General features: G+C 37.0%; 59 protein-coding genes, 2 pseudogenes and 1 riboswitch (2 of these 62 only partly in view). Of the genes and pseudogenes, 47 read left to right on the top strand and 14 right to left on the bottom strand.

The window, feature by feature from the left end:
- From EDX97_RS06555 to EDX97_RS06505, 11 genes are all read left to right on the top strand, one after another.
- Positions 1-433, top strand: partial view of a ribulose-phosphate 3-epimerase gene (locus EDX97_RS06555; RefSeq protein WP_245978016.1) — the 3' portion only. 248 nt of this gene lie to the left of the window's left edge; 433 of the gene's 681 nt are visible here — the last part of the coding sequence; its start codon lies beyond the left edge, outside the window; it ends in the stop codon at positions 431-433.
- A complete protein-coding gene (locus tag EDX97_RS06550) occupies positions 430-834 on the top strand; it encodes a PTS sugar transporter subunit IIA (protein ID WP_128520362.1) in 405 nt (134 codons plus the stop codon). The genes EDX97_RS06555 and EDX97_RS06550 overlap by 4 nt, the downstream gene beginning before the upstream one ends.
- Positions 835-836: 2 nt before the next feature.
- On the top strand, positions 837-1,313 hold the full coding sequence (locus tag EDX97_RS06545; RefSeq protein ID WP_128520361.1) for a PTS sugar transporter subunit IIB: 477 nt from the start codon (positions 837-839) through the stop codon (positions 1,311-1,313).
- 17 nt (positions 1,314-1,330) lie between these two features.
- On the top strand, positions 1,331-2,386 hold the full coding sequence (locus EDX97_RS06540) for a galactitol-1-phosphate 5-dehydrogenase (RefSeq protein WP_128520360.1): 1,056 nt from the start codon (positions 1,331-1,333) through the stop codon (positions 2,384-2,386).
- 10 nt (positions 2,387-2,396) lie between these two features.
- Positions 2,397-2,681: a hypothetical protein gene (locus EDX97_RS06535; RefSeq protein WP_128520359.1), complete on the top strand. Its 285-nt coding sequence runs from the start codon at positions 2,397-2,399 to the stop codon at positions 2,679-2,681.
- 3 nt (positions 2,682-2,684) lie between these two features.
- Positions 2,685-3,239: a phosphoheptose isomerase family protein gene (locus EDX97_RS06530; RefSeq protein WP_245978014.1), complete on the top strand. Its 555-nt coding sequence runs from the start codon at positions 2,685-2,687 to the stop codon at positions 3,237-3,239.
- A gap of 15 nt (positions 3,240-3,254) precedes the next feature.
- On the top strand, positions 3,255-4,310 hold the full coding sequence (locus tag EDX97_RS06525; RefSeq protein WP_183164299.1) for a galactitol-1-phosphate 5-dehydrogenase: 1,056 nt from the start codon (positions 3,255-3,257) through the stop codon (positions 4,308-4,310).
- Between the two features lie 74 nt (positions 4,311-4,384).
- Positions 4,385-4,813 carry a PTS sugar transporter subunit IIA domain-containing protein gene (locus tag EDX97_RS06520; RefSeq protein WP_128520357.1) on the top strand — a complete coding sequence of 143 codons (429 nt, stop codon included), beginning with the start codon at positions 4,385-4,387 and terminating at the stop codon, positions 4,811-4,813.
- Positions 4,814-4,861: 48 nt separating this feature from the next.
- On the top strand, positions 4,862-5,908 hold the full coding sequence (locus tag EDX97_RS06515) for a zinc-dependent alcohol dehydrogenase (RefSeq protein ID WP_128520356.1): 1,047 nt from the start codon (positions 4,862-4,864) through the stop codon (positions 5,906-5,908).
- An 8-nt stretch (positions 5,909-5,916) separates the two neighbouring features.
- Entirely contained in the window at positions 5,917-6,783 is an 867-nt protein-coding gene (locus EDX97_RS06510; protein WP_128520355.1) for a class II fructose-bisphosphate aldolase, read from the top strand.
- A 141-nt stretch (positions 6,784-6,924) separates the two neighbouring features.
- The gene (locus EDX97_RS06505) at positions 6,925-7,500 is read left to right on the top strand and encodes a histidine phosphatase family protein (RefSeq protein WP_128520354.1); all 576 of its coding nucleotides are present in this window, start codon (positions 6,925-6,927) and stop codon (positions 7,498-7,500) included.
- 3 nt (positions 7,501-7,503) lie between these two features.
- On the opposite strand, the gene EDX97_RS06500 is transcribed toward EDX97_RS06505, so the two are convergent.
- The gene (locus EDX97_RS06500) at positions 7,504-8,265 is read right to left on the bottom strand and encodes a DeoR/GlpR family DNA-binding transcription regulator (protein WP_183164298.1); all 762 of its coding nucleotides are present in this window, start codon (positions 8,263-8,265) and stop codon (positions 7,504-7,506) included.
- Between the two features lie 121 nt (positions 8,266-8,386).
- Here EDX97_RS06500 and EDX97_RS06495 point away from each other — a divergent pair, with 121 nt between their 5' ends.
- Together EDX97_RS06495 and EDX97_RS06490 are read left to right on the top strand one after the other, a co-directional pair.
- Entirely contained in the window at positions 8,387-9,076 is a 690-nt protein-coding gene (locus EDX97_RS06495; RefSeq protein WP_128520352.1) for a beta/alpha barrel domain-containing protein, read from the top strand.
- Positions 9,061-9,840: a sorbitol-6-phosphate dehydrogenase subunit gene (locus EDX97_RS06490; RefSeq protein ID WP_128520351.1), complete on the top strand. Its 780-nt coding sequence runs from the start codon at positions 9,061-9,063 to the stop codon at positions 9,838-9,840. Before EDX97_RS06495 ends, EDX97_RS06490 begins: the two co-directional genes overlap by 16 nt.
- Positions 9,841-9,880: 40 nt before the next feature.
- On the opposite strand, the gene EDX97_RS06485 is transcribed toward EDX97_RS06490, so the two are convergent.
- The 3 genes from EDX97_RS06485 to EDX97_RS06475 are packed head-to-tail and all read right to left on the bottom strand — an operon-like array spanning position 9,881 to position 12,914.
- Positions 9,881-10,306: a hypothetical protein gene (locus EDX97_RS06485; protein ID WP_128520350.1), complete on the bottom strand. Its 426-nt coding sequence runs from the start codon at positions 10,304-10,306 to the stop codon at positions 9,881-9,883.
- A gap of 10 nt (positions 10,307-10,316) precedes the next feature.
- On the bottom strand, positions 10,317-10,979 hold the full coding sequence (locus EDX97_RS06480) for a hypothetical protein (RefSeq protein WP_128520349.1): 663 nt from the start codon (positions 10,977-10,979) through the stop codon (positions 10,317-10,319).
- A gap of 15 nt (positions 10,980-10,994) precedes the next feature.
- Positions 10,995-12,914, bottom strand: a complete 1,920-nt coding sequence (locus tag EDX97_RS06475) for a BglG family transcription antiterminator (RefSeq protein ID WP_128520348.1) — start codon at positions 12,912-12,914, stop codon at positions 10,995-10,997.
- Between the two features lie 314 nt (positions 12,915-13,228).
- Here EDX97_RS06475 and EDX97_RS06470 point away from each other — a divergent pair, with 314 nt between their 5' ends.
- The 15 genes and pseudogenes from EDX97_RS06470 to EDX97_RS06400 all read left to right on the top strand — a co-directional run bounded on the left by EDX97_RS06470 (position 13,229) and on the right by EDX97_RS06400 (position 26,608).
- Positions 13,229-13,666: a PTS sugar transporter subunit IIA gene (locus EDX97_RS06470; RefSeq protein WP_128520347.1), complete on the top strand. Its 438-nt coding sequence runs from the start codon at positions 13,229-13,231 to the stop codon at positions 13,664-13,666.
- A 26-nt stretch (positions 13,667-13,692) separates the two neighbouring features.
- Positions 13,693-14,172: a PTS sugar transporter subunit IIB gene (locus EDX97_RS06465; RefSeq protein ID WP_128520346.1), complete on the top strand. Its 480-nt coding sequence runs from the start codon at positions 13,693-13,695 to the stop codon at positions 14,170-14,172.
- Between the two features lie 50 nt (positions 14,173-14,222).
- On the top strand, positions 14,223-15,020 hold the full coding sequence (locus EDX97_RS06460) for a PTS mannose/fructose/sorbose/N-acetylgalactosamine transporter subunit IIC (protein WP_128520345.1): 798 nt from the start codon (positions 14,223-14,225) through the stop codon (positions 15,018-15,020).
- Position 15,021: 1 nt separating this feature from the next.
- Positions 15,022-15,876 (top strand): PTS system mannose/fructose/sorbose family transporter subunit IID, encoded by an 855-nt coding sequence (locus tag EDX97_RS06455; RefSeq protein WP_128520344.1) that lies wholly within the window; start codon positions 15,022-15,024, stop codon positions 15,874-15,876.
- A 56-nt stretch (positions 15,877-15,932) separates the two neighbouring features.
- Positions 15,933-16,751 (top strand): transketolase, encoded by an 819-nt coding sequence (locus EDX97_RS06450; protein WP_128520343.1) that lies wholly within the window; start codon positions 15,933-15,935, stop codon positions 16,749-16,751.
- Positions 16,751-17,547, top strand: a pseudogene (locus tag EDX97_RS06445) (transketolase family protein); the annotation flags it as partial. The gene EDX97_RS06450 and the pseudogene EDX97_RS06445, both read left to right, overlap by 1 nt.
- Before the next feature lie 120 nt (positions 17,548-17,667).
- Positions 17,668-17,778 (top strand): hypothetical protein, encoded by a 111-nt coding sequence (locus tag EDX97_RS12260; RefSeq protein WP_420884696.1) that lies wholly within the window; start codon positions 17,668-17,670, stop codon positions 17,776-17,778.
- Positions 17,775-18,215 carry a ribose 5-phosphate isomerase B gene (rpiB, locus tag EDX97_RS06435; RefSeq protein ID WP_128520342.1) on the top strand — a complete coding sequence of 147 codons (441 nt, stop codon included), beginning with the start codon at positions 17,775-17,777 and terminating at the stop codon, positions 18,213-18,215. The genes EDX97_RS12260 and rpiB overlap by 4 nt, the downstream gene beginning before the upstream one ends.
- 176 nt (positions 18,216-18,391) lie before the next feature.
- Entirely contained in the window at positions 18,392-19,744 is a 1,353-nt protein-coding gene (locus EDX97_RS06430) for a sn-glycerol-1-phosphate dehydrogenase (protein WP_183164297.1), read from the top strand.
- Between the two features lie 146 nt (positions 19,745-19,890).
- Positions 19,891-20,937 (top strand): zinc-dependent alcohol dehydrogenase, encoded by a 1,047-nt coding sequence (locus EDX97_RS06425; protein WP_128520340.1) that lies wholly within the window; start codon positions 19,891-19,893, stop codon positions 20,935-20,937.
- Between the two features lie 8 nt (positions 20,938-20,945).
- Complete coding sequence (locus EDX97_RS06420) at positions 20,946-21,803, top strand: class II fructose-bisphosphate aldolase (protein ID WP_128520339.1); 858 nt, start codon at positions 20,946-20,948, stop codon at positions 21,801-21,803.
- Positions 21,796-22,542 (top strand): cupin domain-containing protein, encoded by a 747-nt coding sequence (locus EDX97_RS06415; RefSeq protein WP_183164296.1) that lies wholly within the window; start codon positions 21,796-21,798, stop codon positions 22,540-22,542. Before EDX97_RS06420 ends, EDX97_RS06415 begins: the two co-directional genes overlap by 8 nt.
- A 14-nt stretch (positions 22,543-22,556) precedes the next feature.
- The gene (locus tag EDX97_RS12155; protein ID WP_338076164.1) at positions 22,557-24,353 is read left to right on the top strand and encodes an iron-containing alcohol dehydrogenase; all 1,797 of its coding nucleotides are present in this window, start codon (positions 22,557-22,559) and stop codon (positions 24,351-24,353) included.
- Positions 24,354-24,514: 161 nt separating this feature from the next.
- A complete protein-coding gene (locus EDX97_RS06405) occupies positions 24,515-25,567 on the top strand; it encodes a zinc-dependent alcohol dehydrogenase (RefSeq protein WP_221175901.1) in 1,053 nt (350 codons plus the stop codon).
- Positions 25,568-25,633: 66 nt separating this feature from the next.
- Entirely contained in the window at positions 25,634-26,608 is a 975-nt protein-coding gene (locus EDX97_RS06400; RefSeq protein ID WP_128520337.1) for a sugar-binding transcriptional regulator, read from the top strand.
- A 188-nt stretch (positions 26,609-26,796) separates the two neighbouring features.
- On the opposite strand, the gene EDX97_RS06395 is transcribed toward EDX97_RS06400, so the two are convergent.
- Together EDX97_RS06395 and EDX97_RS06390 are read right to left on the bottom strand one after the other, a co-directional pair.
- Positions 26,797-27,612, bottom strand: a complete 816-nt coding sequence (locus tag EDX97_RS06395; protein ID WP_128520336.1) for a Cof-type HAD-IIB family hydrolase — start codon at positions 27,610-27,612, stop codon at positions 26,797-26,799.
- A 34-nt stretch (positions 27,613-27,646) separates the two neighbouring features.
- On the bottom strand, positions 27,647-29,746 hold the full coding sequence (locus EDX97_RS06390; protein ID WP_183164295.1) for a BglG family transcription antiterminator: 2,100 nt from the start codon (positions 29,744-29,746) through the stop codon (positions 27,647-27,649).
- 396 nt (positions 29,747-30,142) lie between these two features.
- Here EDX97_RS06390 and EDX97_RS06385 point away from each other — a divergent pair, with 396 nt between their 5' ends.
- The 10 genes and pseudogenes from EDX97_RS06385 (at position 30,143) to EDX97_RS06335 (ending at position 38,620) form a co-directional block, all read left to right on the top strand.
- Positions 30,143-30,766, top strand: a complete 624-nt coding sequence (locus tag EDX97_RS06385; RefSeq protein ID WP_128520334.1) for a class II aldolase/adducin family protein — start codon at positions 30,143-30,145, stop codon at positions 30,764-30,766.
- 17 nt (positions 30,767-30,783) lie between these two features.
- Positions 30,784-31,851, top strand: coding sequence for a zinc-binding dehydrogenase (locus EDX97_RS06380; RefSeq protein WP_128520333.1), 1,068 nt, complete (start codon positions 30,784-30,786; stop codon positions 31,849-31,851).
- A 17-nt stretch (positions 31,852-31,868) separates the two neighbouring features.
- Positions 31,869-32,177: a PTS sugar transporter subunit IIB gene (locus EDX97_RS06375; protein WP_128520332.1), complete on the top strand. Its 309-nt coding sequence runs from the start codon at positions 31,869-31,871 to the stop codon at positions 32,175-32,177.
- Positions 32,178-32,204: 27 nt separating this feature from the next.
- Positions 32,205-33,461: a PTS transporter subunit IIC gene (locus EDX97_RS06370; protein WP_128520331.1), complete on the top strand. Its 1,257-nt coding sequence runs from the start codon at positions 32,205-32,207 to the stop codon at positions 33,459-33,461.
- Positions 33,462-33,488: 27 nt separating this feature from the next.
- Positions 33,489-33,947 carry a PTS sugar transporter subunit IIA gene (locus tag EDX97_RS06365; protein WP_128520330.1) on the top strand — a complete coding sequence of 153 codons (459 nt, stop codon included), beginning with the start codon at positions 33,489-33,491 and terminating at the stop codon, positions 33,945-33,947.
- Positions 33,948-34,008: 61 nt separating this feature from the next.
- Positions 34,009-34,590, top strand: a complete 582-nt coding sequence (locus EDX97_RS06360; protein ID WP_128520329.1) for a hypothetical protein — start codon at positions 34,009-34,011, stop codon at positions 34,588-34,590.
- Between the two features lie 12 nt (positions 34,591-34,602).
- Entirely contained in the window at positions 34,603-35,889 is a 1,287-nt protein-coding gene (locus EDX97_RS06355; protein WP_128520328.1) for a sn-glycerol-1-phosphate dehydrogenase, read from the top strand.
- Positions 35,890-35,892: 3 nt separating this feature from the next.
- The gene (locus EDX97_RS06350; protein ID WP_128520327.1) at positions 35,893-36,699 is read left to right on the top strand and encodes an HAD-IIA family hydrolase; all 807 of its coding nucleotides are present in this window, start codon (positions 35,893-35,895) and stop codon (positions 36,697-36,699) included.
- Positions 36,700-36,711: 12 nt separating this feature from the next.
- Positions 36,712-37,523 (top strand): annotated as a pseudogene (locus EDX97_RS12255) (zinc-dependent alcohol dehydrogenase); the annotation flags it as partial.
- A 449-nt stretch (positions 37,524-37,972) separates the two neighbouring features.
- Positions 37,973-38,620 carry an HAD family hydrolase gene (locus EDX97_RS06335; protein ID WP_148039806.1) on the top strand — a complete coding sequence of 216 codons (648 nt, stop codon included), beginning with the start codon at positions 37,973-37,975 and terminating at the stop codon, positions 38,618-38,620.
- A 45-nt stretch (positions 38,621-38,665) separates the two neighbouring features.
- Here the strand turns inward: EDX97_RS06335 and EDX97_RS06330 are convergent, their stop codons facing one another.
- The gene (locus EDX97_RS06330) at positions 38,666-39,256 is read right to left on the bottom strand and encodes an ECF transporter S component (RefSeq protein WP_128520323.1); all 591 of its coding nucleotides are present in this window, start codon (positions 39,254-39,256) and stop codon (positions 38,666-38,668) included.
- A 78-nt stretch (positions 39,257-39,334) separates the two neighbouring features.
- A riboswitch (FMN riboswitch) is annotated at positions 39,335-39,453 on the bottom strand.
- Positions 39,454-39,492: 39 nt separating this feature from the next.
- Positions 39,493-40,014 carry an anaerobic ribonucleoside-triphosphate reductase activating protein gene (gene nrdG, locus EDX97_RS06325; protein WP_128520638.1) on the bottom strand — a complete coding sequence of 174 codons (522 nt, stop codon included), beginning with the start codon at positions 40,012-40,014 and terminating at the stop codon, positions 39,493-39,495.
- 125 nt (positions 40,015-40,139) lie between these two features.
- Here nrdG and EDX97_RS06320 point away from each other — a divergent pair, with 125 nt between their 5' ends.
- Positions 40,140-41,564, top strand: coding sequence for an alanine/glycine:cation symporter family protein (locus EDX97_RS06320; RefSeq protein WP_128520322.1), 1,425 nt, complete (start codon positions 40,140-40,142; stop codon positions 41,562-41,564).
- On the top strand, positions 41,557-42,510 hold the full coding sequence (gene mmuM / locus EDX97_RS06315) for a homocysteine S-methyltransferase (RefSeq protein ID WP_128520321.1): 954 nt from the start codon (positions 41,557-41,559) through the stop codon (positions 42,508-42,510). The genes EDX97_RS06320 and mmuM overlap by 8 nt, the downstream gene beginning before the upstream one ends.
- Before the next feature lie 35 nt (positions 42,511-42,545).
- On the opposite strand, the gene EDX97_RS06310 is transcribed toward mmuM, so the two are convergent.
- The 4 genes from EDX97_RS06310 to EDX97_RS06295 form a co-directional block, all read right to left on the bottom strand.
- Positions 42,546-43,448, bottom strand: a complete 903-nt coding sequence (locus tag EDX97_RS06310) for a LysR family transcriptional regulator (protein ID WP_128520320.1) — start codon at positions 43,446-43,448, stop codon at positions 42,546-42,548.
- A 72-nt stretch (positions 43,449-43,520) separates the two neighbouring features.
- Positions 43,521-45,671 (bottom strand): anaerobic ribonucleoside-triphosphate reductase, encoded by a 2,151-nt coding sequence (gene nrdD, locus EDX97_RS06305; protein WP_128520319.1) that lies wholly within the window; start codon positions 45,669-45,671, stop codon positions 43,521-43,523.
- 142 nt (positions 45,672-45,813) lie between these two features.
- The gene (locus EDX97_RS06300; RefSeq protein ID WP_128520318.1) at positions 45,814-46,413 is read right to left on the bottom strand and encodes a LexA family protein; all 600 of its coding nucleotides are present in this window, start codon (positions 46,411-46,413) and stop codon (positions 45,814-45,816) included.
- Positions 46,414-46,893: 480 nt separating this feature from the next.
- Positions 46,894-47,583, bottom strand: coding sequence for an outer membrane protein assembly factor BamD (locus EDX97_RS06295; protein WP_128520317.1), 690 nt, complete (start codon positions 47,581-47,583; stop codon positions 46,894-46,896).
- A gap of 141 nt (positions 47,584-47,724) precedes the next feature.
- On the opposite strand from EDX97_RS06295, the gene ispD reads away from it, so the two are divergent.
- From ispD to EDX97_RS06280, 3 genes are read left to right on the top strand one after another with little or no spacing between them, the layout of a single operon-like run.
- Positions 47,725-48,372 carry a 2-C-methyl-D-erythritol 4-phosphate cytidylyltransferase gene (gene ispD / locus EDX97_RS06290; protein WP_128520316.1) on the top strand — a complete coding sequence of 216 codons (648 nt, stop codon included), beginning with the start codon at positions 47,725-47,727 and terminating at the stop codon, positions 48,370-48,372.
- A gap of 13 nt (positions 48,373-48,385) precedes the next feature.
- On the top strand, positions 48,386-48,814 hold the full coding sequence (locus EDX97_RS06285) for a glycosyltransferase family protein (RefSeq protein WP_128520315.1): 429 nt from the start codon (positions 48,386-48,388) through the stop codon (positions 48,812-48,814).
- A gap of 47 nt (positions 48,815-48,861) precedes the next feature.
- Complete coding sequence (locus tag EDX97_RS06280; RefSeq protein ID WP_128520314.1) at positions 48,862-51,171, top strand: HAD-IC family P-type ATPase; 2,310 nt, start codon at positions 48,862-48,864, stop codon at positions 51,169-51,171.
- A 35-nt stretch (positions 51,172-51,206) separates the two neighbouring features.
- On the opposite strand, the gene EDX97_RS06275 is transcribed toward EDX97_RS06280, so the two are convergent.
- Positions 51,207-51,548, bottom strand: a complete 342-nt coding sequence (locus EDX97_RS06275; protein WP_128520313.1) for a hypothetical protein — start codon at positions 51,546-51,548, stop codon at positions 51,207-51,209.
- A gap of 118 nt (positions 51,549-51,666) precedes the next feature.
- The gene (locus EDX97_RS06270; RefSeq protein ID WP_128520312.1) at positions 51,667-53,034 is read right to left on the bottom strand and encodes a radical SAM protein; all 1,368 of its coding nucleotides are present in this window, start codon (positions 53,032-53,034) and stop codon (positions 51,667-51,669) included.
- 167 nt (positions 53,035-53,201) lie between these two features.
- On the opposite strand from EDX97_RS06270, the gene EDX97_RS06265 reads away from it, so the two are divergent.
- The 4 genes in view from EDX97_RS06265 to EDX97_RS06250 are tightly spaced (each overlapping or abutting the next) and all read left to right on the top strand, a layout consistent with a single transcriptional unit that may run on beyond the window.
- On the top strand, positions 53,202-53,969 hold the full coding sequence (locus tag EDX97_RS06265) for a DeoR/GlpR family DNA-binding transcription regulator (protein WP_128520311.1): 768 nt from the start codon (positions 53,202-53,204) through the stop codon (positions 53,967-53,969).
- A complete protein-coding gene (locus EDX97_RS06260) occupies positions 53,966-54,742 on the top strand; it encodes an HAD-IIB family hydrolase (RefSeq protein ID WP_128520310.1) in 777 nt (258 codons plus the stop codon). The genes EDX97_RS06265 and EDX97_RS06260 overlap by 4 nt, the downstream gene beginning before the upstream one ends.
- Positions 54,711-57,200: a hypothetical protein gene (locus EDX97_RS06255; RefSeq protein WP_128520309.1), complete on the top strand. Its 2,490-nt coding sequence runs from the start codon at positions 54,711-54,713 to the stop codon at positions 57,198-57,200. The genes EDX97_RS06260 and EDX97_RS06255 overlap by 32 nt, the downstream gene beginning before the upstream one ends.
- On the top strand, positions 57,197-57,671 hold the 5' portion of the coding sequence (locus EDX97_RS06250) for a tetratricopeptide repeat protein (RefSeq protein WP_128520308.1). Its footprint extends 245 nt past the window's final position; 475 of the gene's 720 nt are visible here — the first part of the coding sequence; its start codon is at positions 57,197-57,199; its stop codon lies off the right edge, out of view. The genes EDX97_RS06255 and EDX97_RS06250 overlap by 4 nt, the downstream gene beginning before the upstream one ends.

The raw sequence follows: 57,671 nt of genomic DNA, 5'->3' as shown, positions 1-57,671 counted from the left end.
GGAGGGAGACAAAATTTCTTTTCATCCAGAAACGACATATCAACCATACAAATTGCTGCAATCCATACATGAACATGGTTGTAGTGCTGGTTTGGTATTAAATCCTGGAACACCATTAGGATATTTGGAAGAATGTATTGATTTGATAGATTATGTAACGTTAATGACAGTAAATCCGGGTTTTGCCGGGCAGAAAATGGTTCCGTCAGCACTCGAAAAAATTGAACGGACTCGAAAATTATTAGATGAAAATGGAAAAGAAAATGCAGATATTGTGGTAGATGGTAATACGACCATGGTAAATGCCAAAGCAATGAGACAAGCAGGAGCTAATGTATTTGTTGTTGGGACTTCAAGTATCATTACTGGATTGGATACTTTTGAGGAAAATTATCGTAAATATAAAACAGAATTGGAAGTGGTTGATTTGTGATAGGATTAGTATTTGCTGGACATGGTAAATTTCCAGAAGGATTGCGTAATAGTACAGAAATGATATCTGGAGAAATGATCCAAACAGAAGTAGTATCACTAATGCCAGAAGATGATCCTTCATCCTATGGTAAGCGATTAGAAAAAGCTGTCAATAGAATGGATACAGGAGATGGAGTTCTGGTGTTAGCAGATTTAAGAGGAGGAACACCATTTAATCAAAGTTTAATGTTATGTCAAAAGAAGCATATTTATATTGTTGTTGGTATGAATTTACCATTGGCATTAACGGCAAATTTGAATCGAAATGAAGATACTACTCTTGATGAATTAGCTCAATGTTTGATAGATGCTGCACCAGACAGCATAGACTTAGTGAAATACACTTACGAGGGGGAATAAATATGGAAAAAAATTTATTGTTTGTACGTATTGATGATCGTTTGATTCATGGACAAGTCATGACATCGTGGATGAAAATCATGCCCGCTAAGCAGATTATCGTTGTTGATAATAAAGTGGCAAAAGATGATTTTATGCTTTTTGTATTACAAAATGCTGCACCGAAAGGTGTAAAAGTAATAGCATTAACGGAAGATGATGCAATTACTAAGGTGAAAGAAGGACTTAAAGTTCCAACGTTTATTTTAGCGAAAACACCATTGAGCTTGAAACCTTTAGTTGATGCAGGTTTAGATATTAATGAAATCAATGTTGGTGGAATGGGAATGAAGCAAGGACGTGAAAAGCTATATAAAAATATTTCAGCTTCTGAAGAAGAAAGAGAATGCTTTAAGTATTTTGATGAAAAAGGAATTCGTGTATATATTCAAATCGTTGCGACTGCAGCCGCGATTGATGTGAATGGATTGTTAAAGTAAATGGAAAGTGTGAATAAATGAAAGCATTGAGTTTATATGCAGTCAATGATTTTCGATTAGTAGATTTACCGGTTCCAGAACCGAAAGGAGAAGAAATTCTCTTAAAAGTTGGAGCTTGTGGAATTTGTGGTTCGGATATTCCTCGTGTATATAAATTAGGTACTCGTGTCAATCCTGTTGTTTTAGGCCATGAATTTGCAGGTGAAGTAGTTGCTGTTGGTGATAAAAAAGATAAAGATCTGGTTGGAAGAAAAGCAGCTGTTTTTCCATTGATCCCATGTAAAAAATGTGATTCTTGCGAGATTGGAAATTATAATCAATGTCAGAATTATGGATATTTAGGATCTAGAAATAATGGTGGTTTTGCACAGTATTGTTTAATTCCATCTAGATGGCATTTGGTATTAGCGAATGATGATGCAAATCTTGAACATTTGGCAATCACTGAACCGGCTTGTGTTGCACAGCATGCAATTCGTAAAGGTCGTGTTACTGCAGGCCAAACGGTTGTTGTTTTAGGTGCAGGGCCAATTGGCATTTTGATTGCACGCTGGGCTAAACTTTTTGGAGCTAGCCAGGTTGTTTTGACCGAAATTAATGAAGAAAAAGAAGCTTTCGCAAAAGAAAGAGGATTGACAGTGATCAATTCGCTGAAGGAAGATGCTAAGCAGATTATTGATCATTTGACAAATGGTCGTGGGGCCGATGTCGTGATTGAAGGAACAGGATCTTCTGGAGGAATCAACGATGCTTTACAAATTGTAAGATATGGAGGAAACGTGGTTTGGATGGGAAATCCATCAAACGATACCACGATCAAACTACAAAATCATTCTACATTATTACGAAAGGAATTGAATATGTATGGTATCTGGAATTCAGCTTATTCAAATACACCAATCAATGAGTGGAAATATACGGTAGAAATGATTCAAAATGGAAAGTTAAAAGTAGATGATTTAATTACACATACCGCAGGCATACAGGATATGTTGAAGCTTTTTGATCAAATTCATGACCATGAAATTACTATATGTAAAGCAATGTATAGCGCAAAACTAGATAAAGAGTAGGAGAATTAAAATGGTCAAGTATAAATATGATTTTACACAGTTTATAAATGAGCACCAAAGCGAAATTTTTGGTAAAGAAAAGAATTTTCTTGGCCATTCATATGTAAGTAAATATAGAAAACAAATTAATGCGTTAAATATAAAGATGAATGAAGTTATCAATGCATATGGAACAAAAGATAAAAAATTTTTACTTGGTCTATTTTCCATGGCAATTAGCCAAATTAATAAAATGATAAAACCCAATGTAAAACTATATGAAGATGATTTCTATGCATTGTTTGATAAGGAGTAGATATTGGATTCAAATAAAGATATAGTGCTTGATGAATTAAATAAGGTATTTGACACTATTGATAATTCTCAAGTTGATCAGATGGTGGAAATGATTTGCGGGGCGAAAAAAGTGTTTTTTGTTGGTGTCGGACGTGTACTACTGATGCTGCAAGCATGGGAAAAACGATTGAATCATTTAGGAATTGATGCCTATTATGTTGGTGAAATTAATGAACCAGCTATCACTTTCGATGATATATTAATTGTTGGATCTGGGTCCGGAGAAAGTATTTTTCCACTATCAATAATTAAATTAGCGAAGAAATATGGAGCTCAAACGATTCATATTGGCTCTAATAGTGAAAGTTCAATGAAACCATATGAAGATTTGTTTGTGCGCATTCCATGTCAAACTAAACTATATTTAAAGGATGAAATACATTCGGATCAAATAATGAGTAGCTTATTTGAACAGAGTTTGCTGCTTTTGGGTGACATGGTTGCTATGAAAATCGTTCAAAAAAAAGATATAAAAGATTTACATTTGTTGTGGAAAAAACATGCAAACTTAGAGTAGGATAATAAAAATAAAATGATGAAAGCTAGTGTTTTACATGGTATTGATGATTTAAGATATGAAGATGTTGAAATACCCACTATCGGGAATGATGATGTATTAGTTAAAGTAAAGGCATGTGGAATTTGTGGATCAGACGTTCCTCGGGTGCTAAAAACGGGAACATACCATTTTCCAACGATTCCAGGCCATGAATTTGGCGGTCAGATCGTAAAAATTGGGAAAAATGTAGATTCAAAATGGTTAAATAGAAATGTTGCGGTGATTCCATTAATCCCTTGCCATGAATGCAATCAATGTGAAATTGGAAACTTTCAATTGTGCGCAAATTATGATTATTTAGGATCTCGAAATGATGGTGGTTTTGCGGAATATTGTCGAGTTCCTAAAGATAATTTAGTTTTAGTGCCAGATGGGGTAGATTTTGAATGTGCTGCTATGTTAGAACCGATTACGGTAGCTCAACATGTAGCATCTAATATCGGCATAGATTATGGTGATGATGTTGCTATATATGGATTAGGCGCAATTGGAATCTTTATTGCACAATGGGCCAAAGCGATGGGGGCTAATCATGTATTTGCGATTGATCTAGATTCAAAAAAGGTAGCAATTGCTAAAAAAATTGGATTGACGGATGCGATTTGTTCAAAGGAAGTTGATCCTAAAAAGATTATCTTTGAGAAAACCAACAAGCAGGGAGTCGATTCTGTTTTTGAAGCGAGTGGATCTGAATTTGTATTTAATGAAGCTATATCATTATTGAAGCATAATGGTAAACTAGGGCTAGTAGGTCGCCCTATAAAACCTCTTCAAATCCAAGTAGATACTTTTGAAAAGATTTTAAGACGTCAAATTACGATTAAAGGAACATGGGCTTTCGAAATGAAAAATACCCCTCATAATGCGTGGGATATTTCATTAGAAGCACTACGAGATGGAAAGATTGTTGCTAAACCAATTATTTCATCTAGATTACCTCTGTCTAAAGTTTATGATGGCATTCGTATCATGGCAGATCATACAGAGTTCTTCTATAAAATCCTAGTGGAACCTGAATTAGACGAATAAAAATAATTAATAAAACTAAGCAAATTGCAAAGTGGAATATTAAGTAAGATAATATTCATAAATGGAGGATACTTATGATAGGAATGATTATTACTGGACATGGAAATTTTGCTTCTGGATTAACTTCAAGCGCAGAATGGTTCATTGGTAATTTAGATAATTGCGTAACTGTTGATTTTCATATTCAGGATGCCCCGGAGGTTTTTTATGACCATCTATTGGCAACGGTTGAATTTCTAAGCTATTGTGATTCTATCATAGTGTTATCTGATTTAGTTGGTGGTGTGCCTTTTCAATTAAGTGCTCAAATTGCTAATGAAAAGAAAAACATGCAAGTTGTTGGTGGAACCAATATGGGCATGCTTATTGAGATTGCTGTAGCTCGACAAGAAGAAGGTATGACCGTTGAAAAACTAGCCGATATTGCTGTGCAAATTGGTCAACAACAAGTCGCAAAGTTTAATTTTGATGAAGTAAAAGATGACGAAGAGAATAAAATTTGAGGAAGCTTGATAGCTTTCTTTTTCTATAAAAGGAGATATTTAATAAAAATGAAAGCGTGTATTTTAGAAGCGCCACATACATATAACATTAAAGATATTCCTGTTCCGGAGCCAAAAGATGGTGAAGTATTGTTACGCGTATTGACTGCATCTATTTGTGTCAATGATGTCAGGGATTATAATGGAGATAATAATTTTTCATATCCACATATCGGTGGACACGAATATTCAGCAGTTGTTGAAAAGTTAGGACCTAATGTAAATGAGAATCTAATTCATGTTGGCGACCATGTGATTAATGACACTACGGATGAATGTGGCATTTGTGACGATTGTAAGTTTGGTAATGAAAATATTTGTGACGAATTCACCAAAGGGCCCGCTTATTTTAATTCAAATGGATATTCTGGTTTCTTCGGATTTTCAGAATATGTTGTAGTAAAAGCAAGCCATATATACATATATCCAAAAGAAACTCCATCGGATATTGCAGCATTAACAGAACCATTAGCCTGTGTCATCAATAGTATCCAGCGTACACCTATTAAAATGGGCGATGATGTCGTTGTTCTTGGTAGTGGTGCCATGGGATTGTTACATGTATTATGTGCCAAACAACAAGGAGCACGGGTAATTGTGAGTGAAGTCAATCCAGAACGTGCAGCTTTTGCTCGTCAATTGGGTGCCGATGTAACGATCAATCCAATGGAAGCGGATGCCGTAGAACAAATCAAAAAACTAACCCATGGACGTGGAGCTAATGTTGTCTTTAATACCACAGCTATTCCTGCTGTAGCAGCCCAAGCCATTGAGATGACTGCAAAAACAGGTTCCTGCAATATGTTTAGTTCTATTCATCCAAATGATCCTATCTTAGTGAATGCTGGACGCATTCATTCAAACGAAATTTATGTAACAGGTACTCAGAATGGAACAAGAGAAACTTATCGTCGTGCCTTGAATTGTATTTGTAAATCAATCATTGATGTGCGACCTTTAATTTCACGTGTATATAAACCGGAAGATATTGTTGAAGCTCTAGAATATGCTGCAAGTCCAGAGTCATACAAAGTATTGATTGAATTTTCAAAATAGGAGGAACCATGTTAGCGGATTTAAATGAAGTATTTCAAATCGCAAATGAAAAGAAGATTGCGATTGGTGCATTCAATGTAGTTAATTTTGAGCATATTCAAGCTATTTTAGAAGCAGCTGAAAAACTGAATATGCCAACCATTTTAGCATTTGCCCAGACCCACGAAGAAAATGATATTGCCTATCTCGAAGAGATGGGCCCTGTCATGGTTTTGATGGCCAAACGCGCAAAAGTACCTGTTGTCGTCCACTTGGATCATGGTGTAGATCTGGACTATATTGAAAAAGCTTTGAAATTAGGATTTACTTCCATGATGTTTGATGGTTCTTCTTTGCCATATGAAGAAAATGTTAAGATGACTCAAAAAGCAGTGGCGCTTGCCAAGAAATATGGAGTAACCATTGAAGCAGAAATTGGCAAAATGGCAGGAATCACCTTAAATAATGAAGGAATTACCGAAAATCGTAAATCGGATCGTAGCATGTATACCGATCCAGCCGAAGCTAAGGATTTTGTTGAAAAAACCGGAGTGGATTGTTTGGCTGCTTCTTTTGGAACCGTACACGGCGAATATTTTGCCGAACCAAATCTAGATTTTGCATTGGTCAAAGAACTCAGTGAACAAACCGGTGTGCCAATTGTGATGCATGGCGGCAGTGGGGTATCCCATGAAGACTATAAGAAAGTCATTGCCAATGGAGTTCGCAAGATTAACTACTATACCTATATGGATAAAGCCGGTGGCGATGCCGTATCGAAACAAGGCCCATATAAGATGTTTAGTGATGCTGCCAAAGTTGGACGTATTGCCATGGAAAAAGATGTAGAATCTGCGATGCGATGCTTTGTGAATATGGATGAAAATATCAAATGATAAATAAAAATTGAGCTTAAATTACAATTTTGTGATCACTAAAGATGTAGCACAAGCATAATAAATATATTTCAATATACTCTTCTGTCTAAGGGAAGTTCTTTTGATGGCTTCCCTTTTTTATATGATAGAATAATGTATATGAAAATATGGATCACACGACATGGGCAAACCAATTTGAATAAAAAACATTTGATGCAAGGAAGAACCAATGAGCCTTTAAATGATACAGGGCGGATGCAAGCAAGAGAAGCAAGAAAACGAATTGAACCCATTCACTTTGATGCAGTTTATGCGTCTCCTTTAGATCGAGCCATTGAAACGGCATGCATTATTGGTGATGTTCCAAAAGAACAAGTGATCATTGATGAGCGGATCATGGAGATGGAATTTGGTCGATATGAATTAAAAAAATATACAGGCATGGGATTGAAAATGACATTGTTTTGGTTGTTGCCAGAAGTGTTACCAAGTCCGAAAACAGTGGAAACAATTGATTCTTTGGTTTCTCGTAGTTCTGCTTTTCTATCGGAAATGGAACAAAAAGACTATGACAATGTATTGATCGTGTGTCATGGAGGCATCATTCGTGCCCTTCGTGGTTATATGGAAGATCGAAATAATGGCATTCGATGGCGACCAAAACCTAAAAATTGTGAAATCATTGAATATGAATCGATTCATGGAAAGCATCGTAAAATTGCCGATTATAAATAGCTGTCATTGAACAGCTTTTTTTATGAGAACTTGATTCTCAAGCAGAGCATCTTCCATTTCGCTGGATAGATGATTTGTGATCAATTGATCGATATCATATAAATCGAATACTTTATAGAAAGACGTATTTAAGAATTTCGAATCATCCATTAAAAGAATGGTTTGTTGGGCATGGGCATGCATACATTGTTTTAAATCAATATCAATATTGGATTGACTTGTGATGCAGTGCGTATCCATGGCATTGGCCGATACAAAAAACCAATCCGCAAAGCGAGATTGAATAAAGTGGCTAGCTTCTGCGCCGATAAGACAAGCATGATGCGGATCATATTGACCACCAACCAATTCCACATGGACATGTGGATGCTCATGGAATGATTGGGCAATGTATAATCCATTTGTTACAACATTTAAATGCATATCTTTGGGAATAGCTTTCACAAAGCAATATGCCGTACTACTAGAGTCAATAAATAAGGATTCACCATCGGATAATAATTTGACAGCTTCTTTGCCAATGGCTTCTTTTTCTTCCATATGTTCATGATTGCGTAACGCAATAGGAGATATATCACTTTCCGGATGGATAAAGGTAACACCACCATGAGTCCGACGTACTTGGCCATCGGCTTCCATACAGGATAGATCACGTCGAACGGTAGGTAAACTTACATAAAGCCGTTTTGCGAGCTCGTGGATTGAAATATATTCTCGAGTTTGCAGAATGGAAAGGATTTTTTGTCGTCGTTCATTTGGTACCATAAAATAACCTCCATGATCGATATCAATCATAGTATACCGAGAAAATTGATTGATAATCAACATTTTGGACACCAATTGAAACAAATATCATTCTTTTTTATAGTGTAATTGGAGGAAATGTATGGGTATAAAAGTATCAGCCTCTTTGATGTGTATGGATTTACTTCATATCGCATCTCAGGTACAAATATTAGAAAATTATATTGATGAATTCCATATGGATATCATTGATTGGCATTATTGTAAGAACATGGCATTGGCACCGTGTTTCATGAAAGCGATACGAACGATCAGTTCTGTTCCAATGGAAGCACATTTATATGTAGACAACATTGATATGGATCTTATTGATTTATGCTGTGAAAGTGGTGCAAATATCATTACAATGCCACCAGAAATCATTGATCGGAAATTGTTTCATATCCATAGAGAATTGAAAAAGCGACATGTTGGTTTTGGGATTTCCTTGAATCCATCAATGAATGTGGATGTTATTATTCCCTATGGACATTTGATTGATCGATTATTGATCCTAAGTGTGGATCCTGGCTTTGCGGGACAGCCCTTTATCGAAACAACATATGATCGTATCCAAAAAGCAGTCCAATTGCGTGAAGAAAATCATTGGCATTATCAAATTGAAGTAGATGGTTGTTGCAATGAAAAATATTATCAAAAACTCTATCAATCGGGAGCCGATGTATTTATTGTTGGTGGCAGTGGTTTGTTTTCAAAAAGTAAGGATATCGAAAAGGCAGCACGTACTTGTTTGGATTTGATAAAAAAGGAGACGCTATGCAGAAATGGTTAGATTTAGAAAATAAAGTAGTGATCGTAACGGGTGGTTCTTCTGGTATCGGAAAAAGAATGTGTCAATCATTTATGGAACAAGGCGCACAAGTGGTCATTGTTGATTTGCATACTCCAGAAGAAATGGAAAGTTGCACGTTTATTTGTTGTGATGTAACAAGTAAAGATGAAGTAGAACAGATGGTCTGTCAAGTAATGGAAATATTTGGTCATATTGATGTGCTTGTGAACAATGCCGGTGTGTCGATACCACGTTTATTGGTGGATGCGGATTCCAGATATGAATTAGATGATACTGTATTTGATAAAACAATGGATGTGAATGTGAAAGGAGCTTTTCATTGTGCACAAGCCTGTGCAAAATCTATGCTGCGTCAACATCACGGTGTCATTCTTAATATTAGCAGTGAATGCAGCAAAGAAGGAAGTTTAGCGCAAAGTGTTTATAGTGCTTCCAAAGCGGCTATTGAAAGCTTGACGCGATCTTGGGCGAAGGAACTCAGTCCTCAGGGAATCCGTGTGGTTGCCATTGCTCCCGGTCCCATGGAAGCGACTGCCTTATTTAGTGCATCCTATATCGATGCGATGTGTCATTGCCGTCATATCCAACCCGAAGCGATTGGAACGACGTATCATGCTGCTACTTTAATGGGTAGAGAAGGCCATTTGGAAGAAATTGCCAATACGGTTCTTTTCTTGGCTAGTGATCGAGCTAGTTTTATTACCGGAACGACAATCAATGTTTCGGGTGGAAAATCGCGATAAGAAAAGACCCTCTTTGAAATAAACAAAGAGGGTCGTGTTGTTATTTTTCTTCTAGTTTTTCAATTAACATTTGGACATTTCTAAGTTGGTCTTTTACGTTGATACCAATCGCAGTCAATGAAAAATTGATTCTTACCAATTCGCCTTGTAACTTAAATGTTACCACGTACTTGAATGCTTTTTTTAGGATATCCAATTGTTCGATATCTTGAAAAGGAATGGAAAAACGACCCGTTGGTACTGTCACATTTAAGGAAGAAAGCGTAACAATATTGAAATGGGTATTTGTTAACCCAATATAGGCATACGTATTCATCCATTGAATGCGTTTTGGCTTCGGATCGATTGCATAAGCAAGCATTTTCGGCGTACATAATACGATTGTTGCCCAAACCTTTGTGATATAGTTTTGATCGATTTCATCTAATAATTCGTTTTTTGCATCTTCTGATAATGTGAGTGCCATGGTTTATCTCCTATAATAATGCTTGGATCTGGGCTTCATAGGTAGTTCCCTTGCAATTCTTTAAAGCACTCTCCAAATATTTTTTACTTTCTTTTTTATTATGTAAATAAGAATATTGTAAACCAATCAAATACTCAAAGACACCGATACGTACTCGCTTTGCTGGATTGGTATAAGCATCTGTTTCTTTTTTTAAAGGCTCCAAGCGAGCTTTGATATCACGAATATGTTCGCTTTTTCTTTCTCCTAAGATACTATACATTAGCTGCATCGTTTCGACCTCAACTTGATTGGTGTCATGTAGCTGACAGATATCGAGCATTTTTTTAGCTTGTTCGTATTTCTCTTGTTCTAAATAAAAATAGAATGCGCGTTTTGCTACCAATGATCTTTGTTCATCATTCATTTTGATTTTTTCAAATAAATCATTGATTTGTTGACTGATTTTTTTTGTATCATTTTGCATAAAATAAGCATTCAGACGCATAAATTCGCGATTAAAAGGGCGATAACTAAAAGTACACCAGAATCCATCCAATACTTGTTCAAATTCTTTGTATTTTCCTTGGTCGAGATATTCTGTTAATTTCTTATAGACAATGCGTTTTTGTATCATTGGCAATAGTAGACCGATGCCCACCGCAATACAAACAATGACCAAGATCCAATTCATATACGATCTTCCTTTCTATGATTTACTAATGATTTGTGATTTTAATTTATTTTCACAAAGTGCCTTAAATTCATCAAAATTATTTACATAAGAAATTTGTTTAATAAAGTCGGGATTAAATAAAGCGGGAGATAAGAAATCCCAAGCACGGAATGCTTCAAGATTGCTTTTTTCAATGCACAATAAGAAAACAACTTGTACATGATTTCCTTCGTTATCCCATACAATAGGCTTTTTCAATAAGATCTCACCGATGAAAGAATCTTCCAAATTGGCATTCATAGGGTGAAGGATGGCAATCTTATTACCAAAATACGTGCTTCCAAATTCTTCACGTAATTCAATTTCTTCGGAAAGATTTTTTACTTTATATAATGAAACCGCTTTATTGACCAACCAATCTTGTGTTTGTTTTTTGTTGCTAAAGTCTTTGATGGCAAATAAGCGAGGATCAAATAAACAAAGGGTATCATCAATGTTTTTAAATCCTTCAATCCGGACTTTGATTTTTTCAAGTTCTTTGTCATTTGGAAAAAAATTGATCTTAGTTGCAAGGCCTACTTCTGTTGCACGGTTGTCTTCGGTAGAGAAGAACAATTCGTAGTTATCTAGATTTAGGGTCTCTAATTCATGGGTATTCACAAATTTGATCATTGAAATATATTTTTGGAATTTATCGTATAGGAATTGTTCCAATAAAAAATATTGGGATCGTTGTAAATTTGTGATAATACATATTTTTTTGCCACCATTGCTGTTTTGCTGTTCATTTAAGCTCTTATTAAAATAAATGGCTAAAAAAGCGGTTTCACTTTCTTTGATCTTACATTGAAATTGTTCACTTAATAAATAAGAAAAATATGTGGCGATTTCAAAGGCATAGGAAAAACTTTGTTTGATATAATCGAGCATTTCATTTTTAATTTGAATGTTGTTTTTTGCTCGGGATATCAATGGTTCACAATGTAGAGCCAGTGACATACGCAAGTTCATATCGTGTGTGAAATCCGTTGGATAGACTTGGCGTATACGTTCCAGTGCTTCAAAGATGAAGTCATTGATTTCATCCGAAATATAATGAATGTTTTTGACATTGCTATGATTGCTAATATATAAAGCCAAAAAATTGATTTCTGGTTGAGGGACGCGGATATGAAAATGCTTTTCAATGCGAGTATAAATCTTATTAGCAATCTTTAATTCCAGGTCCAAATCGGATTGATTATCGATATCTTCTTCATTTAAATAGAAGAAATCTTTGATACGTAGAACGGAGATATTGATCCAGATAATAATATTCTGAAACTCTACATCTGAAATGGGATATTGCTCATGTAGAAATTCATCCATTAATATTTTTCGAATACTTTCCATGCGATTCCCTTCCATATCAGAAAGGGGATTGCTCGATATAATATTGAAATTGTTATTATCGTTATCAATCAAACACATCCGTCGGTCTCGTTCTAATCCATCCACCCATACATAGCCAACAGACTGAATCAATTTTAAAGAAAATTTATTCAATATTTGTTCGACTTCTTTTAAATCGTTGATTAAAGTCGATTTTGAAACATAAATGTAATCTGCACATTGTGAAAGAGGCACACTTTTTCTTTGCTTCATTAGATAATTGAGCAATTTGTGAATGCGACCGTCCTTTTCACTGAGTGATTCTTCATTTTGGCTTTTTAAGCTGGATAGATATTCATCAAATTTTTTTTGATCGTGTACAACGAGTCGAGTACCGAAGGGCACTTTGGATTCGATTGAAAATGAAGATTCATTCTGCATTTCTTTTTTGATCACTTTTAAATCATTTTGCACAGTTCGTAAGCTTACATTGAGTTCATCAGAAAAGTGGTTTGCTTTTAGATATTCATTTTCATGTTCGCAAAATTGTAAGAATATTTCGACTTGCCGTTTTGTTAACATGATCATCCTCCTTTTCTGCAATCAAGCAATTATGAATAGAACATAATTTCACAATTGCATAATTTGCACTTATTTATAACTAATGATATGTGAGTTTATCATCGTTGAATTTAAACAATTTCATAAATACTGTGCAAAATGTTAGTCTGCATAATTAATCACGCAATTCGTTACCGCTTACAAATACGATGGTTGCGCAATGATTGTGCATTTGTTGGATACATCCTTTTAAAAAAACAAATTAAAATAGCATTGTAAGTTGAAAACGCTATCAACCACGTTTTCATCCAATGATGAAATTCCGGGGGTAAATTATGAGAATTGTCTTAGTATCACATGGTTCTTTTTCAAAAGGATTGTATGAAACAATGGAAATGGTTTTAGGGCCACAAGAAAAATTGGCTTATATAGGATTATATCCACATCAAGGTATTGATGAGTTAAAAGCCAATATCGAAGCAGAATTTAAAAAAGCAGATCCAGACGAAGAAATTCTGGTTTTGACGGATTTATTCTATGGTAGTCCATTTAATGCTGTTGTTCAATTGATGAGCAAATGGGATGTGTATCATCTAACAGGAATCAACGTTCCTCTATTAATGGAAATCCTATTAATGAGAGGTAACGATAAAAGTGCATCCGAAATTTGTGATGAAACATTAAAATTAGCCACAAATACAGTGTCCGATGTCCGAAAATATTTAGAGGACCTGAAAAAAGCAGATGTTCCATCCGACGAAGATGACTTTTAAAAAAATAATAAGGAGGAGTAAGAAGTATGCGTAACATTGTATGGTGTCGTGTAGACGACCGATTGATTCACGGCGAAGTAGTAACGGCTTGGATCCCGTTCACTCACGCCAACCGTGTTGTTGTGGTGGATGATGAGGTAGCAAAGGATGATTTTAACAAACGAGTATTGAAATCCTTAGCACCAGCTGGTACACAAGTGGCAGTGTTAACCGTTGCCGGAGCGACCAAAGCACTACAAAAAGATCCAAAACCAGGAGAACGTGTATTGTTGCTAACAAAATCGCCAATCGTATTCGAACAGTTGTTAGATGGTGGCGTTGCCATTAAGCAAGTGAACTTAGGCGGTATGGGTATTCGTGGTGATCGTCAACCATTTGTCAACAACGTATCGGCGAGTCCAGCCGAAGTAGATTCGATTCGCCGTATGAAAAATGAAAAAGGCGTAGATGTCTTTTATCAGTTAGTACCTGAGCAGAAGGTAATTGATATTTCTAACTTGCTATAAAAATATCAAAATAAATTTCTGCTAGACATAATAGAAAAGGAGAGAAAAGTATGTCTGTATTTCAAGCAGTGCTTCTTGGAATCCTGTATTGGATTGGAGAAGCCAATTTACCATTTGTTGGATTGTGGACAATTCAACGACCATTAGTTTGTGGTTGGATTGCAGGTATCATCTTGGGAGACCCATTAAAGGGTGCCATGGTTGGTGCTTCAATCAACTTAGTTTATCTAGGTTTCATTTCAGCCGGAGGTTCAATGCCAGCCGATATGGCTTTGGCCGGAACATTAGGCGCTGCCTTTGCCATCACGGGTAACTTAGATGCCAAAACAGCATTGGCATTAGCCGTTCCTATTGGAATCTTGGGTACATTGGTATGGTATACTCGTATGACTATTGACTCTGTATGGGTTCACTTAGGAGATAAATTTGTTGCGAACGAACAATATCACAAATTATGGATTGCCAACGTTTTATTGCCTCAAATCATGTCCGCATGCATTTGTGTTATTCCAGCCTCTTTAGCAGCTTATTTTGGTGCAAGTTATATTACACCAATCGTTAAAGCATTATCTGGTACACCATTAACGATCTTCCAGATCATTGGTGGTATGATGCCTGCATTAGGAATCGCAATCACATTACAATACATCTTTAAAGGTGAATCTCGTGTATTCTTGTTCTTAGGATTTGTTGTAGCTGTATATTCAGGATTGGCTTTGTTGCCTCAAGGTGTCATCGCATTCTTGGTAGCATTGGTTTATATTCAATTACGCTACAGTGGTGGAGCAGGAGAAGCTCAAACAGAAGCAGCGGGTGCCGCTGATACCGATGAAGAGGAGGATTTCTAAGATGCCAGATATTAAAGCAGATGCTAAACATGTCATTCCTAAAAACCATTTGTATCATGCTGCATTTAACTGGGAGACATGGGTTCAAACAAACTATAACTATGAACGTATGATGGGTATGGCTTGTGGTCACACATTTGTACCTGTTATTGATGACTTGTACAAAGGGGATCCAGACGGAGATGCAAAACGTAAAGAAGTTATGCAACGTGAAATGGAATTCTTTAACGTCCATCCAGAATTTGGATCTTGTATCTTAGGTATGGCTATTGCCCTTGAAGAACAAAAATCATTGGGTGAACCAATTACTGGTGAATTCATTACTTCATTGAAAACATCATTGATGGGACCACTTGCTGGTATTGGTGATACTATTTGGCAAGGTGTATTGATTCCAATCTTATTGGCTATCCTTATTGACATTACTTTGAATTTTAAAACTGTATTAGGTGCTGTCATTTATTTGATTTTGATGCTTGTCATTACCTATGTATTTAGTTTTGCTAACTTCTTCTTCGGATACAATGCCGGATCGAATGCAATCCTGGATTTCTTGGAAAAAGGTTTATTGAACAAGATCTTGCTAGGTGCACAAGTTATGGGTTGTATGGTAATGGGAGGATTGATTGCCAACTATGTAAACGTAAGTTGTGGTTTGGTATTGGTTACTTCCGGATCGAAGTTTGTTGTACAAAAATCATTATTTGATGCCGTAATGCCTAAGATTTTGCCTTTTGCTTTCACATTCTTAGTTTACTGGTTAATGGCTAGCAAGAAGTGGAGCTCTTTAAAAGTTATCGGTTTGATTATTGTAATTGCCGTTGTTGGTGGATTAACTGGTATCTTAGCTGCATAAGGTATTAAGAATTTGCGGTGTAAAATTACACCGCATTTTTTATCGGAGGAACAGAAATGAATAAAGAAGAATTAAAAAAACATGCAAACAATGTTCGCAAGAATATCTTGACTGCTGTCTATTCGGGTCAATCAGGTCATCCAGGTGGATCCTTATCAGCAGCGGATGTCTTGACGTATCTGTATTTTGAAGTGATGGACATCAACAAAGACAATGTCAAAGGAATCGATCGTGATCGTTTCGTATTGAGCAAGGGACATGTTACACCTGCTTTATACAGTGTTTTGGCAGAAAAAGGCTTTTTGACAGAGGATGATATCAAGACGTTCCGTAAATTTGGTTCCAAATTGCAGGGACATCCAAATATGAACTATATCGATGCCGTCGATATGTCAACGGGATCATTGGGTCAAGGTGTATCCACGGCTGTTGGAATGGCTATCGCCAATAAGTTAGACAACAATAAACATCATATCTTCACTTTATTAGGTGATGGTGAATGCCAGGAAGGTGAAGTATGGGAAGCTGCTATGGCAGCGAGCCATTATGGCCTGGACAATATCACATTCATGGTTGACTGCAACCACTTGCAGATCGATGGAAAAGTGGAAGATGTCATGAATGTCTATCCATTGGACAAGAAATTTGAAGCGTTTGGTTTTGAGGTCATCAAAGCCTATGGTCATGATTTTGATGATATCAAGGCAGCATTTGATTATGCCTTGAGCGTAAAGCGCAAACCAGCATGTATTTTGTGGAACACGACCAAAGGAAAAGGTGTCAGCTTCATGGAAGACCAGGCCGGATGGCATGGTAAGGCACCAAACAAAGAACAATATGAACAAGCAATGGCAGAATTGGAGGGCAATGAATAATGGCAAAACAGGCAACCCGTGCAGCCTATGGAGAGGCAATTGCAGAATTAGTGCAAGAAAATAAAAATGTTGTCGTATTGGATGCAGACTTAGCAGGCAGTACGAAATCAGGCGAAGCCAAGAAAGTATGTCCCGAACGTCATTTTGATATGGGAATTGCCGAAGGCAATATGATGGCAGTAGCAGCTGGACTGGCAGCCAGCGGCAAGATCGCGTATGCATCGACCTTTGCGGTATTCGCAACTGGACGTGCCTATGACCAGGTGCGCAACAGTATCTGCTATCCAAACTTGAATGTAAAGATTTGTGCAACGCATGCAGGTATCACCGTTGGTGAAGATGGTGCATCGCACCAGGCATTGGAAGATATTGCTTTGATGCGTGCCATCCCAAATATGCATGTCTTCCAACCATGTGATGGACCAGAAGCTAAAGCTATCGTTAAGGCCGTAGCCAATATTGATGGACCATGTTATGTCCGTCTAGGAAGATTGGCGGTTGAATCGGTCAATGATCCAGAGACCTATACATATGAATATGGTAAAGGTATCGTCATGCAAAAAGGTGAAAAAGTCGCTATTGTCGCAACTGGTATGATGGTACAGGAAGCTTTGGAAGCTGCAAAAGAATTGGATTTTGATCCAACGGTAGTCAATATCAATACGATCAAACCAATCGATGCGGATTTGATCAAAGAATTGGCCAAGACCCATGATGCGATCGTAACGGTTGAAGAACACAATGTGATCGGCGGCTTAGGCGGAGCGGTAGCGGAAGTATTGGCTTCAGAAACCGANAAGAATTGGCCAAGACCCATGATGCGATCGTAACGGTTGAAGAACACAATGTGATCGGCGGCTTAGGCGGAGCGGTAGCGGAAGTATTGGCTTCAGAAACCGATCGTTGTCCACAATATATGATGGGTGTACAGGATACATTCGGACAAAGTGGTACACCAGCTGAATTGTTGGATCACTATGGATTAAACGCAAAACATATCAAAGAATTTGTGGAGGCCATTAAATGAAAATTGCCATTGGAAATGATCACGGAGCCGTAGACTATAAGAATACGATCATGGAAATGTTGCGCAATGAAGGACATGAAGTTATTGATTGTGGAACAGATAGTTATGAAAGTTGCGATTATGTCGATTTTGGTAAGGCAGTAGCTGAAAAAGTAGCTAATCATGAAGTAGAAAAAGGGATTGTGATTTGTGGAACAGGTATTGGCATTTCGATTGCTGCCAACAAAGTGAAAGGCATTCGTTGTGGTCTTTGTACCAATACCACGATGGCGCGTTTAACACGTGAGCATAATGATGCCAATGTGTTATCCATGGGACAACGAATCATTGGTATTGAAGTGGCAAAAGACATTGTACATACCTTTTTATCAACGCCTTTTAGTAATGGAGAACGTCATAAAAGACGTATTGAAAAATTAGCTGAAATGGAAAAATAGGTGCTTCGAAAAGAAGCACCTTTTTCATAATCATTATGCAATATGCAACTGGATAAAACCGGCCAGATTGCGTAATTCTATGCGCAAAGGATGGCACCTTTCATCCATGAAAGATTGTTATGATTCGAATAGGTCAAAGGTAATAATCTTAGAAAAAATGAAAGGTGGTAATGATTATGTCAAATGCACCTAAATTGGCTGATTACTTAGGAAAGCCATTTAAATGTAGTTGCGGACGTACCCATTCTACAGGATTAGAAGGATGTACAGTCGGCGCTGGCGTATTAACGTCTTTAGTTGATTACGTAGAAAAATATGGATTTAAGAAAGTATATGTTGCTTGTGATGAAATCACGTACGGAATTGCTGGTGAAAAAGTCATGAATATCCTTCATGATGCGAATATTGATGCCAAAGCACATGTATTTACAGGCGGACGCTTTATTCCAAATGAAGAATCTTTAGGTAAACTGATGATTGATGCACCAAGAGATTTGGATTTGGTTGTTGCGGTTGGTACTGGATCCATCAATGATATGTGTCGTTTCTTCAGTTATCAAATGAATGTACCATATGCCATTGTAGCAACAGCGGCTCCGATGGATGGTTTTGCATCCAGTGGTGCTGCATTGATGGTTGATAACATTAAACAAACGATTCCTGCGCAAACACCATTATTCATCATTGGTGACACCGATATTTTGTGTGGTGCACCAGCTCGTATGATTTCAGCTGGACTTGGTGATTTGCTTGGAAAATTTACTTGTTTGAATGATTGGCGAATTTCAAAAATCATAAATGATGAATATTATTGTGATACAGTTGTAAATTTGGTAAAAGATTGCATTGAAAATGTATTGACCAATGCGGATAAAGCGGCAAGCCGCGATCCAAAAGTCATTGGTGATATCATGGAAGGCCTTGTATTAACTGGTGTTGCTATGAGTTTTGTTGGTAATTCACGTCCAGCAGCTGGTTGTGAACACCACTTAAATCATTATTGGGAAGCAATCGAAATTCAAAATGGTCAAATTCCAGTACTTCATGGAATCGAAGTTGGATTGGCTGAAGTTGTAATCTTGAAAATGACAGAATTCCTTCGTGAATCTCGTCCAGACTTTGATGCGGCTCGTGCTAAAGCAAAACAATATGATCAAGCTGCTTGGGAAGCAAAGATGAAAGAAGTCTATGGTACAGCAAGCGATGCAATCATTGAATTGGAACATGAATCGAAGAAGAATGAACCAGAAGGACGTTTAAAACGTATCGATAAAATTGAAGAGAATTGGGATGAAATTGTTAAATTGATGAATGATTATATGCCAACATCGGATCGTATGATCGAAATCTTGAAGAGCTTAGATGCTCCATATTTCCCTTCTCAAGTTGGATTCAGTGATGAAATGTTATACAACGCATTGGTATATGGAAAAGAAAATCGTGCTCGTTATACCATGTTATCTATGATGGGAGATTTAGGCGTCTTAGAAGACCTAGCGAATAAAGTGGTTGCATTTGTTAATGAATAAATGACCAAAAAATAGGAATGATCCACTCGGCCAAAAACTCTTCTCTTTATGTAAAGAAATATCTCAACTTAAAGGATCATTGCTATTTTATTGGAGTATCTTCGGATACTCCTATATTTGTTTATAGAAAAAGGAGATAAAAAAATATGAAAGCTTGTGTTCTTGTTGCCCCGAAAACGTATGAGGTTAAAGATATCGAAGTTCCAGAATTAAAAGATGGACAAGTATTATTACGTGTTTTGACAGCGGCGATTTGTGTCAATGATGTGCGTGATTATCAAGGTGAAAATAAATTTTCATATCCACATATTGGTGGGCATGAATATTGTGCAGTCGTTGAAAAAATAGGACCGAATGTAAATGAAAATCTAATTCATGTCGGTGATCATGTCATTAATTATATCATTGATGATTGTGGCATTTGTGACGATTGTAAACACGGTCATGAAAATATTTGTAGTGAATTCATGAATGGTCTAAATTACAACAATCCGGATGGATATTCTGGATTCTATGGATTTGCAGAATATGCCGTAGCCGATGCTCGTGATTTGTATGTATATCCAAAAGAAACGCCTTCTGACGTAGCTTCTTTAACGGAGCCATTGGCTTGTGTCATCAATAGTATCCAGCGTACACCAATCAAAATGGGAGATGATGTCGTTGTTTTAGGCGGTGGTGTCATGGGATTGCTTCATGTGATCTGTGCTAAGAAACAAGGGGCACGAGTAATCGTGAGTGAAGTCAATCCAGAACGTGCTGCTGTTGCTCGTCAATTGGGTGCCGATGTAACGATCAATCCAATGGAATCGGATGTAGTTGAACAAATAAAAGATTTAACAAATGGACGTGGAGCTAATGTGGTCTTTAATACCACAGCCATTCCGAGTGTAGCTGCTCAAGCCATCGAAATGACGGCAAAGAGTGGCTACTGCAATATTTTTAGTTCCATTCATCCAAACAAACCAATTGAAGTGGATGCTGGACGTTTACATAAAGCGGAGATCTATGTAACCGGCACACAAAATGGCACAAAAGAATCGTTCCGTCGTGCGATTGATTGTATCAGTAAAGGTATTGTGGATTTAAAACCTGTTATTTCAAGAACCTATGCACCCGAAGATATTGTGGAAGCCTTAGATTTTGCTGCAAGTCCAGAATCATACAAAGTATTGATTGAATTTTCAAAATAGGAGGAACCATGTTAGCAGATTTAAATGAAGTATTTCAAATCGCAAATGAGAAAAAGATTGCGATTGGTGCATTCAATGTTGTTAATTTTGAACATATTCAAGCTATTTTAGAAGCAGCTGAAAAACTGAATATGCCAACCATTTTAGCATTTGCCCAGACCCACGAAGAAAATGATATTGCCTATCTCGAAGAGATGGGCCCTGTCATGGTTTTGATGGCCAAACGCGCAAAAGTACCTGTTGTCGTCCACTTGGATCATGGTGTAGATCTGGACTATATTGAAAAAGCTTTGAAATTAGGCTTTACCTCCATGATGTTTGATGGCTCTTCTTTGCCTTATGAAGAAAATGTCAAGATGACTCAAAAAGCAGTAGCGCTTGCCAAGAAATATGGAGTAACCATTGAAGCAGAAATTGGCAAAATGGCAGGAATCACCTTAAATAATGAAGGAATCACCGAAAATCGTAAATCGGATCGTAGCATGTATACCGATCCAGCTGAAGCTAAGGATTTTGTTGAAAAAACCGGAGTGGATTGTTTGGCTGCTTCTTTTGGAACCGTACACGGCGAATATTTTGCCGAACCAAATCTAGATTTTGCATTGGTCAAAGAACTCAGTGAACAAACCGGTGTGCCAATTGTGATGCATGGCGGCAGTGGGGTATCCCATGAAGACTATAAGAAAGTCATTGCCAATGGAGTTCGCAAGATCAACTATTATACATATATGGATAAAGCTGGCGGTGATGCCGTATCGAAACAAGGCCCATATAAGATGTTTAGTGATGCTGCCAAAGTAGGACGTATTGCGATGGAAAAAGATGTTGAATCAGCAATGCGTTGTTTTGTCAATATGGATGAATAGGAATAATATGGAAGCCGAACGAATTATCCGAAATAATGAATACGATATGAAAGCGTATGAGCATATCAATTCACACAATAAGAAATTGATGTATCAACGAGAATTTGTTCAAGTTCCCAATCGTATGTTAGTCAAACGAATGATCTATCCAGAAGGGAACATGATCACCAATCATGAGCATCATTGTGCGCATGGTGACTTTGTATTAAAAGGAACGATGCATACAAATGTGGGTGATTTTGGTCCAGGCGATTTTGTCTGGTTTAAAGAAGGCTACAAAATGTATCATGGTGCAACGGATGAAGCCGTTGATGTTTTATACATGACCAATAAACCATTGGATATGGTCTATTATGATGAACCATACAGTCATGAATCGGATGATTCAAATAGTGCAATCTGTTTGCCAAAAAATAGTTATGACATGAAAGATTTTCCACATACGAATTCGAAAACGAAAAAGACGTTGTATCAAAAGTTTTTTGTGGAAGATGAAGAAACGGGTGCCACGATCAAACGAATCATTTACCCAGCTGGTTGTATGATTCCTTGGCATACCCATACATGTAATCATGGACTTTATGTTTTAAAAGGAAAATTAGTCACCAATGTGGGTGATTTTGGACCTGGAGACTTTGTTTGGTTCAAAGCAGGTACCCAGATGTACCATGGGGCAGAAGAGGAGGATGTGGATGTATTGTTCATGTCTGATTCAAAGGTAGATATCAACTATTTATAGAAAGTGTATGAACTATGGATAAAACATTTCGTTTCAAATCAACATCGATACAGGTGTATCATGATCGAATATCCATCAAACAGATGTTTCTGAGTGAAGACTTTAAGAAAATGGATATTATGGATATACGACAAGAAAAAAATATGTTGTATATACAAACACGTAGGAATCAATTTAAAATCAAAATTCCAAAGGGACAGGCACAAGAAGCGGATGCTTTATTCCAATATTTGACAGATCAAAAAGAGGAAAGTCAAACCATTGAAAATGTAAAAGTCAATTATTTGGGTGGTCATCCACAAATGCCGGAAGAAGGCTGGGCCGAATTGGATATTCGGAATGATCGTTTATTACTATCGACGTTTCAAAGAACTGCACAAATTGATTATAAAAACATTCGGACATTGCGTTATGAGAATGAAGTTCAAATTGTTCACAGACTACCCAAAGAACGCTTGTCTTTGTTGAGTACATTGGCTGTGCGTTTGCGATCTTGTCCCAATGCATCCAAATACTACTTTACGATTTATTTTACGAATGCTTTGGGAGATCTGTTTTGTGTGGTATTGGGTGGCAAACAAGCCAAACATGCCTATGACATTGTCGTGTCTGCATGTCGAAAATCTCATGGTATAATGGATACAAAGAAAACAGGAGATGTAAAACCTATGAATAATTTTACTTATTACATTCCTACGCGTATCCATTTTGGGAAAGGAATGATTTCACATTTGAGTGAAATTACGCAAAAGAACATATTGCTTGTATATGGTGGGGGATCTATTAAACGCAATGGCATTTATGATGCAGCCTTAAAGGAATTATCTGGTCATGAAATTTTTGAATTGCCCGGTGTAGAACCCAATCCGCGTATTGAAACCGTTCGCAAAGGTGTACAAATTTGTCAGGATAATCAAATCGAAGCGGTTTTGGCGATTGGTGGTGGTTCATCCATTGATTGTGCCAAAGTTATAGCTGCAGCAGCCGTATATGAAGGAGATGCCTGGGATCTTGTGATGGACAACGATAAGATTCAATCGGCTTTGCCTATTTATGTGGTGTTGACCATGGCTGCAACGGGATCGGAAATGGATAATGTCGGTGTGATTTCGGATATGGACCTACAAATCAAAAAAGGCGTACATTCGGATCATATTTTCCCAACGATGTCAATCTTGGATCCAACATATACCTACACATTGCCAAAACGACAAACAGCGGCCGGAACGGCTGATATCATGTCCCATACCTTTGAAAATTATTTCACCAATGTAGAAGGCGCGTATCTGCAAGCACGGTTTGCGGAAGGTTTATTGAAAACATTGATTCATTATGGCCCAATTGCCATCAAAGATCCAACCAATTATGATGCTCGCGCGAATTTGATGTGGTGTTCCAGCAATGCCATTAATGGCCTATTGAAAAAAGGCGCCGAAGTCAAATGGTGTGTACATGGCATGGAACATCAATTAAGTGCAGTCTATGATGTGACCCATGGAGAAGGACTTGCCATCTTGACACCGGTTTGGATGGAATATATCCTTGATCAGAAAGTCGATGCCTTTGCGACATATGGAATTAATGTATGGAATATTGATGCAAAGAAAGATAAACGAACCATTGCCAAAGAAGCCATTGAAAAAACAAAACATTTCTTATTTAACGAATTAGGATGTCCAAGAACCTTGCGTGAAGTAGGTATCACCGATGAAAAGAATTTCAAGGCCATGGCTGAAAAAGCAGTATGTAAAGGTAGCTTTGTTGATTTGTCTGTAGAAGATATTATTGAAATCTATCGAAGAGCGTTATGAGACTGAGAAATCGGTCTCTTTTTTTTATATAAAGTAGTCATAATTCCATATATATGAAATAAAGTTAATTTTGAATTGACAATTTATTTTGGATTTCTATAATAAAAGTAAATAAAGAACAAATGCACATAATAATGGGTATAAACAACAGGAGGTAAAGAGTGAGCAAATTACCAAAAATAATGACCTTTTCTTGTCTAGTGAAAAAAGGACAATGTGAAATTCGAAAACGACCAATTCCTGTCTTGAAAGACTATGATGTATTGATCAAAATGAAAGCTTGCAATATTTGTACAGTGGATTATCAACAATTTATGGGATTGAGAGAACACCAAGGCTATCCGATGGCTGGTGGACATGAAGGATGTGGTGAAATCATTGCGATAGGATCCAAAGTCAAGGATTTTCAAATTGGTGATCTCGTTGCACTGGGATATCAAGGTTGTGGACATTGTCTGGAATGTCGACATGGCAATGTTTCCGCTTGTGAAAGCTTTCGACAAGAAAGCGAAGATGGCTATAAGTTTGGTGAGTTTGGTTTCGCAGAGTACACGGTAAAATCAGTGGATGGCCTATATAAATTAAATCCAGATTTAGATCCATCGCAAGCGGCTTTTACCGAGCCGTTGGCAACTGTGATCAGTGGTATGAAAAAAGTTCATGTTAAACCATTTGAAACCGTTGTCGTGATTGGCGCAGGACCCATGGGATTATTGAATGCATTAGTAGCCCGTGCTTACGGAGCACGCGTCATTGTATCAGAGTTGTTGGATGCTAAATTAGAAACTGCTCGTCAGATGGGATTTCTTGTGGTGGATTCCAAAATGGAGGATCCAGTACAAAGAGTAATGGAAATAACGGATGACGATGGAGCTGATGTTGTGATTGGTGCCGTAGCAAACTCCAAAGCATATGAACAGGGCATTTCGATGCTTAAGAAGTCACAGGGACGGTTTCTTGTATTCGCGGCAGGACATCCCGAACCAGAACTACATATATCAGCCAATGATATCCATTATAAAGAAATGGAAATAGTTGGCACCTATGGTGGTACCAATGAAGATTTTGAAGACGCAGCCAAGGCTTTGAGCACAGGTATGATCGATATCTCCGCTTTGGTGGAAGCCAGATATCCTTTAAAAGATATGCAAAAGGCTTATCAAGCAGCCGTCGATGGTAATTATCGTATCAGTATTGTTTTTCATGATGAGTAGAAAATGGTTGCATTCAAACTCTATCTATTCAACAATATTTAATAGAATGAAATAGGAGAGAAATATATGCGTGATGACCGATTCATTTATAAAGTTGTAGAGATGTATTATCGAAAGGGAATGTCTCAACTACAAATTGGCAAGAAATTGAATGTTTCTCGTACAACCGTTTTCCGTGCCTTGGAAAAAGCCAAAAAAGAAGGGTATGTACAAGTTGTGATCAATCGTCCACAAGGTCTTCTGATCAGCAAAGAAGAAGCATTGGAAAAAAAGTTTCATCTGCAAGAAGCCATTATTGTATATAAAGAAGAAAAGGATTCGCTCTCCATTCGAGAAGAAATTGCCTATTATCTTTCTGATTTTTTATTGCGCACTCTGCATAATGATATGACAATTGCACTCAGTCGAGGAAAAACACTTCAACAATCGGTAGCTTTTTTGGAAAAAGACATGCGATTAAAGTTTCAAAAATATCACAACGTAAAATTGTTACCACTCATGGGATCTACTAACTATAATCCATCCAATGATTATGAATATCGCTTTTCTTATTCGAACTATTTGATAGAACGCTTGGCAACTATATTGAATTGTGACGGCTATCAATTATTATCGCCATTGATGGTATCCACACCCGAAGTAAAACAAACATTGATTCGAGAAAAAAGTATAAAAGAAATACTCGATATGGCCGAACATGCAGATCTAGGAATAACAGGTATCAGTACGATTGAACCCGATTCGAATGCAATGGGAGATCCAATGTTGGATCAAGAAATGATTCATGAATTATCCACGCAAAAAGGTGTTGGTGAAGTGGTTGGCCAAATTATTGATGAAAATGGGGATATTGTCCAAATGACGTATCACGATCAATTGATGGCATTGGATCTGGAAGCCTTTCGAAAGATTCCCGTTCGTGTTGGTGCCGCTGGTGGTCTGGAAAAGAAAGAAGCTATCCTCTCTGTATTAAAAGGAGAATGGATCAATGTATTGATTACTGATGAGGAAGTAGCAAACTATCTTTTGGAAATAGAATAAGGAACAACATATGACAGACAATAAGAAAGTAGAAGTATTGGATAACCTGAAGGATGCATAGCCGAACACGGAGCAACTGCTTATGAAGATTGTATTTGCACTCAATTTAGTAATAAAAGCCATAAAAATGCTTTACGAAAGACTGGCATATCAAAAATAAAGAGTGAAGATTTAACCATCTTCACTTTTTATGTGTTTAGTACATGTTCTTGAATGAAATGATAGAATCCATCCTCATTATTTGTATATTGTGTAATATGATCCGCTACTTGTTTGACATCTTTAGTTCCATTTTTCATGCATACACCAATGCCAGCAGCTTTGATTAAGGAATAGTCATTAGTCGTATCACCAAATGCCATGCAACTTTCTATGGAAATATTTAATTGTTTGCATGCGATATGTAGAGCGGAGCCTTTATTTGTATTTTTATCCATAAATTCTAATAAGTGACTGGATGATTGCATCATGGAAATAGGTAATTCATACAATTGTTTAGCGATTTCTTTCATGTGATTCATCTGGTCTGGTTGACAAAAAATGGATACTTTATCGACATCATGCGTGAATAGATAATCTTTTAAGTCAACAATATTTTCCGGCTCTTGATATTTTATGGCATCAGCATGTAAATCAGCGTCGGTTGATTCTTGAAATCGATCGGCTCCATTGCGTGCAAAAAAACAGCCTCCAGTATCTTTAAAGGTTTCATATATTTTCCAAGCCACTTTATTTGGAATTTTATTTTGACATATTAAATGATTACTTTGTGGTTGAAAAATTTGAAGGCCATTCCCACCAATGATGATATCGATGAAAGAATCGATTTTCCAATCCTTAGACAATTCAAAAACCGATTGATAATCACGACCAGAAGCCAAACCAAAATAAATACCCTTTTCTTTCAATCGTGCAATGGTTTGATGATTCAACAAAGATACTTTCTTTTCATTATTGAGTAATGTGTTATCTAAATCTGTGATCACAAATTGTACTGCATTCATATTTCACTATACAAAATCCTTTCTCTTATTTATTTTAGTAATCACTCAATGTATATTCAAATTTTTCAATTATTTTATTAGCCTCAGCCGCAGAATCCGTAGCATTTAATTCTTGTAAGAATTTCTCGTTTTGCCAAAGACTAAGTAAATGAAAAAGAGCACGTAAATGATTTTTTTGATTGATGGAAGATAAAGTCACAACGTATCGTACAGGATCGAGCTCTTCAACACCAAACGGAATAGGATTTAATAAACGAATCATGCTCATACCTGTTTTATAACTTCCATCATTAAGTCCAGCATGAGGAATAGCTAAGCCAGGTGCGATTTCAATATAGGGTCCATATTCTTCCACCCCATGAATCATGCTGGCTATATAACGATTTTCAATATAACCATATTTTAATAAAGGTTGTGCAGATTTTCGTATAGCTTCTTTCCAGTCTTTACATGCAACATCAAAATCAATGAATTCAGGTGTCAATAAATGATGCAGAAATGGCGATGCATTATCAATTTCATTCACGGGTTGAATACGATTAAAATATCGATGGATTGCCTTTTTTACATTTTCATAAAGAATATCCGCTTTTTCTGGTACTTCATTGATCAAAATTGGACGTATAGCATCCATAACGCCTATTTCTGAAACTTCAGAAGTATGCGAATTAACAGGCATATGATTATGTAAGCGTAATTCGGTAATCTTATTCCCAATTAAGATATAATCATCTTCCGTTAAATGTGGTGTGATATTGATAAATTCAATGGGGGCATCGTAAATAGGGATGACCGAAATCAATAAGTCAGCACTATTTTCGTTTAAACTATCAATCTCATAACTAGAAATGATACCGACGACATTTACATGAAAATACTTTACGAGTTTTGCTTGAATCAGTTGTGAAGTTCCAATACCGGCATTGCAAACCAAAATCACATTATAGTTGATCTTGGTGGTTTTATATCGCTCTATGGCTGCACAAAAATGAATAACAATATACATGATATCGGTTTCACTTAAAGGCCGATGAAAGAATTCTCTGACAATACCAATATTGTTGTTGACTGCTTTAATGATTGTTTTTTGTGTAGAACGAATATCCTGCAGAACCGGGTTTTCAGCTGTTTCTGTTATGGATTCATGATAGATAGAGTTCAAATGATTGGATAGGTTTTCATAAAGTTGATAATCTCTTGTTAAATCAATTCGTAAATCATTGGATACATATTCAATCAATTTCCGAGTTAAAACTTGAATAGCAATGGTCTCTCTATCATTGGATACTAATAATGAATAATGCAACATATTTTTAATGATATAACCTAATGCATTTATTTCTTTTTCGTTTGGTTCGATGACACTGTATTGACATATATAGCGCAATATATCTTGTGCAAAATGATATTCGTCCCCAAATGAAGGTATGTGTGTATCGATATAGAATCCACGAAGGTTACGTTCGATCATAAGCTCTAAATAAAAACTAAGTAGGTTAGACGAGTCTTTGGTAAATTGAATATGATATTCACTCTCAATTTCTGTAATAATATTATGAATCATATTGCGATCGACATCGTTTAAAAAAATAACATGATCTAATAAATACGTAATGAAGACATCATTTGGATCATTGTCCAATATTAAAATGCGGACCAAAGCTTCACGACATGTGATTTCGTCGTTATTAATGCAAAGCCCTTTATTTTGATGCGTATGTAGTTGAATTTGGACCTGCTCAAGATATTTTTTAATAGATGGTAAATCATTGATTATGGTTGTTCTTGAAACATACAATTGGTTAGCTAGTTCAGATAAAGTCGTATAATCTTGTTTCATGAGCAAAATACAGGAAACAGCAATAATGCGTTCTTGTGGGCTTAATTTATATTCATATAGATCATCAATTTGAAGATATTTCCGACATGAAGAAAAATCACGATTTACTTGAACCAATCCATTTTTTTCAATATTAATTTTTGTGAATCCATAGTTGTATAGAAATTCATTAATCGTTTTTATTTCATTTCGAATGGTACGCACAGTCACATGATAAGAATTGGCAAGATCATGCAAGGAATAATTGGTTGGTTTTGATAAATCATTTATTAAATCGATAGTTCTCCTTTTCATGTTATTTACCATTCCTTTCAATGTTTCTATTCTTATCTTAACAATGGATTGGATTTTAAAAAGATGAGTTATTTTCCCAATTATGAAAAAAATTGTATAATTTTCTACTTTATATGGTGTATTATTTATTATTTTTTTTCGTTTTATTCATTCTATTTATATAAAGCCAATACACATTCCTCTATGTTTTATTTGTATATGTATAAATATATGTATAAAAATCCATTTGTAAAATAATTTATGTGTTTTCATGAATTACTTTATTTTCTTTTTTGATTATAAAAAGTACAAATTATTTCTTGTTGGGAAATATCTACTTCTTTTCATAATGGTGAATATCGTTTAAATTGTAAGCGTATTCAAAAAAACAATAACCAAAAAAGGAGGAATTATTGAATGAAATCAGAGGAAATAAAAGAGCAAGTGGTTCTTTATTCCAAGATTCTTGATCAGAAAGGGCTGGTTAATTCTTTGGAAGGTAATATTTCCATTTATGATCGTGAAAACGATTTATTATATGTTACCCCAACATCAACAAGAAAAGAATTTTTAAAACCAGAAGATATCGCAATCATGAAAGGCGATGATCAAGTTGGTGGAAACAAAAGACGTTCGAGTGAATATTTGTTGCATAAAGTTGCATTAGCTGCAAGGCCAGATTGCAATGCAGTTGTACATGTGCATGCACCTTACATGACAGCCTATGCGTATTGCAACAAGAGCATTGACATTCGTTGCTCAACCACATTCGCCATCTTACATGATGGAATTCCATGCATTCCTTATGGATTACCGGGTAGCTTGGATATCACAAATGGTCTATCCGAAGCGATTCAAGGACATGACATTGTATTGCTAGCGAATCATGGTTTGGTATGTGTGGCAAAAACATTAGAGCATGCATGTGCTGTTGTTGAAGCAACAGAAGAAGTATTAAAAATTTATAATTTGGCTAAGACAATGGGCGTTTCCAATCTTTCCGATGAAGATCTGGAAGCCATAAAGAAAGCAAAGCGATAGGAAAGGAGGTATGTAAGATGAAAGCAGCAGTAATGTATGGACCTAGTGATATACGTGTAGAAGAGATAGAAACACCTGTTTGTCCGGAAGATGGATTGCTCATTAATGTACGAGCCGTTGGTTTATGTGGATCGGATATTCGAAATATGACGACAGATTCTCGACAAGGTAAATATCCACATGTATTTGGGCATGAAATTGTTGGAGAAATCGTTGAAAAAGGACCAAAAGTCAGAGGATATGAATTAGGTGAAAATATCTATGTATATCCAGCAGATCATTGTGGACATTGCGAAGCCTGTCGTTCAGGACACTCGGAGATGTGCGAAAACCAAGGAAAGTATACGGAACGAGTAGGTGGATTTGCAGATTATTATGTGGTTACAGGTACGCAATTATCCAGAGATTCTGTATTCAAATTGGCACCGGATCAAGATGTAATAGCTGCCACATTGGCAGAACCATTATCATCGGTTTATGCTTGCCAAGATAATATCGATGTTCGATATGGGGATACAGTAGTTGTGATTGGTGCAGGTCCCATTGGATGTTTCCATATTCAATTGGCACGATTAAGAGGGGCTACAAAAATTGCAATGGTGGAATTGAATGAAGAAAGATTGGAATTAGCAAAGCGATTTGGTGCGGATTTGTATATCAATTCTTCAAAAGAAGATCCAGTGGAAGCCATCAAGAAATGGACCCATGGAAAAGGGGCCGATAAAGTAATTTCAGCAACACCGGTTACGGCAACCCAAAATCAAGCATTGTATATGACACGCAAAGGTGGCATTGCTGTTTGGTTTGGTGGAGTTGCCAAAGGTAAATTGGCAGAAATAGACACGAATTATGCTCATTATAATGGCTTATGGATTTATGGACATTTTGGTGCAAATAGTATTCAGGTGGAACAGTCATTCCATCTGGCTCTGTCGGATGCTTTTGAAGCCAAGAAGTTTATTACTCATATTTTGCCATTGAGCAAAATCAACGAAGGAATCCAATTAACCAAAACAGGGGAGGCAATTAAAGTTGTCTTGATTCCAAATGAAGAGAAAAATAAAGATCTACTACCTAATGAATAGAATGGGAGGAATGAAATATGGCAGAAAGACCAGTTGAAATTTTAGTGGCTTGTGGAAGTGGAATCGCTTCGAGTTCAGTAGCTGCTGAGGCAGTAAAGAAAATTTGTAAAGAAGCAGGTATTCCTGTGAATGTGCATAAAGGAACTGTGCAGACGATTCAATCATCTGCAAAAAATATGGATATTGTAATGACAACATCTAATTTCCGAGGACATATTGACAAACCATTGATCAAGGTTTTCGGTTTAATTTCCGGAATTGGAAAAGATAAAGTTGCTAAAGAAATCGTTCAAACATGTAAAGAAGTACTTGCAAAACAAGAGTAAGAAAAGAATTGAGGAGAGACTTAGACTATGGATATTTTAATGAATGCCGTCCAGACATTATTAGGAATGGGCGCCACAGCCATCTTGCCAATCATGATTTTGATTCTAGGTTTAGTATTCAGAATGAAGTTTGGCGAAGCATTGAAAGCAGGTTTATTAGTAGGTATTGGTTTTAATGGTTTGGGATTAGTTATTAATTTATTGTTTTCAACCATTCAACCAGCAGTTGATTTTTATTCGAAATTAGGACATGGATATACTGTTACTGATATGGGATGGGCGGCCGTAGGTGCTGCATCTTGGTCTGTACCATTTGCCCCATTTGTTGTGCCAGTTATCTTTATTATCAACATCATTATGATTCGAATGAAATGGACAAAAGTAATGAATGTAGATATTTGGAACTTTATCCATATGTTAATTCCAGGTGCATTAGCTTATGCAATGTTTAATAATGTTTGGATTGGTATCTTGATTACTTTGATCATGGCTGTTGTAGCTATTAAATTTGGTGAACATGTTGCACCAGCTTGGCAAGATTATTATGGATTGGAAGGTACAACATGTTCAACCGCATCGTTCGTATTGATGTATCCAATTTTTGAAGCTCTGGATAAATTGTATAGTAAAATTCCTGGATTAAATAAGGTAAATGTAAATGTTGATGAATTATCACAAAAATTAGGTGTGTTTGGTGAATCTTCATTTATCGGTATTGTTGTTGGTGTCATTTTAGCTTTGATGACTAAACAAAATGTAACTGGTGTATTCCAAATGGCCATTGGATTTGCCTCTGTCTTAGTATTGATTCCACGTATGGTTGCTGTCATGATGGAAGGTATCACTCCAATTGGTGGTGCAGCGAACGAATTTATGTCGAAATGGGTTGGTGAAGAAGACACATTATTGATTGGTATGGATGTATGTTTAGGATTAGGTGATCCAACATGTATCGTTATCACAGCCATCATGATTCCTTATACAATCTTATGTGCATTCATTATTCCAAATATGAATTACTTCCCTGTTGGTATCTTGTCTGTTGTATGTTATACAGTTGTAATGCCAACATTGGCACACCGTGGTAATTTCATTCGTACATTGATTTCTTGTATCATCATGATCACTTTCATTGCTTGGGCAACTAACGTATTTGCTCCAGAAGCAACAATGATGGTATCAACAACAGGATTGAAAGTTAAAGGTATGGTAACCGATTCGTTCTTCGGATACAACTTGATGAACGTGTTACTAGAAATTATTCACCGTTTATTTATGATGTAATAGATGATTTTGGAGGATGCGCATTACATGGATGATATGAAATATTTTGCAATAGAAGGGCATGCAAACACAGATTTTGAAGCGATACACCTTTGTGCCCAGAAATTAAAGGAAGAAGGATATGTAACTGATCAATTCGAGTCAAATTGTATCAATCGAGAAAAAGAATATCCTACAGGCTTGCCAACGGTTGTTCCCGTAGCAATGCCACATTCAGAAGCATCCGGAGTAGTAAAAAATGCTATTTGTATGTTGAAGTTGGATAAGCCCGTTTGTTTTCGACGCATGGATGATGAGACAGAAGAAATATCAGCAAAAATGGTATTTAATCTAGCATTAACAGATTCTAGTCATATGGAAATTTTACAACATTTGATGGGTTTGTTTGCAGATACAGATAAAATGCAAGATCTATATGATACAGATGTAGTAAATCTTCCAGAAAAACTTGCGGCTTATATCAAACAAGGTCAAGAATCAGAATAGCCACGAATAAGCCACAGATTCTCTGTGGCTTATGTTTGCTTTTTATGAAAAGGGGAATCATATGTTAACCAAGAAAATCACGTGTAAATACACAAACAGTGAAGAAATTATTGAACAATATATTAATACTGCCAATAGACAGAATGAAATTCCTATCATTGGTGTCATGATCATGGGAATCCTATTGGGAGTATATGGTCTCATGACAAATCCTGGATCACATATGAATTATATTTGGCTTGGAATAGCAGCTTTAATGGCTTTTGGTGAGATGTTTTCATCTCGCCGCATGGTAACCAAACGACAAATTAATAGATATAAGAAAAAATATGGAAGAGTCAATAATAAAATAGAGATCACATTATCAGATAAGGTTCATTACTCTATTGATGGTTATCGAATGGATTATAAATGGCACTCTATTGTTGAGATAAAAGAGACAGATGATTTATTGATTCTATGCTATCCAAGTGAAATGATACCTTTGAAAAAAGAAGGAATAAAAAATGTTACTTTGGATGATACCCGAGAATTTATTAAAGATCACATTGCTATAGATAAAGCAATGTATACAGAGAAAAAGAAGAAAAAATCAATATATAAAAGTATAAAAGGAATGCAAAGACATAGAGTTGTAGAATGATAAGGAGTAAATATGCAAATTGATGTAAATAAAATCAGGGGACTATGTGATCCGGAAAAGAATCAAAAGATTTATGTCGATGATTTGATCATTGAAAAGGGGGCCCTTCAAAAGCTTCCCATAGTTTTACAAGAAAAGTATCCACAATATAAGAATATTGTTATGATTTGTGATGAAAATACGTATCAGGCAGCTGGTAAAACGGTAGAGCAAATTGTACCAAGTGTTCATACAATTATTTTAGACCCAACAAATTTACATGCAGATGAACATGGGGTGGGGTTAGCAGAAGAAGGATTGAAACAATATCCAGATGTTGATTTTATGATTGCGTGTGGATCAGGAACAATTCATGATATCACTCGTTATCATGCGTATCACAAAAAAATCAATTTCTTATCTATTCCAACTGCTGCCTCTGTAGATGGATTCGTTTCTACAATGGCTGCGATGACATGGAAAGGTATGAAAAAGACATTTACAGCTGTTAGTCCCATTTTTGTATTAGCCGATAGTGATATCTTTGCGCATGCACCCAAACGATTAACAGCCAGTGGAGTGGGTGATTTATTAGGAAAATATACAGCATTATGTGATTGGCGAATTGCTTCCGCCGTAACAGGTGAATATATCAGTTGGCCAATTGTAAATTGGGAATATGATATTTTAAAAGATTTAGTCAATAATTTAGATGGTATTGGATCAGGTGATTTAGCAGCCTATGAGAATTTAATGTATGGCTTATTATTAAGTGGCTTAGCTATGCAGATCATGACTTATTCTCGCCCTGCCTCTGGATGTGAACATCATTGTTCACATTTATGGGAAGAAGCAGCCATCAACGAACCGATCGATTATTTACACGGTGAAAAAGTTGGTGTTGGTCTATGCATCACTTCAGCTGTCTATAAGAAAGCATTGGCTAAACTAAAAGAAGGAAATTACACTGTTAAAGATCACATGGATGTGGAAGTTGATTTCATTAAGGAACATTTCAAAAATCCTGTTCTTCAAGCAGAAATCTTAAAAGAAAATGAAGACAATGTAATGGCAGGAATCACTGGTCAGCAATTGAAAGACCATGAAGCCGATATCATAAAAATATTGGAAGATCTACCAAGTGCGGAACAAGAAATTCGTTGGTTAAAAGATGTGCATGGATTGACAACATTGCCTGAAATTGGCCTAGATGAAAGTCTACGCTCATTGACATTGAAATTAAGTCCATATGTACGTCATCGTCTAACCTTTATGCGTCTGTTGAAATTCTATAGTTTCTACGATGAAATTGTTGCCTAGCCTATGTTGACCGATTTAAAAGAAATCCAAGAACGTATGAAAGGTATCAAGACCTTTATTCTTGATATGGATGGAACCATCTATTTGGGAAATGATTTGTTTCCCTATACGCATAAGTTTTTGGATACAGTAGAAAAAACAGGTCGGAATTATTATTTCTTTACCAATAATTCATCCAAGGATCTGGAGGCCTATACAACAAAACTGGGGAAAATGGGAATCGATATCACACCCGAACAGATGATGGTATCGACCGATGTGATCCTGGAATATTTGCAGGAACATCATCCAAAAGCCAAGCTGTATGTGGTTGGTACACCCGCTTTGTTACGTGCTTTTGAGAAGGCTGGATGGACACTGGATGACAAAGATCCAGATGTAGTCATTCTTGGATTTGATACCACGTTGACCTATGAAAAGCTATCGAAGCTATGTACGTTTGTTCGACATGGCAAGACGTATTATGGCATCAATCCTGATTTAAATTGTCCAGTCGAGGGTGGTGAATTCATTCCGGATTGTGGCAGTATCGCCAGATGTGTCGAATCCAGTACGGGAGTCTATCCAGAATTTTTTGGGAAACCAAGCCATCGTACGCTGGAGTATATTGTGAAGGCAACAGGATTAAAGCCGGAACAAATTGCGATCGTTGGGGATCGGATGTATACCGATATTGCGGTAGCCGATCATTCGGATGTTGTCAGTATCCTGGTACTAAGTGGCGAAACCAAAGAAGAAGATGTACCAAGCAGTAAACATCAACCAGATATCATGGTAGAGAATATTGGTGTGTTAGCCGATTTATTATGAGGTGGAGAAAATATGCAAGGAAAAATGAAAGCGCAAATGTTTTATGCACCAGGAGATGTACGATTTGAAGAAACAGATATTCCTCAAATTGGCGATGATGAAATTCTTGTTAAAGTTCGAGCTGCTTTAACTTGTGGAACAGATTTGAAGACATATCGTCGTGGTCATCCAACCATTATTCAACATACACCATCTACATTTGGCCATGAGTTTGCCAGTGATGTTGTTGAAGTAGGCAAGAATGTTACAAAATTCAAAGTAGGTGATCGGGTTGTTGGTGTAAATACAGCTCCATGTTTTGAATGTGAAAACTGTAAAAATAAACAGTATAGTTTATGTGAACATCTTCAATATTTGAATGGAGCATTTTCTCAGTATGTTGCTGTACCAGCACATATCTTGAAATATAACTTCTTTAAAATTCCAGATGGATTGCCATATGAATATGCAGCATTGCTGGAACCATTGGCATGTGCTGTACATGGTTTTGATTCCATCCCTGCCAAAGTTGGTGATTATGTTGTTGTAATTGGGGCAGGACCGATTGGATTGATGTTCATGGATCTTTTGAACTTGCATGGATGCCGTGTTATTGCAGCCGACTTGTCTGAACATCGATTGGAATTATCGAAGAATTTTGGTACCATTGCGCAAGTTAATGCAGGCGCACCGGATTATGTTGAACAAGTAAGAAATCTAACAGAAGGAAAAGGACCGCAAATCGTTGTAGAAGCAACCGGATTCCCAGAAGCATGGGAAAAAGCATTTGAAATGGCTCGTCCAGGAGCTACCGTGTTATGCTTTGGCGGAACAAAAAAAGGATCNTCGTTGTAGAAGCAACCGGATTCCCAGAAGCATGGGAAAAAGCATTTGAAATGGCTCGTCCAGGAGCTACCGTGTTATGCTTTGGCGGAACAAAAAAAGGATCTAAAGTCACATTTGATTGTGAGAAATTCCATTATGGAGAGATTACTTTGAAAGGTGTCTATCATCATACGCCATATCATGTACAATGGGCATTGAAACTGTTAGCCAGTGGAGAAATTGATGGTGGCAAATATATTAGCGGTTACTATCCACTAGAAAAAACAATTGATGCATTGGAAAGCATTGGCAGACAAGAAGGCATTAAATATGTTATCTTGCCAAATGATTCAAAAGAAGAATGGATGAAAAATAGAGAATAAATCGATTTTCTTGCTTTTAATGGAGGTATCAATGAATTGATATTACATTGAAAGCAAGTTTTTTTAGTGATGAAAGGAAATTGGAAATGATACAAGGCGCTATATTTGATTTAGATGGTTTACTGGTTGATACACAAAAGATTTATCAGATTGGGATGAAAGAGATAGGAAAGAAATATGAAATCGCAATGACCGATTCACTAGCAAAAGAATATACAGGAGCAAGTCCCGATCACATTGCTAAAGAAATAGAATTGAAATTTTCCGTTGATGGTGTAGCCTATATCAATGATGTATTGGAATATGTGGCAAAACAAGAATTGAATGATCTTTCTTTAAAACCAGGCGTTAAGGAAATGTTGACCTATCTTCAATCGTTCAAAATTCCAATGGCGGTAGCGTCTGGATCACCTCGTGCATTGATTGATCGAAACTTAAAATTAGTGGATATCGATGCTTATTTTTCAGTCATTGTCAGTACACAAGAAGTAGAACATGGCAAACCGGCAGCGGATGTTTTCTTGGAAGCAGCGCATCGATTGCAGGTAGAACCCAAACATTGCCTAGTCTTTGAGGATGCAATCAATGGTGTGAAAGCTGGTATTCGTGGCGGATTTCCAACCATCATGATACCCGATATCGTGCAACCAGATGCAGTATTGAAAGAAGCCACCTTTGGTGTATTTGATACATTGGATCAAGCTCTTTCAAAAATAAAATGCATGATGGGTTGATGCAGTCCCATCATGCATACAATGAAGTTGAATCATTGGAGAACACTATTTTTCATGAAAGATAAATTGAATACGGTTATAAATCAATACCATGATTACACCATTGATAATACCTTTGATCAAAGTAAATGGAACATTGAATACCAGTAACGCTTGTCCAATACTTTTAATCGATGGCATCAACAACTGATACATTTCTAAGATGGCTACTTCTGGAAATCCCAATACACTATAGTATAAAGGATAGATGATCCAATAATTAATTGGCCAACTGATCAAAGCCATAGCTAAAGCACCTAAGGCACTGGCTTTGAAAACCCCCGATTTTGTTGGATTCTTTTGGAATACATAGCCAGCTACTGCCGCAAATGTAGCACCAAGAAGGAAATTGGATAATTCCCCTACAAAACCCGATTGGCTGACAGCCATATGGATGATATTTTTGATCAACGCAATCAATACACCTGTTAATGGACCATACGCTAAAGCACCAATCAATTCCGGTAAATCCGAAAAATCTAATTTGATAAAACTAGGCATGATAGGAATTGAAATCTCAATATACTGCAAGATGATCGCAATTCCAATCAACATACCACATCGTGTAACTTTCTTTGTTCGATTATTAACTTCCATTCTTATACTCCCTTTCCTATGCCTTTGAAACAAAAAAATGGTGTACCACAAGGGGCACACCATGAAAAAAACTCGTATTCTTGTCTTTTCCCATCCGGACTCTAACCGTCGGTACTGGAATTTCACCAGTTCAGCCTCATATGAGGGTCATGGACTTTACCATCGGTAGGGAATTTCACCCTGCCCCAAAGACGTTATTTATTTGTTACGAGTACACCTTATATCAATTCTGTGATTTAGTCAAGATACAAGACAATCTCTTTTTGCACTAAACTTTTCTTCAAATCAATCACGCGTTGATTTTCTGAACCACGAAAAGCCAATTGGATGTTCTTTTGTTCCTCAATAAAAGGACCATCTACAAGCACATCAATATAGGATAAGAATTCATCCGTTACTGGGCCATGACGACGACCGCCATCCAATAGATCTTGATCTAAAATAAAGCCGGTCCAAGCCCAAATATCTTTCTTTGGATACAATTCTTTGGCTTTCTTACAAAGTTGGACCAATTCTTCTTGATTTGAAAATTCAAAGGGATCACCACCCAAAAGGGACAAGCCTTTACAGAAATCATTTTTCAAAAAATCAAGAATTTCCGCTTCGGTTTCTTTGGTGTAGGGCTTTCCATAGGCAAAATCCCATGTTTCGGGTTGGAAACAATTTTTGCAATGATTCGTACAACCCGATACGAATAAACTAATACGAACCCCTTCACCATTCGCAATATCATATTTTTTTATATTTCCATAATACATACGATCATTCCTTCTTTTCATACTCTATGATACATGCAAAAAGCAGATTCATCCACTTTGATAGAATATACACAAGACATATGAAAAACCTTGTAAATCCATATGAAATATGAGAAAATATTTTCATGTTTCGAATACTAACACAAATATCCAATATTCTATGGGGCACACCCATGACCATCGTTCTCATTGGAACCGGTATTTATTTATCCATTCGCTTTGGCTTCCGCTATAACTTTCGTAAAATCAAGTTTCATTTTCAAAATACCTTTGGCAAAATGTTTCAACCAGGCCAAGGAACCGGGAGCGTATCCGGATTTGCAGCGGCTTGTACGGCCATGGCCAACACGATTGGTGTTGGTAATATTGGCGGTGTAGCTTCGGCTTTGGTTTCTGGTGGACCGGGCGCTATCTTTTGGATGTGGATCTCAGGGCTATTCGGCATGTCGACCAAAGCCTGTGAAATTATTTTAGGCCAACGATATCGTGTGAAATACAATAAATCCATGGATGAATATATGTGTGATCGTTCATTTGTGATGCGCAATGCTTTGGGCTGGAAAACCGGTGCCGTTATCTTGGCCTTTGCGTGTTTTATACTTGGTCCTTGGACATGTTGCGTCCAAACCGAAGCGGTAACGAGCTCATTAAAAGAAGGCTTTCAAATCCCACCGATTCTTTCTGTTTCGGTTTTAGGTATCACCTGCTTTTTGACCATCTTTGGCGGATTGAAACGAATTTCCTCCATCATGGAAAAAGTAGTGCCATTGATGGCTTTGATCTATATTCTTGGCGGTCTAGGCATTTTATTGATGCATATTACCATTGTGCCACAAGCTTTCTTATTGATTTTTAAATCGGCGTTTACACCCATGGCAGGCATTGGCGGATTTGCCGGAGCTACCGTGCGAGATGCGATTCGATATGGTGTGGCACGTGGTTTGTATTCCAATGATGCTGGTACCGGATATGGCATTATTGCTCATGCCAGCGCAAAAACGGATCATCCAGTCAGACAATCTAGTTGGGGATGGGGTGAAGTTTTCTTGGATACGATCGTCGTCTGTTCGGTAACCGCACTCTCGTTGATTTTAACCAATGTATATATTGACTATCCAAATATTTCCAGTGCTCGATTGACCACCGTCGCCTTTAAAGTGGCTTATGGCCATATGGGCGGTTGGTTTATATCCGTTGCGATTGCAGTCTTTGCGTGGACAACGATCATTGGTATGTATTACAGTTGTGAGAAATCCGTGAACTATGCATTTGGTGATACAAAAAGAAATAAACTAGCAACAAAAATTTATATGATTTATTATATGTTACCTTGTGTTTTGTTTTATAACATCCAAGCCGATTCTTTATGGGCTATGACCGATATTTTATCGGCCATATACATTATTATTACTTTGATATTTATTTATTCAAAACAAAAAGTGATCATGGATCTATTCCATGATTTCTGGTTCCGTTTTATTCCTGAAAAAGAAGCAGGATTAAATCCAGAACCCGTTGTATTTGGAAAGGAAGAAAGTGAATATGAATAGACAATCTTTACAAGATGTATTGAATCAAGAAAAGATCATGATCATTGATGGATCCATGGCTACAGGCTTGGAGCTAAAAGGATATGATTTGAATCAAAGCCTTTGGACAGCCAGTGCTTTGGTTAATAAGCCGGAATGGGTCAAACAAGTGCATATGGATTACTTTAAAGCAGGAGCCGATTGTGGTATTACCGATAGCTATCAAGCTTCTATACCTGGCTTAATGGCTAAAGGATATAGTGAATCCGAAGCCGAAGCTTTGATTACAAAGTCGGTTACTTTATTTTGTGAAGCTCGCCAACAATGGTGGGAAGAAGAAGGAAAAGCGAGCGAACGCGTGTATCCTTTGTGTTTAGGAGCTGTGGGATCCTATGGTGCTTATCTTGCAGATGGATCGGAATATCGAGGAAATTATGGTGTTGATGAGGAAACTTTAATTCAATTTCATAAACGCCGTATGGAACTCTTATGGAAAGCTGGCGCTGATCTTTTGATCATCGAGACCCAACCTTCACTTACAGAAGCCTTAATTGAAGCAAAATTAGCGGAAGAATTAGGTGCTACCTATTGGATTAGTTTCACTTGTAAAGATGGCAAACATACTCATGAAGGCCAAACCATCGAAGAATGTGCCAAAGCATTGTCTGGTTTGCCTCATTTAGCGATGGTCGGTATCAATTGTACAGATCCAAAATATGTCGAATCCTTAATTCAAGAATGGAAGAAATATACCGATTTACCAATTGGTGTATATCCAAATAGTGGCGAAACCTATGATCCACTGACAAAAACATGGCATGGCCCAACCCAACCTATTCCCTATGAAAATTGGGCAGAAATTTGGATGAAAGCAGGTGCTAGTGCTGTTGGCGGTTGTTGTCAAACAGGAGTGGATCATATCAAACAAGTGGTTCGTGCTAGAAATCGATTTTTATCAAAACAATAAGTAAAATGCACCTCAAGTGAGGTGCTTTTCTTACTTTATATAGATAAATGTTTCTTTAAAGCTTCTTGGTAGAAAGATGCATATGGAGATAAGATCGTATGTTTACGCACGATGCATCCAATGCGCATTTGGGAAGAAAAATGTAAAGGACGAGCAATGATGTTGTCACCATTTAATTTTTGATCAATGACACCACTACAAACGGTAAAACCATGTAGTCCAATCAATAAGTTAAATAAAGTGGCACGATCTCGAACTTGAATATTCTTTGGAAAGTCTAACATCGGAATCAATTCCTCCGAAAAATAAAACGAGTTCTGTTCCCCTTGCTCATAGACAAGATAAGGGTAGGGAATTAAATCATCGATCTCAATGATATCTTTATGAGCCAAAGGATGATCTGCACTTAAAAAAACATGAGGATCTGCCACAAAGAGTTCAATGAATTGTAAATCCTTGTTCTTGATCATCTTCGATAAGATAGCTTCATTATCCGGTGATAAGTAGAGAATACCGATTTCACTCCGACCATTTGCGACATCATCAATGATTTCACCAGTCTGGGTCTCTCGTAAAATAAAGCTATATTGATCCGAATCAAAATGTCGAATCAAATCCACATACGCATTGACCGCAAAGGAATAATGTTGGCAAGAAACCGAAAATTTCGGCGTTCGCTTTTTCCCCTTGCCAAAATGATCTTTCATATTATCCGCTTGTTCCAATAACATGCGGGCATAAGAAAGCAGTTGTTCTCCTTCATGTGTGATCGTAATCCCTTTCTTGGAACGAATAAAAGCTGTTACGCCCATTTCTTTTTCCAAACTATGAATCGACGTACTTAAACTAGGTTGGGAAATATATAATTTTTCAGCCGCTGCCGTAATGCTTCCACACTCGGCGACGGTTACTAAATATTTTAATTGTTGAAGTGTCATAGAACCTCCCTCATATATTGTAACAGGTCATTAAAAAAAGCTATATGATATAAATCATACAGCTTTGATATTCTACAAATGAAGCACACGCTCTTTGATTTCTTGTGTACGTCCTTGATTCCAGAACTGTGTGCCAATATAGCCACAAGTACGACGAGCTACGTTCATCTTTTCTTGATCAGTATTGCCGCAATTTGGACACTTCCAGATCAATTTATGATTTTCATCTTCTACGATCTGGATCTCACCGGTATAGCCACATACCTGGCAATAATCGCTCTTTGTATTCAATTCGGCATACATGATGTTATTGTAGATGTGCTTCATGACAGCCAAGACCGCATCAATATTGTTTTCCATATTTGGCACTTCTACATAGCTGATGGCTCCACCTGGAGATAACTTCTGGAATTTCGATTCAAATGTCAACTTATCAAATGCATTGATTTGTTCTGTGACATGAACATGATACGAGTTTGTGATGTAGTTTTTATCCGTTACATGAGGAATGATGCCAAAACGATCTTGTAGACATTTCGCAAACTTGTATGTTGTTGATTCCATTGGTGTTCCATATAAACTGAAAGAAATATTGGTTTCTTCGCGTTTTTTATTGCACCAATCATTCAAATACTGCATAACTTTCAAACCAAATTTTTCACCTTCTGGCGAAGTATGCGATACACCTAACATGTAATAAACCATTTCAGCAATACCAGCATAACCTAAAGAAATGGTTGAATAGTTGTCATACAATAGCTTATCGATGGTTTCACCCTTCTTTAAACGAGCCAAAGCACCGTTTTGCCATAAGATTGGAGCCACATCACTTGGCGTACCTTTTAAACGATTATGACGATACATCAAAGCTTCAAAACAAAGATCCAAACGCTCATCTAAGATCTTCCAGAAGGCATCCATATCACGTTTCGAAGAACATGCCACATCAACCAAGTTGATGGTTACGACACCTTGATTGAAACGACCATAATATTTATGGTGAACTGGATCTGGTGTTAAGAAAGAACGACATCCCATGCAAGGGTAAACATCTCCACCCTTTAATTCTTTCATGATCTTTTCGGAAATATAGTCAGGAACCATACGTTTGGCCGTACATTCGGCTGCTAATTTTGTTAGATAGAAATATTTACTATCTTCTTCAATGTTGTTGTTTTCTAAACAATAAATCAGTTTAGGGAAAGCAGGCGTAATGAATACACCCTTTTCGTTTTTGACACCTTGAATACGTTGTTTCAACATTTCTTCAATGATCAAAGCCAAATCATCACGCGTTTGTCCTTCTGGTACTTCGTTTAAATACATGAATACCGTCACAAATGGTGCTTGTCCATTGGTAGTCATTAAAGTAATGACTTGGTACTGAATCGTTTGAACACCTTTTTCAATTTCACGACGAACACGCATTTCAGCTACTTCATTGATCTTTTCTTCGGAAATTTCAATGCCAGCTGCTTCAAACTCTTGGCGCACTTCCTTACGAGCTTTTTGACGGGATACATCCACAAAAGGTGCTAAATGCGATAAGGTGATGGATTGACCACCGTATTGCGAACTAGCCACTTGCGCAATGATCTGTGTGGCAATGTTACAGGCTGTCGCAAAACTATGTGGTTTATCAATACCGGTTTCACTAATGACCGTACCATTTTGAAGCATATCTTCTAGGTTGACAAGGCAACAATTGTGCATATGCTGTGCAAAATAGTCGGCATCATGGAAATGAATGATGCCTTTTTCATGTGCTTCTGAAATTTCTGGTGGCAATAAGAAACGCTTGGTGATATCTTTTGATACTTCACCGGCCATATAGTCACGTTGTACACTATTGACCAATGGGTTCTTATTGGAGTTTTCTTGTTTTACTTCTTCGTTTTGACGTTCCAATAAACTCATGATTTGTTGATCGGTTGAATTGGCTTTACGAACCAAGGCACGCTCATATCGATAGGTAATATAGTTATGTGCTACCGAAAAGAATTGTTTCTGCATCAATTCGGCTTCGACCATATCTTGAATCTCTTCGACATTAGCACTTCGTTTTAGCGCCTGGCACTTGGCCGTTACACTGTTAGCAATATCTTGAATATCAGCATCAGTCATTGGCGTATGTAGAGTTGCTTGGTTTGCTTTAGAAATCGCATTAAAAATCTTTTGAACGTTGAATAATACTTCTTCACCACTTCGTTTAATAACATTCATATTTAAAATCTCCTTTATTTTAAATTAGTTGAACGTTCAACTAATTAACTATCAAGTATCTTCAGTATACCTAGAAAAAATATGAATTCAAGCCTTGATTTTTGAAGGTGATAATGGTTCTAACGATTTCATCGATAAAAATTTAATTTATTTCCGTTTTGGCATAAATGACTTTGCCAATAATTTGTACGGGTAATTCATTAACTTCCTGTTTAGTAAATACTTTGGTTTCGACATCAGGGTTGGCTGCTTCCAATAATAATACGGTATCAGACTTGATGATGCGTTTGACCGAAACTTCGTCCTGGCCAATCAATACCACCGCAATAGTACCGCTAGGCACATCATTACAGGCTTGCACATATAATAAATCCCCATCGTGGATCTTGGCATTGATCATGGAATTGCCAGTAACACGTAAAAAATAATCTCCTTTGCGATAATCGGATTCAGAAACGGGAATATATCCCTCTAAGTTTTCTTCCGCAAATAGACCATATCCAGCTTTGACCGTACCTAATAGTGGCTTTTCAAAGGAAAAAGTGGACATTCGTTTCATCTGATCCATATCCAAATGCATCAATTGAGATAATTTTTCCAAGGTATCTGCATTGATTCGTTTGGTTTGTCCATTGCACCAACGGGATACCGTTGACTTGGTGACACCTAGAACTTGTGCAATTTCATCATTCGTAATATTGTTCTGTCGTTTGTACTCTTGCAGTATTTCTTTTACATTCATACTGATATTATATATGCAAAAAGAAAAGATTGTATATAAAAGTTGCACAAAAGTTGCGTTTTCACACAATTTGACATAATGTTTCGAAACCTCACAAATTTTCACATGATTAGGTGAAAATTGCGCGTTAATTATTTAGTACATTACAGTTGAGCAAAGGAAAGCTCCAAATAATAGTACAAAAAACTTCATATATTTCTCTCTCCCCTAATAACGTATATGAAAAAAACAAAGAGCGATGAAGGCAAGCATCGCTTTTTGTTTGCATTGAAAGATGAAAAACAAATTTTCACACGATTAAGAGAAAATCTTATGATAATTATTTCGTATATTATAGTTGAGCAAAGGAAAAGCTCCAAATAATAGTACAAAAACTTCATATATTTCTCTCTCTCCTAAACATATATGAAAAACACGAAGCGATGAAGGCAAGCATCGCTTTTTGTTTGCATAGAAAAAGCTGGATTGAAATCCAGCTCGTTATGCATTGGTTGCATTTTCTTTTTCAGATACGCTGATTTTTTTGATTTTCCAGGTATTGTCTTTTTTGGCAAGGGTTAGTTTTTCTTTGCGTTCTACAGATTTCAAACCATCCAACTTTGATCCATAGGTGTTAAATAAATCGGTAATAATTTCAACCATTAGATCATTGATTTGTTCATCAGTTGCATTATTGGCTTGAAGACTTTCCATTTTTGGCTCGTATTTTTCTTGAATCGAATTAGTAATGGACGCATCATTGGTAACATTTGTAAAGCTATTCATGTCAATCCCTTTGATGGTCACCTTAACGGTTACTTTATCTTTGTCATCATTGACACTCGTATCGTCTTTTTGGATTTCATAGCTACGTACATATTGTTTGACTGTATTTTTCGCAAACTGATTGGCAACGTCTTTGACTTTTTGATTTTGTGAATCATTGAAATCAAAGGAAGTTGACATTTCCTCGATCATTTGATCCATGCTATCGGTAATGATTCCATATTCATTGTCATCGCTAACATCACTTGTACATAGTTTCGTCGCTTCATCAAATTCACCTTTTTTTAGTTGATCATAGTATTTGGTGACAACCGTTTCTGCATCTTGTTTGGACGTATCTTGCGCACAACCCGACATTGAAAATACAAGTAGGACAGCCATCACACAAGCTAGTAATCGTTTCATTTTCTCCCTCCAATAAAAAAATTACATATATTAAAATATTAAGTGGAGCATACATAAAAAGTCAATAAACAAAGAATCAATGTTTAAGATTTCTGAAAATATAGTTCAGAGAAAGCGAAATTTTGTTATAATGTTTGTGCTATGAACTACAGTGTATGTTTACTGGCAGCTGGAAAAGGCACACGCATGAAGCTGCCATACAATAAAGTCTTTCATCGATTGAAGAAGAATAAAACCGTTTTGGATATGAGTTTAAGTATCTTTTTGCGTGATTCAGAATGCAAACAAGTTGTCCTTATGTATGCCAAAGAAGATGAAAGCTATATGATAGAACGATATAGTAAGATCCATCGCGTTGAGTTGCATGAAGGCGGTATGACACGACAAGAAAGTGCAGGTATTGGCCTTCATTTTGTGAATCAAGACTATGTGATGATTCATGATGCCGCTCGCCCTTTTGTTACAAAAGAACAAATTGATTCTTTAAAAGTTGCCTTAGAAACAGAAGATGCTTGTTTATTGATGATTCCAAGTGTGGATACGATTAAAATTGTAAAAGATGGATATGTTGAAACAACGCCATTGCGTCAACATGTATATAATGCCCAAACCCCACAATGTTTTAAAACATCATTGATCAAGAAGTGCTATGAGAAATCCTTATTAGAAGGACGACAAGCAACGGATGATGCTCAATTGGTCGAATGGTATACGGATGTACCAATCAAAGTCGTATTGGGTGATCTCAACAACAAAAAAATTACATTACCACAAGATATTCCAGCGTAGAAAGGAGTTTTCCATGAATTATTCACTTTTGATTTATCAATCCAATTCCCATTCATTAGATGCTTTTTTGAATGATTCTCGTTGTAAAGAAATTATTCAATTGTGTACAACAGAAGAATTAATGACAAACAGTGCCAAACCACAATCGAAAACACTGTATGTGCCATTTCAAGATTCTTTATATACATCTATTTTTAATGGATTAAAGGGTGTTACCCAAGAAGACGTGATCGTAAGTGATGGAAAAACAACTCTACAAATGCAAGATATTGATACTTTGCTGAAATACTTAAATCAATGGCCCGCTATTCAATATAAGGATGCAGCCTATGCATTTGATACGCGCTTATTGATGTTTTCGCTTCAAAAAGCCTTGGAATCCAATCAAGATTTAAGTGATTGTTTCCAAACCATTGACATGGAAATCAAAACGATTGAGTGAAGCATGCTTCACTTTTTTTTTCATAGGAATTGCGTTAAGATTGATTTATGAATTTAAGGATAGCACGACATACAAATATCAAAACAGGACTGAACGATGAGCAAGTTTTACGCTCGCAACCAAATGTCTATGAAGATAAAAATTCACGTTCTTATAAACAGATCATTCACGATAATTTCTGTACATTATTTAACGCCATCAACTTAGTTTTGGGATTGATGGTTTTTATAACGGGCGCCTACCGCAACATGATGTTTGTTGGTTTGGTTTTTTTAAATACCGTTATTGGTATTATCCAAGAAATTCGATCCAAAAAGATTTTGGATAATCTAGCTTTATTAAACCAACAAAAAGCCAATGTGTTACGAAACGGCAAGATCAAATCCATTCCGATGGAACAAATTGTCCGCAATGATATCTTGATGGTCAGAACCGGTGATCAAATCAGTGTGGATGCCATCGTGGTTGAAGGTCAAGTCGAATGCAATGAATCCATTTTAACTGGTGAAAGCGACTCGGTTATCAAAAAATATGGAGATGCCTTGATGTCTGGTTCCTTTGTGGTTTCTGGACAAGCCAAAGCCCAAGTTGTCAAAGTGGGGGCAGATACGTATTCCCATTCCATTTTGGAAAGTGCCAAACGTGAAAAACAATATCCATCCGAATTGCGTGATAGTATCAATGCCATTATCCGCTTTTCCACGATTGTATTGATTCCAACCGGATCAATCATGTTGATCAAACAATTGATGGAAAATCTTGTTCAATGGCGCAGTGCCATTTTATCGACCGTAGCCGCTGTCATTGGTATGATTCCTGAAGGCTTGGTCTTATTAACAAGTACCGCCCTAGCTATGGGCGCTGTGAAATTATCACGTAAACAAGTCTTGGTACAAGAATTATATTGTATTGAAACTTTAGCACGTGTCGATACGCTCTGCCTGGATAAAACGGGAACCATTACCCAAGGAAAGATGAAAGTCGTATTGACCGATGGTTTAGGAAAAACATCCGATGAAGAGATGCAATATATATTAGCAAATATGTATTCTTGTTTAAGTGACGATAATGCCACGGCCCAAGCCATTCGAACCTATGCCGGTAAAGGCGATACCCATTGTATTCGAACCATTCCCTTTTCAAGTAGTCGAAAAGCCAGTGCTGTTGTGTTTGAAGGCAATCGCGCCTATATGACCGGTGCCTATTCCTTTATTGTGAATCAACAAGAAAATTGGATCAATGAACGCATTGAATCCTATGCTCAACAAGGTATGCGTGTTCTTGTTTTGGCAAAAGGTCGCATCATGGGTGATCAAATTCGTGGTAATAATGAAGTGATTGGTTTGATTGGTATTCAAGATGTATTACGACCAAATATTCGTCGTACCTTACAGTATTTCTATAAACAAAATGTGAATGTGAAGATCATTTCTGGTGATGATCCGCGTACTGTGGCTGCGATTGCTCAAAAAGCCGGTGTAAAAGGTCGAGCTGTTGATATGACAACGGTCAAAGATATTGATCAAGCCGTACAAACGTATTCCATTTTTGGACGTGTCACCCCAGAACAAAAGAAACAAATGGTCGTTGCGTTACAAGGTCAAGGTCATACCGTAGCCATGACGGGTGATGGTGTCAACGATGTTATGGCCTTAAAAGAAGCGGATTGCTCAATTGCGATGGGATCCGGATCAGAAGCCACCAAAGGTGTGGCCAGCTTGGTCTTATTGAAAGATCAATTTCGGGCGATGCCATCGATCCTACGTGAAGGCCGTATTGTCATTAATAACATTCAACGTTCGGCCTCGTTGTTCTTGGTAAAAACCATGTTCTCCTTTGGTTTATCCTTGATTACGATTTTCTGGTTTAGTGCGTATCCATTTAAACCGATTCAATTATCATTGGTATCCCTATTAGGAACAGGTATTCCTGGTTTTGTCTTGGCGCTGGAACCCAATGAAGAACGAGTCACTGGCCATTTCTTACAACATGTATTTGGACGAGCCTTACCAGGAGCCGTTATGGTTATCTTATCCGTTGTCTTTGCGAATTTATTTAGACAACCGCTCCAAATGAGTGGTGCCCAATTTTCAACGATTTGTACCATCGTTGCCTCATGGAACTCTTTGTGTGTGTTATATACCGTATGTACACCAATGACACAACTTCGCAAACTCTTATTGATTTGTATGTTTGCGGGACTCGTGATTGGTTTGACTCTGTTCCATAGCTTACTTTATCTGGTTGGATTGACCTTCTGGCAAGGTATCTATGTAGCATGTAATTTAGCCATCATACCGGATTGTCTATTGATCATGAAAAAAGCAGTGGATAAAACATTCTTACGAAATGCATAAACCTCCAGGAACAAAGCCCTGGAGGTTTCTTTTATCTAGATGATTTGAATTTGATCAGCAATTTCATTTTGTAGACGTTCGGAAGCAAATTCTTTAAAAGCTAATGGATGAATCATTTCTTTCACTTTATAGGCCTCCCATACCGGACGAATCTCATCATAGAAAGATTGATCAAAGTGTGTATCGATTTGACCTTTGTCATCTACCTTTAATAAATCATGATAATTAACATCTGCTAGACTAATTTGTTCTTGCGTATGGGTCAATAAGAAACGTACGATATTTTCTGGTGTACGTAAAAAGACATACGGCTTATCATAACGACCATCTTTAAATACAAAACCTTGAATACAATTTGAACGTTTAATTTTTGCCATAAATAAAACTCCTTTCTTTTTTAGATACGTGGCAAAGGTAGATTGTGTTCAATTTTTTTATACAAGATGAATGTTAAAAAAAATAAAAACTTGCACCAAATCGATGCAAGTTTTTGTCTTAGTCATGTAAATTGTATTTAGCACGTAATTCGGCTTTACGTTGCTCCCACAATTGATCAGCCACAGGACCCCAATTCTTTGCGTATTCAACGGTTTTCGAACGTAAATGATCAACTGGTTCTGGTTCTTCAGGGTCCGTTGAATGGGCACCTGCTTTTTTGACCATTTCTGGTAAAGCATCAGGGTTTTCGAGCATTGGGCAAGGTTTCAATTGATTGTCATTGAAAGGTTGTCCATCATGATAAGCCATGAACATTGGACTACGTAAGCAATCCAACAAAGATTTTTCACGAATGTTGGAATCGCTATAGTGGATAAATACACAAGGATCGACATCACCACGCGCATTGATGTGTAAGTAACGACGACCACCGGCAATACATCCACCAACATATTCACCATCATTTTGGAAATCCAACAAGAATAATGGCTTGGTTGCACGTGCCTTACGAATACGACGCATAACTGCCGTACGTTGTTCTGGATTTGGCATCAATTCAGGTGATGAAGCCATACCTGTTGGCATGAAATGGAAATACCATGTGAAGTAAGCACCCAAATCGATCATCTTTTGGAAATATTCATCGCTTGTGATGGCATCCCAGTTTTGGCTGGTATAGCAGCAACTAAATCCAAATGGCAAGCGGCGTTCACGCAACAATTGAGTAGCGCGCATAACGGATTGATAGACACCTTTACCACGACGCGCATCGGTTGTTTCTTCATTACCTTCCAAAGAGATGGCAGGAATGAAATTCTTTACACGAAGCATTTCATCCGCAAATGCTTCATCAATCAAAGTGGAGTTGGTAAAGCTTAAGAAGATGCAGTCATCATGTTTTTCACATAATTTGATCAAATCTTTTTTACGTACCAATGGTTCTCCACCTGTATAGATATACATGTAGACACCCATTTCTTTTCCTTGACGAATGATGTCATCGATCTCATCATAGGAAAGATTCAATTTATTTCCATATTCGGCAGCCCAGCAGCCAATACAATGTAGATTACAAGCACTGGTTGGATCGAGTAAAATAGCCCAAGGAATATTGCATTGGTATTTTTCACGATATTCATCTTGTTTCTTCCATCCTTCCAAAGCAGAATTGATGAAGAAGTTGACACCAACTTTTTTGATCATTTCAGGATCTAACGTTAATAAACGGTCATAGATGAATGAATAGTATGGGTTAGATGGATCTTCGATGATTTTACGAATTCCTACACGTTCACGCTCGAATCCTCCACCAGAAAATTTATCAGCCCAATCCAGTAATTTTGGAAAGTTTTTTTTGGGATCTTTGATCGCATAGTCGATGGCTTTGCCAAGGCCTAGGCGCTTAATGTTTGCACTGATATCCATAATACGTTTCCTCCTTATAGTCTCATGGCCTTTAGTTTAATGGTTCCAAAATAAATATGCAAGGGACCAAAGGCCTTAGATAGGCGAAATTTAAGCATTTCATAAAAAATGACCAATAAAATTTTCTATAGTATAATAAAGACAATGAACTCTAGGGGGAATAAAGGATGTTAGCCCAACAAAGACAAGAAGCCATCGTTGAAGAAGTCAATGAAAAAGGATCTGTTTTGGTGAAAGAATTAGCCATTAAATATAATGTAACACAGGATAGTATTCGTAAGGATCTGAGTGTTTTACAGAAACAAGGCTTACTAAAAAAGACATATGGAGGGGCGGTTCGCATTCGTAAAAAAATTGCAGCCCAGGATCTTGTGGCATCCAAACGAATCAGTCAAAATCGACCAGCCAAACAAGCGATTGCACAAAGAGCCTATCAATTGATCGAACCCAATGATTTAATTTTTTTAGATCTTTCCACCTCGAATTTAGAATTAGCACGATTATTAGTGGACAACGATAAAGGCGCAACCATTGTGACCAATATGCTCGATATTGCGAATCTTTATGCGACAACAAATAATCGACATTTTATATTGCTGGGTGGCCATTTGAATCAACAAGGCGATGCCTTTGCCGGCGCTTTAGCTATGGCGCAATTGAGTCCCTATCAATTTGATAAAGCATTCATTGGTATAGAAGGCGTGGACATTGAATCTGGCAAGATCTTTAATTACAGCGTGGAAGATGCATTGACCAAACAAGCTGTATTGAAACAAACCAAATCCACGTATATGATGTTAGAAACAAGAAAGTTTGAAATGACAGGAAATTATGCTTTTGCACATATTTCCGATTTTACGGGTGTTATCATGGAAAAAAGTCCTGAAGAAAAATATATTCGCGCATTAGATAGTTTAGAGGTAATTGACAGATGAATAAAAAATATTTCTTTTTCGATATTGATGGTACATTGACAGATCGTTCAACAGGAAAGATTGTTCCTTCAGCGCAACAAGCTTTGAATGAACTCCAAGAGAATGGACATTTTGTTGCGATTGCTACGGGTCGTGCTCACTATAAAGCCGTTCCTTTTATGGAAGAAGTCGGTTTACATAATATGGTCTGCTGCGGCGGTGGGGGACTCGTAGTTGATGATCAATTGATCAAAAATGAACCATTGGATCTAGCCAAGGCCAAAGCCATCTTAAAAGAAGAAACCGACCTTGGATATGGGGCGCTTTTGATGTTGGATGATTCTGTAAAAGTTTATGCGAAAGATGATAAGTTCAGAGAACAATGTGGTCCTCGCAAAGAACCAACGGAATATATCATTGATCCCGATTTAGACTATGAAACTTTACCTATAATATATAAGATGTATTTTTCCATTCCCAAAGAAGAAGAATATAAATTGAAGTTAAAAGATACATTGGGCAATTTGCGTTTTCAACCGGAATATTTGATGTATCAATACGATGCCAAACGACAAGGCATTCTCGATATGATGGAAACCCTTCATGCCAATCCAAAAGATGTTGTTGTATTTGGTGATGATCATAATGATTTAGTCATGTTCGATCCACAATGGACATCCATTGCGATGGGCAATGCCACTGATGAATTAAAAAGTCATGCAAGTTATGTGACCGATGCCAATGTGGACGATGGCATCTATCATGCATGCCAAAAATTTGGTTGGATCGAATGAACCCATGGAAAAACAATTAGGCATCGAAAACTGGAAATTAATGGATTATGCATATTGTCCACAAATCGTTCAAGAACTTATTGAACAAGGCATCCAGATCCAAGATACACATAATGCTTTGATGATTCAATTGCAACCACTTTTTGAATGGAAACAAGTATTAAAAATAATGGATATTATTGATGATCATAAAGAAGAGATCAAAGCCGTGCATGGTATAGATGGCAATAGTGTGTATCTACTATTGAATTATGGTTTATCGCGTACGATCATTCGTGATTATATTTTTGGAAAAGTGAACTTGGAAGATCTTCTCTTCATGAATCGTGAACAAATCATGAAAACCTTAGATCTTTCTGTCTATACCGCATCCAAAATCATGGAAGCCTGTCGGTTTGCGATGCATATGTTAGTAGAAGATAGTGACTATCGCAAACAAGAAATTCTTCGGAAAGATGTCTGTGATTTCTTTCGTGGTACCAACACCATCTATACCATTGAAGAAATCATGGAAACCATGTTGTGGCGATCCGATGAAGATCTATTGATCCATATTTTGGATACCTTGGAAGAGGAAGACTTGATCATTCACGATGCCCGTGGATATAAGAACAAAAAGATCTTCCCTCATAAAAGTTTAAGCGAAGTGCTGGATTCCATTCACGATATGACGGCTCGTACGATCGTCGTAGAACATTTGTATGGAAAAACGATGGAATCCATTGGCCTGCGTTTATCGCCACCCATTTCTCGATCACGGGTCAGTCAAATCTTTCATCAAGAAATCGATCATTTTCCCATCGTGAAAGAAGATGTCTATCGTGATTTATTGATGCATTATGATATGGATAAAGACACCTTTTATGCGTTGACCGATGCCTTGGAACCAACCTATGGATATATTCAAGAACGATATCACGAAGATCTTGATGGGACAAAAATACAATTGAATGGGGATGTTCTTAGTCGTGATGTGGCAAAAGAATTCGTCATTAATACGAAAAAATTAAAACAATACTTAGCGAAACATTATTTACATGTATATGATCAATGGGTTTCCAAAGACGATCGCAATGGTTTTCTACAAGCCATCTGTCATTCTTTTGATGGCTATTTCCAAAAAAAAGATGTGGAAAAACGCTATAATAAAATCTTACATGCTGTTTATCCCGAAAAACAAGAAGAATGGGCTCTGCATGATTTTCGTTTAAATTCTATTTTGAAACAAGGTTATCTCGTTCATTCTGCCAAGAAAGGATCTCGATATCGAATCGTGAGTCGCAAATTGGTACAAGCCATTATCCGTTACACACAATTAGCACAATATAAAGATACGATTGTTTCGACAAAAAAGGTCTTTGAAGATCATCGTGATGTCATGGAAATGTATGATATTCGCGATCAATATGAATTGCATTCCTTATTACGTACAGGGAAAGAACGGTATCAAATCGATGTGAATGAAATGGAATTTAGTCGTATGCCAATGTTGGTGTTTGGACACGGCAATGAAAATGAAATTGTGAAACAAGAAATCAAAGCCTGTGCGCCTATCGACGTGGAAGTATTTGCTCGTCATATGGCCAATAAATATGGTTATGATATTAGATCTTTCTATTCGTATTTGCGACGCAATTTTAATGTTTATATTGAAGAAAATCGCATTGATATTGTGGATGAGGCCATCTTGCATTCCCAAGATTTCCAGACCATGAAAAATAGCTTAACGGAAGATTTCTATTTTGTGGAAGATTATCAAAATGCCATTGAAGAACAACATTTGAATTCCCAATTGATGGATGCGTATGTGATTCGTCGTTTGGGATATAAATTATATGCTGGTTATTTACTAAAAGAACCTCATACGCCGGGTCGATACTTTGAACAATGGATACAAGAACATGCTTCGGAGATTCAACCGCGTCATATGGATATTCTTACTTTCCAATATGCCTTGGAACGATTAGAAAAACGATTGGATGTATTTGAATGGACACCTGGTCATTATGTCACATTGAAACAACTCGATATTTCTAAAAAAGATTTAAAACAATACATTGAACAAATCAAAGATGCTGTGGCAGATGGACAATACTTTACACAACAATCTTTGAAACAATTACGTATTGTATCGCAACAAGTAGCAAATTCTTTTTATAAATCGTTATTGAAGAGTGAAACAAGCATTCAAATGATGACAGTTGGCGATAGTTGGGTCTTTGTGAAAAATACCCCACCCAATATGCGTGATTTCTTTTTACAATTGATGCATGAACAACCAGGATTGACAGTCAATAGTTGCATTACCTATCTCTATCAGTGGTATGGTATACGTGTGGATCGAAGATATATGCTTGAACATATCATCGATGCGGGTCTATTCTATAGTTTAGATACAGACCGCATGTACGAATCACGGCCACAAGCTATCTTTACGCAGGAGCGATTATTCGAATGAAAGAAGAATTTACCATCGATCGTGTGAAACGATTAAAAAAAGATAAAGACTATTATAATTTATTTCGTTATTGTCAATATCATGCAAAAGGCAGTAATTTGGATGCCATTTACGAATTAGGAAACTGTTATCGCCATGGTTGGGGTTGTGATAAAAGCGAACTACATGCTCATTTGATCTATGCCGAATTGACGCGATTGGGTTATATACCAGCCATTACTGCTGTTGCTTGGGATTACTACGAAGGAAAAGGTGTGGGCCAAAGTTATAAACGAGCTTTCCGCTTTTTTAAAGAAGCTTGTCAATACAATGATCAGGATGCGATGTTTAATATCGCATTGATGTACTTTAATGGTACGGGTATTGAAAGTGATAAAAAATTAGCTGTTCATTATTTTGAAAAGGCGGCTGTGTTGGGCCATGCACGGTCTCAATTTAATTTAGGCGTTTGTTACCACAAAGGATGGGGCG

The organism is Absicoccus porci (genome assembly GCF_003725415.1).
Taxonomy (GTDB): domain Bacteria; phylum Bacillota_I; class Bacilli_A; order Erysipelotrichales; family Erysipelotrichaceae; genus Absicoccus; species Absicoccus porci.
Note: the sequence above shows the minus strand (reverse complement) of the source record. Positions and strands in the feature narration are given on the sequence as shown.

What these genes read in the sequence shown, in the direction of transcription:
- EDX97_RS06545 (WP_128520361.1), top strand. Translation starts at nt 837, where the DNA reads ATGGAAAAAAATTTATTGTTTGTACGTATTGATGATCGTTTGATTCAT.
- EDX97_RS06540 (WP_128520360.1), top strand. Translation starts at nt 1,331, where the DNA reads ATGAAAGCATTGAGTTTATATGCAGTCAATGATTTTCGATTAGTAGAT.
- EDX97_RS06535 (WP_128520359.1), top strand. Translation starts at nt 2,397, where the DNA reads ATGGTCAAGTATAAATATGATTTTACACAGTTTATAAATGAGCACCAA.
- EDX97_RS06525 (WP_183164299.1), top strand. Translation starts at nt 3,255, where the DNA reads ATGATGAAAGCTAGTGTTTTACATGGTATTGATGATTTAAGATATGAA.
- EDX97_RS06520 (WP_128520357.1), top strand. Translation starts at nt 4,385, where the DNA reads ATGATAGGAATGATTATTACTGGACATGGAAATTTTGCTTCTGGATTA.
- EDX97_RS06515 (WP_128520356.1), top strand. Translation starts at nt 4,862, where the DNA reads ATGAAAGCGTGTATTTTAGAAGCGCCACATACATATAACATTAAAGAT.
- EDX97_RS06510 (WP_128520355.1), top strand. Translation starts at nt 5,917, where the DNA reads ATGTTAGCGGATTTAAATGAAGTATTTCAAATCGCAAATGAAAAGAAG.
- EDX97_RS06505 (WP_128520354.1), top strand. Translation starts at nt 6,925, where the DNA reads ATGAAAATATGGATCACACGACATGGGCAAACCAATTTGAATAAAAAA.
- EDX97_RS06500 (WP_183164298.1), bottom strand. Translation starts at nt 8,265, where the DNA reads ATGGTACCAAATGAACGACGACAAAAAATCCTTTCCATTCTGCAAACT.
- EDX97_RS06495 (WP_128520352.1), top strand. Translation starts at nt 8,387, where the DNA reads ATGGGTATAAAAGTATCAGCCTCTTTGATGTGTATGGATTTACTTCAT.
- EDX97_RS06490 (WP_128520351.1), top strand. Translation starts at nt 9,061, where the DNA reads ATGCAGAAATGGTTAGATTTAGAAAATAAAGTAGTGATCGTAACGGGT.
- EDX97_RS06485 (WP_128520350.1), bottom strand. Translation starts at nt 10,306, where the DNA reads ATGGCACTCACATTATCAGAAGATGCAAAAAACGAATTATTAGATGAA.
- EDX97_RS06480 (WP_128520349.1), bottom strand. Translation starts at nt 10,979, where the DNA reads ATGAATTGGATCTTGGTCATTGTTTGTATTGCGGTGGGCATCGGTCTA.
- EDX97_RS06475 (WP_128520348.1), bottom strand. Translation starts at nt 12,914, where the DNA reads ATGTTAACAAAACGGCAAGTCGAAATATTCTTACAATTTTGCGAACAT.
- EDX97_RS06470 (WP_128520347.1), top strand. Translation starts at nt 13,229, where the DNA reads ATGAGAATTGTCTTAGTATCACATGGTTCTTTTTCAAAAGGATTGTAT.
- EDX97_RS06465 (WP_128520346.1), top strand. Translation starts at nt 13,693, where the DNA reads ATGCGTAACATTGTATGGTGTCGTGTAGACGACCGATTGATTCACGGC.
- EDX97_RS06460 (WP_128520345.1), top strand. Translation starts at nt 14,223, where the DNA reads ATGTCTGTATTTCAAGCAGTGCTTCTTGGAATCCTGTATTGGATTGGA.
- EDX97_RS06455 (WP_128520344.1), top strand. Translation starts at nt 15,022, where the DNA reads ATGCCAGATATTAAAGCAGATGCTAAACATGTCATTCCTAAAAACCAT.
- EDX97_RS06450 (WP_128520343.1), top strand. Translation starts at nt 15,933, where the DNA reads ATGAATAAAGAAGAATTAAAAAAACATGCAAACAATGTTCGCAAGAAT.
- EDX97_RS12260 (WP_420884696.1), top strand. Translation starts at nt 17,668, where the DNA reads ATGATGGGTGTACAGGATACATTCGGACAAAGTGGTACACCAGCTGAA.
- rpiB (WP_128520342.1), top strand. Translation starts at nt 17,775, where the DNA reads ATGAAAATTGCCATTGGAAATGATCACGGAGCCGTAGACTATAAGAAT.
- EDX97_RS06430 (WP_183164297.1), top strand. Translation starts at nt 18,392, where the DNA reads ATGTCAAATGCACCTAAATTGGCTGATTACTTAGGAAAGCCATTTAAA.
- EDX97_RS06425 (WP_128520340.1), top strand. Translation starts at nt 19,891, where the DNA reads ATGAAAGCTTGTGTTCTTGTTGCCCCGAAAACGTATGAGGTTAAAGAT.
- EDX97_RS06420 (WP_128520339.1), top strand. Translation starts at nt 20,946, where the DNA reads ATGTTAGCAGATTTAAATGAAGTATTTCAAATCGCAAATGAGAAAAAG.
- EDX97_RS06415 (WP_183164296.1), top strand. Translation starts at nt 21,796, where the DNA reads ATGAATAGGAATAATATGGAAGCCGAACGAATTATCCGAAATAATGAA.
- EDX97_RS12155 (WP_338076164.1), top strand. Translation starts at nt 22,557, where the DNA reads ATGGATAAAACATTTCGTTTCAAATCAACATCGATACAGGTGTATCAT.
- EDX97_RS06400 (WP_128520337.1), top strand. Translation starts at nt 25,634, where the DNA reads ATGCGTGATGACCGATTCATTTATAAAGTTGTAGAGATGTATTATCGA.
- EDX97_RS06395 (WP_128520336.1), bottom strand. Translation starts at nt 27,612, where the DNA reads ATGAATGCAGTACAATTTGTGATCACAGATTTAGATAACACATTACTC.
- EDX97_RS06390 (WP_183164295.1), bottom strand. Translation starts at nt 29,746, where the DNA reads ATGAAAAGGAGAACTATCGATTTAATAAATGATTTATCAAAACCAACC.
- EDX97_RS06385 (WP_128520334.1), top strand. Translation starts at nt 30,143, where the DNA reads ATGAAATCAGAGGAAATAAAAGAGCAAGTGGTTCTTTATTCCAAGATT.
- EDX97_RS06380 (WP_128520333.1), top strand. Translation starts at nt 30,784, where the DNA reads ATGAAAGCAGCAGTAATGTATGGACCTAGTGATATACGTGTAGAAGAG.
- EDX97_RS06375 (WP_128520332.1), top strand. Translation starts at nt 31,869, where the DNA reads ATGGCAGAAAGACCAGTTGAAATTTTAGTGGCTTGTGGAAGTGGAATC.
- EDX97_RS06370 (WP_128520331.1), top strand. Translation starts at nt 32,205, where the DNA reads ATGGATATTTTAATGAATGCCGTCCAGACATTATTAGGAATGGGCGCC.
- EDX97_RS06365 (WP_128520330.1), top strand. Translation starts at nt 33,489, where the DNA reads ATGGATGATATGAAATATTTTGCAATAGAAGGGCATGCAAACACAGAT.
- EDX97_RS06360 (WP_128520329.1), top strand. Translation starts at nt 34,009, where the DNA reads ATGTTAACCAAGAAAATCACGTGTAAATACACAAACAGTGAAGAAATT.
- EDX97_RS06355 (WP_128520328.1), top strand. Translation starts at nt 34,603, where the DNA reads ATGCAAATTGATGTAAATAAAATCAGGGGACTATGTGATCCGGAAAAG.
- EDX97_RS06350 (WP_128520327.1), top strand. Translation starts at nt 35,893, where the DNA reads ATGTTGACCGATTTAAAAGAAATCCAAGAACGTATGAAAGGTATCAAG.
- EDX97_RS06335 (WP_148039806.1), top strand. Translation starts at nt 37,973, where the DNA reads ATGATACAAGGCGCTATATTTGATTTAGATGGTTTACTGGTTGATACA.
- EDX97_RS06330 (WP_128520323.1), bottom strand. Translation starts at nt 39,256, where the DNA reads ATGGAAGTTAATAATCGAACAAAGAAAGTTACACGATGTGGTATGTTG.
- nrdG (WP_128520638.1), bottom strand. Translation starts at nt 40,014, where the DNA reads ATGTATTATGGAAATATAAAAAAATATGATATTGCGAATGGTGAAGGG.
- EDX97_RS06320 (WP_128520322.1), top strand. Translation starts at nt 40,140, where the DNA reads ATGTTTCGAATACTAACACAAATATCCAATATTCTATGGGGCACACCC.
- mmuM (WP_128520321.1), top strand. Translation starts at nt 41,557, where the DNA reads ATGAATAGACAATCTTTACAAGATGTATTGAATCAAGAAAAGATCATG.
- EDX97_RS06310 (WP_128520320.1), bottom strand. Translation starts at nt 43,448, where the DNA reads ATGACACTTCAACAATTAAAATATTTAGTAACCGTCGCCGAGTGTGGA.
- nrdD (WP_128520319.1), bottom strand. Translation starts at nt 45,671, where the DNA reads ATGAATGTTATTAAACGAAGTGGTGAAGAAGTATTATTCAACGTTCAA.
- EDX97_RS06300 (WP_128520318.1), bottom strand. Translation starts at nt 46,413, where the DNA reads ATGAATGTAAAAGAAATACTGCAAGAGTACAAACGACAGAACAATATT.
- EDX97_RS06295 (WP_128520317.1), bottom strand. Translation starts at nt 47,583, where the DNA reads ATGAAACGATTACTAGCTTGTGTGATGGCTGTCCTACTTGTATTTTCA.
- ispD (WP_128520316.1), top strand. Translation starts at nt 47,725, where the DNA reads ATGAACTACAGTGTATGTTTACTGGCAGCTGGAAAAGGCACACGCATG.
- EDX97_RS06285 (WP_128520315.1), top strand. Translation starts at nt 48,386, where the DNA reads ATGAATTATTCACTTTTGATTTATCAATCCAATTCCCATTCATTAGAT.
- EDX97_RS06280 (WP_128520314.1), top strand. Translation starts at nt 48,862, where the DNA reads ATGAATTTAAGGATAGCACGACATACAAATATCAAAACAGGACTGAAC.
- EDX97_RS06275 (WP_128520313.1), bottom strand. Translation starts at nt 51,548, where the DNA reads ATGGCAAAAATTAAACGTTCAAATTGTATTCAAGGTTTTGTATTTAAA.
- EDX97_RS06270 (WP_128520312.1), bottom strand. Translation starts at nt 53,034, where the DNA reads ATGGATATCAGTGCAAACATTAAGCGCCTAGGCCTTGGCAAAGCCATC.
- EDX97_RS06265 (WP_128520311.1), top strand. Translation starts at nt 53,202, where the DNA reads ATGTTAGCCCAACAAAGACAAGAAGCCATCGTTGAAGAAGTCAATGAA.
- EDX97_RS06260 (WP_128520310.1), top strand. Translation starts at nt 53,966, where the DNA reads ATGAATAAAAAATATTTCTTTTTCGATATTGATGGTACATTGACAGAT.
- EDX97_RS06255 (WP_128520309.1), top strand. Translation starts at nt 54,711, where the DNA reads ATGCATGCCAAAAATTTGGTTGGATCGAATGAACCCATGGAAAAACAA.